This is a genomic window from Blastomonas sp. 34TW (genome assembly GCF_059803595.1).
In genome coordinates this window covers 510,172-567,124 of record NZ_JAPFGW010000001.1, presented here as the reverse complement: position 1 = coordinate 567,124, position 56,953 = coordinate 510,172, and the positions used below count along the sequence as shown (strand labels likewise).

Here is a 56,953-nt window from a genome sequence, read left to right as displayed (position 1 = left end):
ATGCTGTACCTGGTCTATGGCATGCTCACCCCGCTGCGGTATCGCGAGGCAGGCCATCCGATCTGGCCCGGCCCGATGTTCATCGCGGTCTGGTGGATGCTGTGCCTGGCGATTCTGCCTCGGTTTCTCGGCACCTTTGCCGATTACGACCTGACCTATGGCAGCCTGGCCGGGGTGATGGTCAGCCTCATTTTCTTCTTTCTCATCGGCCTTGCTATGGTAATCGGGGCCGAGTTGAACGCCGCCATCGCGCGGGCGCGCGGCGGCCTGCCGCAGAAAACGGACAAGAACTGAAGGATCACGACATGGACGGACTGATGAAGGGCAAACGCGGCCTCATCATGGGGCTTGCCAACAACAAGTCGCTCGCCTGGGGCATTGCGCAGAAGCTGGCCGAGCACGGCGCCGAGCTGGCGTTCAGCTATCAGGGCGAGGCTTTGGGCAAGCGCGTTATTCCGCTTGCAGCAGAGCTCGGCAGCGACTTCACCTTCGATTGCGACGTGTCGGACATGGATGCGCTCGACCGGGCTTTCGAGACCCTTGCGGCGCGCTGGCCGACGATCGATTTCGTCGTTCATGCCATCGGCTTTTCGGACAAGAACGAACTGCGCGGCCTCTATGTCGACACCAGCCTCGACAACTTCCTGATGACCATGAACATCTCGGCCTATTCGCTTGTCGCCGTTGCGAAAAGGGCGCGTGCGATGATGCCCAATGGCGGCTCGATCGTGACTTTGAGCTATTACGGCGCGGAAAAGGTGATCCCGCATTACAACGTCATGGGCGTCGCCAAGGCGGCGCTGGAGACCAGCGTCAAATATCTCGCCAATGACCTCGGCCGTGAGAATATCCGCGTCAACGCGATCTCGGCGGGCCCGATCAAGACGCTGGCGGCCAGCGGCATCGGCGACTTCCGCTATATCCTGAAATGGAACGAATATAACGCACCGCTGCGCCGCAACGTGACCATCGACGATGTCGGCGGAGCAGGCCTGTACCTGTGCTCGGACCTGTCCTCGGGTGTGACCGGCGAGACGCATCATGTCGATTCGGGCTATCATGTCGTGGGCATGAAGCAGGAAGACGCACCGGACATCGCGCTGGATTGATCGGGCCATGGCCGATCGTGCTCTCTGCAAGAAGCTGGGCTGCAAGCCTGGATCGGTTCTCAAAGTCATCGATTGCCCCGCTGCGGTCGCCTCGCGGCTTCCCGACAGCGCGGCGGCGGACGAGCCCACGATCATCCTGGCCTTTGTCCGCGACAGGGCGGCGCTGGCTGCGGCTGCGCCCGGTGCGCTCGCCGCTTATCGGCGCGGCGCGGCCATGTGGTTCGCCTATCCCAAGAAATCGGGATCGATCCGATCCGATATCACCAGAGACGATGGCTGGGAGAGTCTCGCCGCGCAGGACCTGCTGCCCGTCACCCAGGTGGCGATCGACAATGACTGGTCGGCGCTGCGGTTCCGCTATCGTGACGAGATCGCCAGGCTGACGCGCGCCAGCGACTATCCCGGCAAGGCACCGAGCAACGCCTGACCGTCCGCCGCGCACTGGACAGCGCGCCCGCAATGCCGCAAAGCGCGCGCAATTCCTTTCTGCCTGACGGGACAGCCGCATGAGCTTCAACACCTTTGGCCGCGTTTTCCGCTTCACCACCTGGGGCGAAAGCCATGGACCGGCTCTAGGCGCCGTGGTCGACGGATGCCCGCCGGGACTGGCTCTGAGCGAAAGCGACATCCAGCCCTTTCTCGATGCGCGCCGCCCCGGCACCTCGCGCTTCACGACGCAGCGGCAGGAGCCCGATGCGGTGCGCATCCTCTCGGGCGTGTTCGAGGGGCGCACCACCGGCACGCCGATCAGCCTGATGATCGAGAATGTCGACCAGCGATCCAAGGATTATGGCGATGTCGCCAAGGCCTATCGCCCCGGCCATGCCGATTATGCCTATGATGCCAAATACGGTTTCCGCGACTATCGCGGCGGCGGCCGGTCGAGCGCGCGAGAGACGGCAGCGCGGGTGGCCGCAGGAGCCGTCGCGCGGCTGGTCATCCCCGAGGTGACGCTCACCGCTTATGTCTGCGAACTGGGCGGCGATGCGATCGATCCGGCCCGCTTCGATGCCGCAGAAATCGGCCGCAACCCGTTCTTCTGCCCCGACGCGCAAGCCGCGAAGCGCTGGGAGGCGAAGGTCGATGCCGCGCGCAAGTCGGGCAGCTCCCTTGGCGCTGTCGTCGAATGCTTCGCCACCGGCGTCCCTGCAGGCTGGGGCGCGCCGCTCTACGCCAAGCTCGACAGCGAGCTTGCCGCCGCAGCCATGTCGATCAACGCGGTCAAAGGGGTGGAAATCGGCGATGGTTTCGCCGCTGCGCGCCTCAGCGGCGAAACCAATGCCGACCCCATGCGCCCCGGTGCGGATGGCAGTCCCGAATTCCTCGCCAACCATGCCGGCGGTATCGCGGGCGGCATCTCGACCGGCCAGCCAGTGGTGGTGCGCGTCGCATTCAAGCCGACCAGTTCGATCCTCACCCCCGTCGAGACGATCACCCGTGAGGGGGAGGCAAGCGAGATCGTGACCAAGGGTCGCCACGACCCGTGCGTCGGCATTCGCGGCACCCCGGTGGTCGAAGCGATGGTGGCGCTGGTGCTGGCCGACCAGAAGCTGCTCCACCGCGCGCAATGCGGCTGAACGCGCTTTTTCCTTATTGCTGAACCACCTGTGCCGTAGCGGCAGTTGACGTGTCCGTCACATTTTGTCGCAGGGTGATTGCCTCGCGTCGGCAAATGGCTAGCATGGCTTTCATAAGCGACCGCTGACCCGCGAGGGCAAGAGTGCGGCGCGACAGGAGAGTGCATGACCGTCACCCGCAACCCGGCAGCCGATGCCGGTGTGCCGCCGACCATGGCCGCAGACACGCCGCCTGCCCCTTCGTCGCTCCAGGGGGCCTCCAGTCCGCGCGTGATGCTGTGGACGTTGATGATCATCTATATCTTCAACTTCCTCGACCGGCAGATCGTCTCGATCCTGGCCGAGCCGATCAAGCGCGATTTCCAGCTTTCCGATACCCAGCTCGGGCTGATGACCGGCCTGGCCTTTGCGCTGTTCTACACGCTGCTGGGCATCCCGATCGCGCGCTATGCCGATCGCAGCACCACCAACCGTGTCTCGCTGATCGCCTGGTCGGTGGCGATCTGGTCGGCGATGACCATGGCGTGCGGCGCGGCGCGGACCTTTCCGCAGCTGCTGCTCGCGCGTGTCGGCGTGGGCGTCGGCGAAGCGGGCTGCACCCCGGCGGCGCATTCGCTGATCACCGACAGCGTGCCTGCCGACAAGCGCTCTTCGGCCATCGCCTTTTATGGCCTGGGCATCCCGATCGGATCGCTGCTCGGCATGGTCATCGGTGGCGGCCTCGCTGATGCCTATGGCTGGCGCACTGCCTTTTATGTGGTCGGCATGCCCGGCGTGCTGCTCGCGCTGCTGGTGCCGTTCCTGATGAAGGAGCCGCGCCGCGCCGGAATGCTCAAGGGGGCAGCAATGCCCGCCGCCAAGGTTCAGGTGCCAGTGCGCGAGGCGCTGAAGGAATTGGTGACCTCGCGCTGCTTCGTCTTCCTGTGCATCGCCGGCGGGCTGATCGCCTTCCTGTCCTATGGCAAGGGCGTATGGGTTGCGGTGCTGTTCATCCGCAATTTCGGCCTGACCCCGGGCGAGACGGGGCTGTATCTCGGCGTGACTCTGGGCATTTCGAGCATGATCGGCACATGGGGAGGCGGCAAGCTGGCCGATCATTTCGGCAAGCGTGACCGCAAGCATCTGCTCACCGGTCCGGCGCTTGCCATTGCGCTCGCAGCCCCCATCCTGTTCCTCGCCTATTCGGCGACCGACTGGAAGGTCGCACTGGCGCTGCTGGTGCTGCCGACCGCGATGAACATCATGTATTATGGGCCCGTCTATGCCTGTGTGCAGGGCCTGGTGCGACCGGAGGTGCGCGCGGTCGCGGCGTCGGTGATGCTGTTTTCGCAAAACCTGATCGGCCTGGGATTGGGCCCGCTGTTCTTCGGCATGATGTCCGATGCCTTCCAGCCCTATGCCGGGGAGGACAGCGTTCGCTGGGTGCTTTACGGCGCAGCCTGGCTGGGCCTCATCCCCGCCTTCCTGTTCTGGCGCGCGAGTTTGCGGCTGACAGCGGAACTCAAGAGCGGCTAGAGCATAGTCCCACTTCAAGCGACACGGGGGGCTGACAGCCTTGGACGACATCAGGCTGTTTATCGAAACCTGGCAGGCGCCGATCGGCCTGGCCATTCTGGGCCTGATGTTCGTCGGGTTCATCCTGGAACGCTTTCCCGCGGCGGTGGTCGCGATTCTGGGGGCCTGCGCCTTCCTGTTTCTCGGCATTATCGATTCCAAGCAGCTCTTTTCCGTCTTCTCGAACAGTGCGCCGATCACCATCGGGGCGATGTTCATCCTGTCGGGCGCGCTGCTGCGGACTGGCACCATCGATGCGATCGCTGGCGCGATCATCAATCGCGCGGCGCGGCATCCCCGGCTGGCGGTCGCCGAGATGTTCCTGGGCGTCTATGTCGCCTCTGCCTTCATGAACAACACGCCGGTGGTGGTGGTGATGATCCCGATCATCCTGCGCCTCGCCCAGGCGACGGGCTATTCGGCCAAGAAGCTGCTGATCCCGCTCAGCTTCATCTGTATCCTCGGCGGCACCACCACGCTGATCGGCACGTCGACCAACCTGATCGTCGATTCGGTCGCCAGGGCCAACGGCCAGCCGGCCTTCGGGATTTTCGAGATTACGCCTTATGGTCTGATCGCAGGCGTTGCCGGCATGATCATGCTGGCCGCATTCAGCAGCTGGCTGCTGCCCAAGGACGAGGCCGCGCCAGCAGGCAGTACCGGCAGCGACGAGGTGTTCGTTACCGAGCTCACGATCCGCAACGCCTCGACGTTGCGCGGCAAGACTCTGGGCGAGACGCCGATCGCAAAGCGCGCCAAGATTCAGGTCACTGCTATCAAGCGCGACGGGCGCTATATCCGCCACAATCTGACGAGCGAGATCCTGCAGCCTGACGATGTGGTCGTGATCCGCACCGACCTTCCCGAGCTGATGTCGCTGCGCAAGAGCCAGGACTTCAAGGTCGGCATCGTGCGCAAGGGCGATGTCGGTCCGATGGGCGAGGTGGTGGTCGAGGCGATGGTCGCGCCCAGCCATCCCAGCATAGGCAACCGGCTGTATGACATTCCGTTTCTGTCGCTGCTGAATGTCCGCATCCTGGGCCTCACGCGCTATCGCAACCTGCCGCGATCGGACCTGCCCAATGCCAAGATCCACGCCGCCGACAAGCTGGTGGTCACCGGCTCGAAGGCCGACATCGCGCGAATGTACGAAAACCCCAACCTGTTCGGCATCACCAATACCAGCGCGCGCGCCTTCCGTCGCGACAAGGCCCCGCTCGCCATCGGCGCGCTGGCAGCCGTCGTGATCCTGTCGGCACTCAACGTGCTGGCGATCGAGGTCGCAGCGATTCTTGCGGTCGGATTCATCCTTATCGCGCGCTGCATCGATGCCGAAGAAGCCTGGAGCTCGATCGACGGCAATGTCCTGGTGCTGATCTTCGGCATGCTGGCGGTCGGCCTGGCGTTGGAAGAGGCGGGCAGCGTCAAGATGGTGGTGAACGCCCTCGCGCCCTTCCTCGTCGAGGCGCCGGTCTGGGCGGTGGTCTTTGCGGTCTATGTCGTCTCGGTCCTGCTGACCGAGATCATCACCAACAATGCAGTGGCCATCCTGGTGACGCCGATCGTCATCAAGCTGGGTACCGATCTCGCCATCGACCCGCGCCCGCTGGTCATCGCGGTCATGTTCGCCGCGTCCGCGAGCTTTGCGACGCCCATCGGCTATCAGACCAACACCCTGGTCTATGCGGCGGGCAATTACCGCTTCACCGACTTCTTCAAGGCCGGCATTCCGCTCACCATCGGCGTCGGCCTGGCAACCTGTTTCGCGATCATTGCGTTGAACTGATGAAACCCGCCGCAATGCCCCTGTACGGTGGCATTTCGTCCTAGGCGGGCAACCGCATCCGGGGAACGCATCTTGGCCTTTTGGTTCCGCATTCCGCTTTGGCAGCGCGTGGTCGCCGCGCTCGCGCTCGGGATCGTCACGGGCCTGGTCTGGGGCGAAGGCGCGGCATCGATCAAATGGATCGGCGATCTGTTTATCCGCGCGATCAAGATGCTGGTCGTGCCGCTGATCTTCTTTTCGCTCGTCGCGGGGGTCGCCTCGATCGGCGATCTTCGCAAGCTCGGCGCGGTCGGCGGACGGGCGATGCTGCTGTTCCTGATCACCGGCCAGCTGGCTGCCGTTCTGGGGCTGACCATGGGGACGCTCGTCCAGCCGGGACGCGGTGTCGATGCTAGCCTGGCGGGGTCCGTGGAGGCCCCTCCACCGACCTCTGCCAGCGCAACCCAGACCATCCTGAAAATGGTGCCCGAAAATGTGGTCGAAGCGATGGCGACCACCGATGTCCTCGCGCTCATCGTGTTCTCGCTGCTTCTGGGGATCGGCATCCTGATGGCCAAGGAAGATGGGGTCCCGGTGGCACGCATCTTCGATTCGGGGGCGATCGTGATGCAGAAGGTCACGATGATCGTAATGGAGCTGACCCCGTTCGGTGTGTTCGCGCTGATGGCCTGGGTCGCCGGGACGTTCGGGTTTGAGGGGCTGGTCCCGCTCGCAAAGCTTGTGGCGCTGAATTACATCGGCTGCGCGATCATCATCCTGGTCTTCTATCCAGTGATGATCCGCCTCATCGCAAACCTGCCCGTGATCGACTTTTTTCGCGGTATGGTCGATGCGATCGCGGTCAGTTATTCCACCGCCTCATCCAACGCCACCTTGCCGGTGACGCTGCGCTGCACGCAGCGCAACCTCGGCGTATCCGCCAGCGTGTCGAGCTTTGTCGTTTCGCTGGGCGCGACGATCAACATGAACGGCACGGCCATGTATCTGTGTCTTGCCACCCTGTTCGGCGCACAGATCTTCGGCGTGGATCTGAGCTGGGGCGACTATGCAATGGTTGCTTTTACCTCCACCCTGGGCGCGGTAGGCGCAGCAGGCATTCCCGGGGCCGGCCTGATCATGATGGCCCTGGTCTTCGGCTCGGTCGGCGTCCCGCTGGAAACGATCGCGCTGGTGGCGGGGGTCGATCGCATCATGGACATGATCCGCACCACGACCAACATCACCGGCGACGCTGCGGTCGCAGTCACCGTGGCGTCCATGACCGGCGAACTGGACCGCGCCGAGATGATCTCGGCCGATGATGTTTGATCAGCCCTTCTTGGGCTGCTTGATCAGCTTGACGGGCGTGAACTGACCGAGGCCGCAACTGGCTCCGCGCTGGAGGCCGCCGCCGACATTCTGCAAGACGGTGATGATATCGACATTGCACAATTGGGTCAGCGAGGTCGAGTAGGTGAACGACCGATCAAAACCCAGGTTGCCGCATTGCTGCGGCAGTTCGTTGCGATAGACCTTGCCGCCCGCCATCATGAAATCGATCGTCTGGTTGTCTCGCACCTGGCTGCCACGAATCTGCGCAATATTGATGCAGCTTACCGGCTCTCCGATCACTTCGGCCGGCGGCACGCGCGAAGGCTTGGCGGGTGCGTCATCGGCAAGGGCGAGCGACTGGAACGCGAACAGCGCAGCGCCGGTGGCAATGAGACCGGCAGCGATCAAGCGGCGGGGAGCGGGCATGGCGAATCCTTTCCGTGGCAGCACGGACCGGAGCATGCGCCGCTCAGCCTTGCATCGCGATGAACGGCGCAGCCGTCAGCCTGCAATCATCTCCGCCAGCACCGCCAAGCAGTCATGCGCCAGCAGCTTGGAGCGTTCGGGGCTCCAGGCCTGATCGGGGCATGGCAAATCGTCATTGTCCTTGAACGGCATTTCCAGCGTCATCGACACGCAGCCATGCGAAGGACCGAACCGCTCGGCCAGCTGGTTGGTCGACATAGACAGGTTCGCCCTGCCCGCGCCCGCCTTGGGATAGCCCTTGGCGGTCTGGAAATCGGGCGTGCGCTCGGCCAGCAGATCACGATAACGATTGTATCGCGCCCCCTGTTCGTCGGTCCAGGACGGGATGCCCTCGAACCCGGCGATGAACACGTGCGGGATGGCCTCGTCGCCATGCACGTCCATCGCCCAGTGCACGCCGGTCGCATCCATCGCGCCCAGCACGCAAAGCACTTCGGGGCTGCGCTCTGGCGACGGCTCGTGCCATTCGCGGTTGAGGTTCACGCCAGCCGCATTGGTGCGCAGATGCCCGCGCAGCGAGCCATCCGGGTTCATGTTGGGGACGACATGCAATGTGCACTTCTGGCGCAGCAGCCGCGCATGCGGATCGGCGGGATCGGTCAGCTTTTCCAGCGCACCTTCCATCCACCATTCAGCCATGGATTCGCCCGGATGCTGGCGCGCATAGAGCCAGACCTGGACCGGCCCCTCGCCCATGTCGAGGCAATCGATCGGCTGGCCGTCGAGGCTGAGGCCGAGCTCACGGTGCTGCACGCCCGGGCGGCTTGCCATTTCGGCGACCAGATCATGGTGCCGCTCCATCGAATAGGGCGCGAAATACGCGAACCAGGCGACGCCGGTGCCCATCTGATGACGGATCGTCAGCGCGCCCGCTGCTGCATCATAGCTGGTCTCGGCCCGGCCCCAATAGTCGCGGTCCTCGCTGACACAGGCGCGGTAGCCGGGCCAGCCATCGGGATAGGCCGATTCTCTGAGCCCCGTGATGACGAGCTCCAGATCGGTCCCCGGCTGCGCCGCGACGCGAAAGTGAAACCATTGAAAGAAGTCCGAATCCGTGTCCTTGCGGATGGCAAGCTCGGCGCGCCAGCTGCCATCGGGCAGCTGGGTCAGACCATGGTTGACGATGTTTCCGGAATCGAAAGCGGCGGTGATGCTGGGGATGAGTGCCTGAGTCATGGCACGCTGATAGTCGCTCCGGACTCACCGGGAAAGCCGGTAAACAACCCCTCGGCCAGTTTCGACGCATTGAGCTGCGTCTCGGCCATCGGCGAGCCTTCGCGCGCTTCGACACTGGCGCGGCCTTCCCACAGGATCGTGCCGTCGCCCGCGCGGATATTGGCGAACATCTCGGTCACCACCTCGCCCTTCGGACGCCCACCCAGGTTGATGCCTATTCCGACCCCGACACCCGAGCCGAAGCCGCCGGTGCCGCCGCCCACGCCCACCGTGACCGGACCGCGGTCATCGCCGACGGGGGAGAGCACCGAACGTTCGATCCGCACGGTTGCAGTCTGGATGTCGGCACCATCGCGCGCGCCGACCGGCAACACCTGATAGCCGATCCGTTCGAGCTCGCGCTCCACGGCGGTGGCATAGCTGCGATATTCGAGCGCGTTGCTGTCCATGCCCTCACCAGCGACCACACGAATCGGGCCGCGTCCAAGTTCGCTGGCGCGATCGGGCGAAACGAAGCGGACAGCCTCTACCGGCCCGGCTGGCGACACGCAGCCGCTCAACCCTGCGGCCATGGCGAAGGCAACGCACAGCACCGCCATGTTAGATCTGCGAAGAAAAGCCATGATATTTGCGCCCTTTCCCGGTCTCGGCCTTGCGGGCCTGCTCGTTCGATGCCTAACCCGTTTCGCCATGAATGGCCAATGAAGCGGCCAAAAAATTGCCTGTCGCCGCCGCGCCGATGCTTGACTTTGTGCGCCCCTCCACGTATCCGCGCCGCTTTCCGGCATGGATGTTCCGGCCCGGCTATTGCGCATCTGCGCTTGGCCACGGACGCCATGACCCCAATCCGATTTCAATCAAGGGCCCACGTCATGAAGATTCGCAATTCGCTGAAGTCGCTCAAGGATCGTCATCGCGACAACCGCGTGATCCGTCGTCGCGGCCGCACCTATGTGATCAACAAGACCAACCGTCGCTTCAAGGCCCGCCAGGGCTGATCGGCCCGACGCGCCGTCAACTGGCGCGCCGGAAAAGGTTTGGAATGGAGTAAGGGCTCCGGCATGGTCCGGGGCCTTTTGCTTGCGTGCCTGAGGGGGCGATATGCAGCCGGTTGATGCCATTATCTTCGATGTCGGCAATGTCCTCTACCAATGGGATATTCGCACACTCTACGCCAAGCTGATCGACGATCCGGCTGAGCTCGACCATTTTCTTGCCAATGTGCTGACCATCGATTGGCATTCGCAGCACGACGCGGGCCGATTGCTCGACGAGATGGTTGCCGAGCTTGTTGCCGAGCACCCCGAGCATGCCGAGCTGATCGGCCATTATGTCCCGCGCTGGCTGGAAACGATCCCGGGGCCGGTGCCGGGCATGCTGGACCTCGCAGAAAAACTCGCGCTGCTCGGCTATCCGATTTTCGGCATCACCAATTTCGGCGTCGAGTTCTGGGACATGTTCCGCCCCACCGCGCCGGTCTTCGACCTGTTCCGCGACATTGTCGTGTCGGGGGCGGAGAAGCTGGTAAAGCCCGACCCCGCGATCTACCGCCTCGCCATCGACCGCTTCGACATCGATCCATCGCGCGCGCTGTTCATCGACGACCGCGCGGACAATATCGAAAGCGCCGTTTCGTGCGGGCTGCAGGGTCATGTCTTCCGCGACCATGCCACGCTCGAGGCAGAACTGATTGCGCGCGGCGTGCTGGAGAATGCCGCTACTTGAACCCGACGATCTGTGGTATTTGATTATTCATGGAGATGTCGATCCGCGAAGCCAAGGCCCGTTTCTCTGAGGCTATTGACGCCGTGATGCGCGGTGAGAAAGTCGTCATTACCGACGATGGCAAGCCGGTGGCCGAAATGAATCCACCAAAAACGGTGAAGGGCGGTATCGATTGGGCAGCCGGCGAAGCCTATCGCAAAGCCCATGGCCTGGACAAATTTGAAGGCCAAGATCTTTGGCCCCCGGAGTTTGACGACCCCGCATTCAGCCGCAAAGTGCTGGGTCTTGAGGATTGAGATTACTACTCGACACCCATTTCGTGATCTGGCTGGCAACCAATCAAGCTGCCATCAGGCCAAGTGAGTGGCGCGCTTTGAATGACTCCTCAAACCACGTCGTGGCGTCGACGATCTCAATCTGGGAAGTCCGTGTGAAATGGAACGCTCTCCATGCGTCAGGTGGTCGCAAGGGTGCTCTCGATCCACTTCTGGCCACAAGCTACCTTCGGTCGATTGGCATGGAAATTATCGCATTGGACACCGACACGGCCGCCGCCCCGCTCATCATCCCCATCGCGCACAAGGACCCGTTTGATGAGCTGCTGCTGGTCCAGGCGCAGCAAAGCGGCGCGCGGCTGCTGACGCGTGACCGCACCCTGCTTAGCCATCCGCTAGCCTATCAGCCCTTGTAGCCTTTCAGCTCCTCGCCGGTCAGCGTGACGATGTGCAGCACGTTGGTCGATCCCGGTGTTCCGAACGGCACCCCCGCCAGCGCGATGATGCGGCCGCCGGCCTCGCCGAAGTGATGGCGCAGCGCCATGCGCTTGCCCTTGCCGATCATCTCCTCGAAACTGCCAATATCGCGCGTCACCACCGGATAGGCACCCCAGAGCAGGCCGACGCGCCGCGCGGTCTCGCGCGAGGGGGTGAGCACCATCACCGGCACCGCCGGTCGCTCGCGCGAGACCCGCCGCGCGGTCGATCCCGACAGGGTGAAGCATACGATCGCGCTCACCCTCACGGTATTGGCAATCTCGCTGCACGCCGCCGACAGCGCGTCCGCCGTGGTCGCATCGGGCAAGGTCTCGATGAAATGCACGCGCGCGGCATAGCCGGGGTCGCTCTCCACCTGTGTCGCGATCCGGTCCATCATGCCGACGGCGAGTTCGGGCCATTCGCCCGCCGCGGTTTCCGCCGAAAGCATCACAGCATCGGCGCCGTCATAGACCGCATTGGCGACGTCGGACACCTCGGCACGGGTCGGCGACGGGCTGGTGATCATCGATTCGAGCATCTGCGTCGCGACGACCACCGGCTTGCCCGAACGGCGTGCGGTCTCGACAATCCGCTTCTGCATCACGGGCACCTCTTCGGGCGCCATTTCGACGCCCAGATCGCCGCGCGCGACCATCACCGCATCGGACAGCTCGATGATGGCATCAAGCGAGGCCAGCGCAGCGGGCTTCTCGATCTTGGCGATCAGCGCCGCGCGTCCGCCGATCAGGCTGCGCGCCTCGGCGACGTCATCGGGCCGCTGGACGAAGCTCAAGGCGATCCAGTCCGCGCCCATGTCGAGCGCGAAGGCGAGATCCCGCCGGTCCTTCTCGGTCAGCGCGGCCATCGGCACCAGACTGTCGGGCACGTTCAGTCCCTTGCGATCGGAAATGAACCCACCGACCTCGACCGAGCATAGTATCTCGGCATCGCCGGGGCGCAGTACGCGCAGCACCATCTTGCCATCGTCGATCAGCAGCCGCTGGCCCTTGTCGAGCGCGGCGAAAATCTCCTTGTGCGGCAGATAGGCGCGCTGGTCGTTGCCGGGTTCGGGGTTCGAATCGAGCGTGAAATGCTGGCCATGCTTGAGGAACGCCTTGCCGCCCTCGAACGTGCCGACGCGCAGCTTGGGGCCCTGAAGATCGCACAATATCGTGATCGGCCGCTGCAGCCGGGTTTCGATCTGGCGGATGGCGTTGATGGTTGCGGCGTGCGTCGCATGCTCGCCATGGCTCATGTTGACGCGAAAGGCATCGGCTCCGGCGCGGAACAGCTTTTCGATCATTTCGGGGCTGTTGCTGGCAGGGCCTAGCGTCGCCAGAATCTTGACCTTGCGGCTGCGCTTGGCGATAGTCTTGCTCATAATCTTCCCTTGAACTGGTCGAAGCCGCGAACGTTTGCACGTCTTCACGGCGCACTCGGCTCCTGCTTAGGGCAGAGCGCCGCCAATCGCAAAACCGAACTGGAAAAAATGCCATGACCGATGCCGTCCCCGCCCCGCCCGCCGAAGTCGATATCCCCGATGACGTTGCTGCCGTAGCGTTCCGGCGACTTGTCGCGCATCTGCGCCATCGCCATGATGCGGCGAATATCGACCTTATGGGGCTCGCCGGTTTCTGCCGCAACTGCCTGGCCGACTGGGTGATGGAAGCCGGCGGTGCGCCCGACCGCGATGCCGCGCGTAAGCTGATCTACGGCATGGACTTTGCCACCTGGAAATCGCGCTATCAGGGCGAGGCGACCGACGAGCAACTCGCCCGGATGAAGGAAAGCGTGGCGAAGAACGCTCACCCCCATTAAGGGAGCGCTCCGATTCATTCCGCGCCGGGATTCGCCCGGTGCTCCCAACCCTTGTTGAAAGACCCTTGCGATGAGCGAAACCATCTCCGCCGACGACCAGCTGCGCCTTTTCATCGAACGCATCGAGCGCCTTGAGGAAGAGCGCAAGGGCGTCGCAGACGACATCCGCGATACCTATAACGAGGCCAAGTCGCAGGGCTATGACGCCAAGATCATGCGTCAGATCGTCCGCCTGCGGAAGATGGAACCGCACGATCGCCAGGAAATGGAAGCCATCCTGGACACCTACAAGGCGGCCCTCGGCCTCGGCTGATCGCGCGATGGCGGCGTTCGACATCCGCGACGGTCACCCCGACGACGGAGCCGCGCTCGCCGCCATCTACGCCCCTCATGTCGAAAACAGCTGGGTGAGCTTCGAGACCGAAGCGCCCGATTCCAACGAAATGGCGCGGCGGATCACCGATTACGGCCAGTCGCATGCCTGGCTGGTGGCCGAACGGGGCGGCGACATTCTGGGCTATGCCTATGCCAGCCCGCATCGCTCCCGCGCCGCCTATGCGACATCCGCCGATATCGCTATCTATATTGCCGATCATGCAAGGGGCCAAGGCGTGGGCCGCGCGCTCTACACCGCGCTGTTCGACCGGCTGCGCGCGCAATCGATCCACGCCGTGTTTGCCGGGATCGCCCTGCCCAACCCCGCCAGCATCGCGCTGCACGAAGCCATGGGCATGGTGCCGGTCGGCATCTATCGCGAGGTCGGGTGGAAGCTGGGCGGCTGGCGCGATGTCGGCTGGTGGCAGCGGTTGCTTTGATCGCCCCCGCTGGTGTAAGGGCGCGCACCAGATACAGTTTCCAACCGATGAGACAGGCAGAACCCCGCCATGGCAGGCCATAGTAAATTCAAGAACATCATGCATCGCAAGGGCGCGCAGGACAAGAAGCGCTCGGCCATGTTTTCCAAGCTCAGCCGCGAAATCACCGTCGCGGCCAAGATGGGCCTGCCCGATCCCGACATGAACCCGCGCCTGCGCCTCGCGGTCAACGCCGCCAAGGCCCAGTCGATGCCCAAGGACAATATCCAGCGCGCGATCGACAAGGCCTCGGCTGCCGGCGGCGAGGATTATGAAGAAATCCGCTATGAGGGCTATGGTCCCGGCGGCATCGCGCTGATCGTCGAGGCGCTGACCGACAACCGCAACCGCACCGCGACCAACGTCCGCACCGCGTTCAGCAAGAATGGCGGAAACCTCGGCGCATCGGGCGCGGTGAGCCACGGCTTCGACCGCATGGGCCTGATTACCTATCCAGCGAGCGCTGGCGACGAGGAACAGGTGCTCGAAGCCGCGATGGAAGCCGGTGCAGAGGACATCGAATCGACCGAGGACGGCCACGACATCTGGACCAGCATGGAAGACCTGCACGCGGTCGCGGGAGCGCTCGAAAAAACCCTGGGCGAAGCCGAGAGCGTCAAGCTCGCCTGGCGCCCGCAGGTCAAGGTCGATGTCGCCGAAGCTGATGCCCAGTCGCTGTTCAAGCTGATCGACGCGCTCGACGATGACGACGACGTTCAGACCGTCTGGGGCAATTACGAAGTGTCGGACGCAGTGATGGAGAAGCTGGGTTGATGGATGGCAAAGCGCCCTCCCCTGAAGGGGAGGGGCTTTTCAAAGCCATGACCATCATCCTCGGCATCGATCCCGGGCTCGGCACCACCGGATGGGGCGTCATCCGCTATCAGGGCAATCGCCTCAGCCATATCGCCAACGGGCAGATCCGGACCAATGCCAAGGCGCCCCTGCCCTCGCGGCTGCTCGAGCTCGACACTGCGATTGCCGCGATCGTCACCGATTACAGACCCGATGCGGCGGCGATCGAGGAAATCTACGTCAACAAGAACCCGCAGACGACGCTCAAGCTGGTCCAGGCGCGCGGTGGACTGCTGCTCAGCCTGGCGCGTGCCGGGCTCAGCGTCGGCGAATATGCGCCGCGCCTCATCAAGAAAGCCATTGTCGGCACTGGCGCGGCGGAAAAGGTCCAGATCGACGCGATGGTCCAGCGGCTGTTGCCCGGAGTACAGATTGCTGGCCCCGATGCGGCAGACGCACTCGCCGTCGCGATCACCCATGCGCATCTGGCGGCGTTCGACAAACTGCGCTAACCCAATCCTCTCCCTTGATGGGAGAGGATAACGAAGCTTGCCGCGCATGCGGCTAGCGCAGCTTGGAGAGGGTGGAGCGCCCCTCACCCAGCTCCGACTAGGACGCAAGCGCCCAAGTCTGCGCAACCCTCTCCCGCAGAGGGGAGAGGGAATGAAGCAGAATGATCGCCAAGCTTACAGGACTATTGGACAGCACCGCACATGACCATGCGGTGATCGACGTCGGCGGCGTCGGCTATCTGGTGTTTGCCTCCTCGCGCACGCTCTCCAACCTCGGCGCGCGGGGCGACAAGGTGGTCCTGCACACCGAGATGCAGGTGAGCGAGACCGACATGCGGCTGATCGGCTTTGCCTCGGCCAGCGAGCGCGATGGTTTCCGCCTGCTCACCAGCGTGCAGGGCGTGGGGTCGAAGGTCGCGCTCGCCATCCTTTCCGCGCTGACGCCCGAGGAACTCGCGCGCGCCGTCGCGCAGAGCGACAAGGCGATGATCGCGCGCGCGCAAGGTGTGGGCCCCAAGCTGGCGATCCGCATCTGCAACGAGCTGAAGGACAAGATGGGCGTGATCGCGCTCGGCCCCGGCGGCGCGAGCGCGCCCGTGCCGGTCGGCAGCCACGCGGCAGATGCGGTCTCCGCGCTGCAGAACCTCGGCTTCAAGCCCGCCGAAGCCGCCCGCGCAGTGGCCGAAGCAGAGGGAGAACTGGGCGATGGCGCGAGCCTGGATGCACTGGTGCGACTGGCGCTGAAGAAGGCGGCGCGGTAACGCGGCGTTGCTGGACTTGACCCCACGTTCCGCTATAATTTCAGCCATGACCGAATTGACCATCTCGGTGCCGCCCGCGCTCAAGCAGTGGATCGACGAGCGTGTCGCGCAGGGGCTCTATGCCGATGCGAATGATTTCTTGCGCGCCCTGCTGCGACGGGACCAGGAGCAGGCGGCGGAGGACGAAGCCTGGCTGAAAGCGATGATCGACGAGGGGTTGGCCTCGAAGGTTCTTGACGAGGAGCCGGAGGAGGTGGTTGATACGATCATCGCTGAAGACCCTGATCTTGCGTGACGAAATTACGCATCGCCGCCGCTGCTCGGGATGATCTGAGAGACATTCGCGTCTACAGCAAATCCGTCTTCGGTGCTGCAAAAGCGCGCGAATACCTGCTGGGCCTGCGGACCTGCTTCACCCGGTTGCGAGACAGGCCGATGACGGGCGTAGCCGAAAAGCGACTGGGTTCCAGTATGCGCAGTTTCAGCTACAAGACGCACCGAATCTATTTCCAGAGCGTGGATGGCGAGGTGCTGATCGTTCGCATTCTGCACCATGCTCGCAATGTGCCGAGCACAATGACGCCGGATCCATGACCACAGACCGCCTCCTCTCCCCCGACCGCATCCCTGAAGATCAGGACGCAGCGCTGCGTCCCAAGACGCTGGCCGAATTCATCGGCCAGGCGGCGGCGCGCGATAACCTGCGCGTGTTCATCGAGGCGGCGCGGGGGCGGTCCGAGGCGCTCGATCATGTGCTGCTGTTCGGCCCGCCGGGGCTCGGCAAGACCACGCTGGCGCAGATCATCGCGCGCGAAATGGGCGTCGGCTTTCGCGCGACATCCGGTCCGGTGATCGCCAAGTCGGGCGATCTGGCGGCGCTGCTGACCAACCTCGAAGAAGGCGACGTGCTGTTCATCGACGAGATCCACCGGCTCAATCCCGTGGTCGAGGAGGTGCTTTACCCCGCGATGGAGGACCGCGCGCTTGACCTCATCATCGGCGAAGGCCCAAGCGCGCGTAGTGTGCGCATTGATCTGCCTGCCTTCACCCTGATTGGCGCGACCACGCGTCAGGGCCTGCTGACCACTCCATTGCGCGATCGCTTCGGTATCCCGGTGCGCCTCAATTTCTATACCGTGGAAGAGCTGGAACTGGTCGTCAGCCGCGCCGCGCGCCTGCTGGGCCTGTCGATCGCCAGGGATGGCGCGACCGAGATCGCCAGGCGCGCGCGCGGCACCCCGCGTGTCGCTGGACGCCTGCTGCGCCGGGTGCGCGATTTCGCCAATGTCGCAGGGCACGCCACGGTCAACGCCGCCGCCGCCGATGCCGCGCTGACCCGGCTCGAGGTAGACAGCCTGGGGCTGGACGCGATGGACCGGCGTTACCTGATGATGATCGCGGATATCTATCGCGGCGGCCCGGTCGGTGTCGAAACGCTGGCGGCGGGTCTGTCCGAGCCGCGCGACACGATCGAGGACGTGATCGAACCCTATCTGATCCAGCTCGGCCTGATCGCACGTACCGCGCGCGGACGTTGCCTCAATGCGCGCGGCTGGAAGCATCTGGGGCTCAATCCACCCGAGGGATCGCAGGAAGGCCTGTTCGACCTCTGAGTCTTACTCGGCGGGAACCGTCACGCCGCTGCCGACGCGCCGCGCGGTGCGATTGCGGCGGAACCAGAAGCTCCACACGGCCAGCGATCCCAGCAGGCTGAGCGCCAGCCCGACCAGCGTCATGACAAGCTTGTATGCCATTCCGCCCACCTTGGCGGCGTGCAGCGGATAGAAGGTGTTGAAAGCCTGTGCCGCACCGGGGAGCTTCAACGCATCGCGCGCCTCGATCAGACGCCCCGTGCCGGGCGCAAACCACAGGGTCGTGCGGCCATTGGGCAACCATTCTTCCGGCTGCTTCATGCGCAAGGTGATCGGCTTGCCCGCCTCTTTCGGCAGGCTGAGGATGCGGATCTCCGCATCGGGGTAGAGCCTACGCGCCGTCCCGATCATTGCGGCCCAATCAGGCTTTTCGGCGAGCGCGCCCATCTCGGCCTCGGGCGCCTTGAAGGATGCCTCTATGGTCGCAGGCGCCGATGGCCCCAGTACCAGCGCGGTCACAGGACGAAACACCATCGTCGTACCGGTGAACATCACCAGCGCGAGCAGTGGTGCGAACACGATGCCGAGATCGCGATGATGGCGCAGGATGGCGGGGCGGCTCAGTCGCCTCGGGATCAGGCGGAATTCGAAGGTCCGCCGCGTGCGCCACCACAGGATCCCACCGCTGATCACGAAGAACAGCCCGCACAGCCCGGCAGACGCAGCGACGATCTCGCCGGTCTCGCCCGCAAGCAGATGATGGTGCAGATCGAACAGGAACAGCTCGGGCCGCTCCCATGCATCGTCCCAGCGCGTGACGATATTGCCCGCTTGGTCGGCATAGGCCCCCGCTTCCTTGCCGAAGGACAGCCGGTTGAGCCCGAAACTGTCCGTGGCGAAGCTGATCGCGCTCGGCCGCGCTACCGGATCGGCCATCATCTGCTCGGTCGCCGCGATGATCGCGGGCGTCGCCTGCATTTGCGCATCATCGGCATGCGGCAGCATCACCCAGGCGTCGCGATGGATCAGCACCGTCCCGCTCAACCCCAGCACCAGTAGCACCAGGCCGATCAGCCCGCCCGTCCAGCGGTGGAGAAGGTCGAGCAGCTTCATCAGAAGCGCATGTCCCAGGCCAGCGTCATCGTGCGCCCGCGCCCCGCGAAGAAGGACAGGTTGTCCGTCGGTAGCCGAACGTCGCTGTTATAATCGATATACTGGCGGTTGAAGATGTTCTGCGCGCTGAGGATGATGCGCCCCGGCCCGACATCATAGCCCAGATAGGCGTCAGTCAGCGTGTAACCGCCGAAATCGTTCCGGGGATCGCGGACCAGCCCGTTGAAGGTGCGCGAGAAATAGACCTGGGTCTGAACGCGCGCCGAGACTCTGCCCCGGTCGAAACTGGCGGCGAGATTGAGCCTGTCGGGCGAGATGTTGGTGCCATCGAGATCGGTATCGACCCGGTCGTCGCCATTGGTGTCGGTGCGCCCCAGGATATGCGCATAGCCCGCCGATACGCGCAGCCCGTCGATTGGCAGCTGTACCCCCAGATTGACCTCAAGGCCTTCGATCTCGATCCGCTGGCGCTGGACGTCGAAAATTCCGTCAGGCCGCGCCACGAGCAACTGACCGCGCGTGCTCGACGACCAGAAATAGGTCACGCTGGCACCGAGCGGCCCGCGCTTCACCTCGGCACCGATCTCGCGGTTGTTCGAGATGATCGGGCTGATGTCGAGGAAATTGTCGAGATCCACCCCGGGGGTGCCGATGGCACGGGTGATGCGGCCGACATCGGGCACGGTGAAGCCCTCGGCATAGCTGGCATAGAGGCGGATGCCTTGAGCCGGCTCGATAATCACGCCGCCGTTGAACAGCACATCGTCAAACTTGGGGCTGCCGCCGCTCACCAGCACCCCGCCGCGTGGCGTAGTGGTGGTCGCAAGCGTGGTATAGTCGTCGATCTTGATCTCAACATTTTCCCAGCGCGCGCCGCCGGCAAGCCGCAGCAATCCGTCGAACAGCTTGAGGTTCGCCTGGGCGAAGGGTGCGAGGCTGCGGAAATCGGTGGGCGGCACCCAGATACGGTCGGTGGCGATCAGCCGCTGCTCGGTCCTGTCGAACAAGGCGTCGAAACCGACGATCGCGGTCAGATCCTCGAACCCTGGAATGGCGCGTTCATAGCTGATCTTGCCGCCCAGCTTGCGCGAGCGGTTCTGCGACTGGTCGAACAATGTGCCCACCGGGGCGATGCGGACATCCTGGAAGGTCGCGATCGGGCCGAGTTCGCCGCCGAACGTGTCGCGGGTCCGGTTGAAGAAGATCTGGCTGACAAGATTGCCGCCGCCAAGATCGGTATCGGTGAGCGACAGCGCGAGGCTCTCCGTCCGGTTGGCGGCAGGCTTGCCCGGGGGCGTGCCCTTGACCGCGCTGGTCGGCAGCCCGGTCAGTCGGTTGCCCGCGACCGCAACATATTCGCCATCGCCCTTGAGCTCGTAGCGGCTCGCCATGAGGTCAATCCGGGCGGTCGAGGACAGAGCATAGCCGAAGCGTCCGAACAGCGAGAGGGCGTCCGACGTCTGGGTTTCCCCCTGGGTCAGATTGATACCGACATTGCGGCCACGCGCATCGTAGAACACGCCGCGCCGCTCATAGGAAGCCCCCACCGTCGCATCGAACCGGTCGGCCTTGTACTGGAGAAGGCCTGCTGCCTTGGCACCAAATCCGTCCGAACGGAAATCATTGTCGGCGGTACCTTGAAGCAGAACGCGGCCCGACAGCCCTTCCTGCCTCGGCGCACCGACGGTGACCTGGTTGACAATACCGCCGGTGCCACCGATGCCCTGCAGCGCGTTGGAGCCGTAGATCAGTTCGACCTGCTCGATGAAGAAGCCGTCGATGGTGAACCCGTCGCGGCTACCGTCGCGCAGCGGCGTCGACTGCGGAATGCCGTTGATCGCGTAAAGCGGCGAGCGCCCGCGCAGCGTCTCCCCTGCCCCCGAGAGCTTGCCGCGGGTCGGAGAGAAGGACGGGGTCAGGGTGGCCACTGCATCGGTGACGGAGCCCGACAAGATGATCTGCTGATCGAGCGCCTGCTTGTCAATGATATCGATTGTCAAAGGCAGCGCACTGGGCGGCAGGACAGTGCGTGCAGCGGTAACGACAATCTCGGATTCGTCCCTGGGCGCCTCGGCGGAGGCATCTGCAGCCTCAGCATTGTCCTGCGCCAGCGCCGGAACCGACGTCATGGTCGCCAACAGCACGGGAATCACTCGAGAAAATTTCATCACTCACCCCTTTTCTGGGGGAGCCTGTATCAATGCTCAGGCGCTATTGCAACCAATTTGCATTAGCCGGTTTTCAGAGCAAAGCCTGCCTAGCGAGACACCCAAACAAAAAGGGGCGGGTCTTGCGACCCACCCCGATTTGTTTGGTACTGAACCCGGAAGGGATCAGAAGCGCAGGCGAGCCTGCACGCCGAAACGACGGCCAAGCGCGTCGTAGGTCGACGGGAAGGTGTTGCCCGAGTTGAACGCCACCGGACCAGCATCCGAACCCACGATCGGAGGCTTCTTGTCGAAGATGTTCTGCACGGTGAGCGTCACCGTCAGGTTCTCGAGCAGATCGAAGCGGGTCGTGATGTCGAAATAGTTGTAGGCCGGAATGGTGTTGAAATCTTCCTGGCTGGTGAAACCGATCGGTGCCGCACCGCAGAACAGGTTTGGCGAAGCGGTTGCACCCGCAGGACGCGGCTGGTTGCCGCATTCCCGGGCAGGGTTGAAGTTTTCGAACGTCGAACCATCCAGGTAACGCCACAGCAGCGACACGTCGACACCTTCGAAACCGAGGGTGGTACGAACGGTCCACTGGAACTCGGGCTGAATGCCCTGATCGCAGTTCACGCTGTAGGTGCCGACGCAATCACGGACGATATCCGTGGGGGTCGACTGGAAGGTGCGCTTGTTGGTCCAGGTACCAACGAACGCCAGCGACAGATCGGCAAAGCCGATGTCACGACGATAGTTCATGGTCAGGTCGACACCGTCGGTTGCCAGACGGCCAAGGTTCGACAGCGCCGTGAACAGACCAGGCGTGGTTGCCGGATCACCGTTCAGACCACCGGTGATCGGGTCGCGACGGATGACCGTACACGCCGGGTTCGTTGCGCTGGGCGCATTGAAGCAGGCATCGAGTGCGTCATCGGGCGACGGCGTCGTGATGGCGCCGGTGACCTTGATGTTGAAATAGTCAACGGTCATCGTGAAGCCGGGGATGAACGCGGGCTCGAGCACCAGGCCGACAGTGTAGCTGTTCGACGTTTCCGGGTTCAGCGCCAGGTTACCGCCGGTGGTAGCGTTCGCCTGGCCTGCGATCGGCAGGTTGATCGAGTTGATGTTGGCGAGCGTCGCACCCTGAGCAAGACACGCGTCGCGAACAGCACCAGTCGGCCCAGCATTGATGCGCACACCATTGTCGTTGATCGAAGCGCAAGGATCGCGCGTCAGGCTGGTCAGGCCGGTATTCTGCGGCGAGAACAGTTCAGCGATGTTCGGAGCGCGAACGGCGCGGGCATAGAAACCGCGCAGCTTGGCACCGGTCACCGGAGTCCAGCTGCCGCCGACCTTCCAGGTCGTGGTGCTGTAGCCCGATGCGCCAACGGCATCGATGCCATAATCCGAATAACGGATACCGGCTTCGAGCGTCAGGTCTTCGAAGAAGGACTTGCCCTGCACGATCGGAACGATAATTTCACCGATCGCTTCATAAACGTCAAAGCCGCCATCGACGTTCGGCTGCGCGCCACCGGCACCGCCGAGGTCACCCGACTGCGCCAGCGTATCCGACGAGATCTGTGCGGTATACTTGCGATATTCGCCACCGACGGCGAACGAAATCGGGTCGGTCGCCCAGGGGCTTGCAACACCGAAGTCACCGCTGACCGTCGCACGTGCCTGCGCCAGCGTGGTCCGGGTCTGCACGGTCGATTCACCGACCAGATAAGCGACCATGGCGGGCGTAAGACCACCGACCTGCGGGCTGAAGAAGTTGGCAGGAACGCAAGCAGCGTTGCCGCTCAAGCAGGTGGCAGTGTTGGTCGCCAGCAGCGAGTCACGGACACGCGAGTTGAGCGTGTAACCCTTGATGGTCTGGATCTGGTCCGACTGGCCGTAGCTGCCGAACACGTCGAAATCGATCGTGTCGGTGATACCACCGCGAATGCCCAGCTTATAGTCGAACACGGTGTTCTGATAGTTCGAGATACGCGGACCTGCTTCCACAGCGCGGCGGAACAGCGCGGTGGTCACGGTGCGATAGTTGGGGTCAGTCGGGTTGACTGCGGTTGCAGCAGCAGCGCACTGCGCAGCAGTCAGCGACTGGATCCCATCGACCGCAGCGTTGAAGTCGAAGTTGTTACAGAACTGATTGCGAACACCAGCCGGCAGGAACGGATTGCTCAGCGGAATGGTCACGCCGATACCGAACGCGCCCGAGGGCGCGATGATCGTGTCGACCGTGTTCTTCGAGAACAGACCGCGGGTATAGACTTCAATACCATCCGACACTTCGTACTTGGCAGCACCGAAGATGTTGAAGCGCTCGAACGGCGTCTGGAAGATGTTGTCCGGCGAGAAGTTGAACGGCGCATAGGTCGGAACCAGGGTATTGCCCGTGGGATCGATCTGAAGCGTACCAAGCCCGGTCACGGTCAGACGCGAAGGAACCGACGTACCCGAACCGGCGCCAGCACCGCTAACCGAACCGATCGTGTTGCGGCCAATCTGACGATCACCCTGATACACGGGGTCGGCGGTCTGATAGCCGACGCTCAGCACGACATTACCGCGGCCATCGTCGAAGTTGGCACCAGTGGTCACGTCGAAGCGAACGGTGTGACCATCGCCCTGCTCGGTGATCTGCGACGCAGCGGTCGCTTCGAGACCAGCGAAATCCTGACGCGTGATGAAGTTGATGACACCCGAGATAGCGTCAGCACCATAGGTCGTCGAAGAACCACCGGTCAGCACTTCGACGCGCTCGATCAGCGCCAGCGGAATGTTGTTAAGGTCGAAACGGCCCTGGAGTTCGGCGGGCACGACGCGCGTGCCGTCAAGCAGGACCACGTTGCGGTTCGATCCCAGACCGCGCAGGTTGACGAACGAGTTACCGCCGTTGCCGTTGTTCACGGCAGAACCGATCGAGGGAACGATACCCGGGATTTCGCGAAGGATTTCTTCAGCAACGTTCGACTGCAGCAGGTCGATTTCGTCGGCCGAAGTCACGTTCACCGGCGCAGCGCGCTCGATGTTCGGGTTCGAGATCAGCGAGCCGGTCACGACGATGGTCGAATCGCCCGAAGCAGCCTGATCCTGCTCCTGATCCTGCGCGAAGGCAGGCGTTGCGAGCGATGCTGCACCGACGAGGAGGCTGGTGCCAAGCAAGCTCAGCTTAAATTGCGTCTTCATGTGGTATTTCCCCTTGATCGCCCCGCCGCAAAGGCATGGCTAAACCCAGTTCTGGAGGGTCTCTATGGCCCACCATTGCGCCGGTGTAAGGCAAAGCACGAAAGCTGCGCAACCTTGCATGGCGGAAATTCAACGCTTTTCCGCCGCATGTAGCATAAAAGTCACACGTTTTTCATCGCGTTGCCGCATCGCCTCGCCATAGCGCCGCGCCCTGACAACGGTGGCAAAATCCATTCTCCTGCCAAAACCGTTTCCCACACCCGCGCCGGGTGGTTTATGCGTTGCGGCACGATCAACAGTTGAGAGAGCAGGATATGAGGCAGGGAAGCAAGTTCATCATCGGCACGATCGTGGTTGCCAGCCTTCTGGCCTCCCCCGCTGTCGCGCAGGATCGCAAGAAGTCACCCCCTCCCCCCAGCCCGGAACTGTTCGAGGCGCTCAACGCCTGTCGCGGCATCGCCGACAACAACCAGCGCCTTGCCTGTTTCGACAATGCCTCGGCCAGGCTTTCGGCCGCCGTCGATTCCAAGCAGATCGTGGTGGTCGAGGAAAAGGAGGTGCAAAAGACCAAGCGCTCACTTTTCGGTTTCCGCCTTCCCGATCTTTCGATCTTTGGCGGCAACGACAATGACAGCGAAGAAGACAAGACCCTCGTCACCACGATCAAGAGCCTGGGCAAGGCGCAAGGCGGCCGCTGGAACATCGGCATCCCCGAGGGAGCGGTGTGGCAGACCACCGAGGCGATGACCTACAATCCCGAGGTCGGCGATCAGGTCGAGATCAAGGCCGGCGTGATGGGCGGCTATTTCCTGCGCGTCGGCAAGAAGCGCGCGGTGCGGGCCAAGCGGGTGGAGTGACCCTGTTGGTAGGGGGACAATCGATTTTCCGGGAACTCCAGTGCAATGGCAGTTCCAGTGCCTATCTGAGCGCACGGACCAGAGCGACAGCAGCAGCGCGTTCGGGTCTGCCCGGCCCTTGTGCTATGCCTGGTCCGGCCCTGTCCACATGTCGAAGGGGCGCTGCCTGATCCAGATGCTGCCAAGCCATTTTTCGCCGGTTTCGACCGGGTCTCCGCTATGCAGTGACAAGGGATCGGGCAGCCCGTCGCCCTGCGTGTTATCGAACACTAGCAGGTCGCCTTGCCCTCCCCTCACAGAAATGTTCAGCTTCGGAAAGACGGTTTCGCCGCCAGAATACTGCGCATTGAGATAGATCAGAGCCGTTGCGCATCGCTGGTTGCGCGTGTGCGGCAGCGTGTCGAGATGCGCCTTGAACTGCTGGCCGGGCTTGTAGTGCAGCACGGTCATGCTTTCAGCTTGTTCGAAAGCAATGTCGATCATTCCAAAAACACGCCGGCACACGGCATACAAAGGTAGCGTCGCCCGCGTCGGTCCTACGACCGCAGCCGATGACGTGCGGATCGGGTGCGGTATCAGCCGCCCCGAGACAGGATCCTGCACCATCGCCGGCTCGAGATACTGCCGGGAAACCTCGATGATATGCGCGCATTCCGGCGGGGTAAGCGCCTGCTTGAACAGGCGAATGGATGGACGCGAACTGAAGGTCTGAACGTCGCATCCGTCCGCGTCGAAACTCAGTGCGGAGGCCAGAAGATCAAGCTGCCTCTTGAACTCGCCGCCGAAGGTTTCGCTCGCCTGCTCAAGCCGCTTTGCGGCCAGATCCCAATCCGCGGGCGCCCCCGTCCCGTTTGCCGCGAGCGCAATCTCGATTGCTGCCGCTTCGGCATGACCGACCTCGACAGCCTTACGCAAGATCTGTCGCGCTCTTGCCAGGTCTCTTGGCACGACGTCGCCGGCCAGATGCCAGAAGGCGACTGCGAACAGCGCTTCCGGATCCCCCTGCTGCGCAGCATGCCAGATAGCCTGCTGCTGTCGGGCCAATGCGATGTCCGGCCTATTGGACATTGTCTGCCTTAAGTGTTGCTGACACGAAAAAGGGCGGGGTGCTGAAGCGCCCCGCCCCTTGTCGACTTCAGGTCATGGATCAGAAGTTGGCCTGGAAGCCAGCGTAGAAGTAACGACCACGAACATCATAGATGCCCGAACCGCCACCGACACCCGTCAGGCCGAACGGCGGCTGGACGTTCGTGACGTTGTCGACGCCGACATACATGTTGAACTTCTTGTCCAGATCAACGTTCAAGCGCAGATCGTGATAGAAGACGTCGGGATACTTTTCGAACGGGCCGAAGTCCGCATTCTGCGGCGGCTGACCGTTCAGCGGATTGAAGTCTTCGAAGGTGTTCACAAACATCTTGTCGATCCAGCGCAGCTCGTAACCGAGGGTCACGTTGCCGAAGCGGATATTCGCATTGACGTTGACCTGATCGCTCGGGTCGCCGAGTTCGTCGATCAGACGGTTCGCGAAGTTCGGGTCAGACGGGTTGGTGAAGCTGTCGATCTGGAAATAATGGGTCCAGATGACGCCAAGGCGCAGATCGCCCCAGTCGCCCAGCTTGCGGTTGTAGTTCACCTGCGTGTCAAGACCGCGAACCTTGTTGCGAGCGAAGTTCGCCGACGACTGCAGAAGTGAACCTTCCAGGATCTGGAAAGGCACTTCGCCGTTGGGGCCACCATTCGCACCAGCACGGGTGAACAGGCCGCAGAACGCGTTGTTCGCCGTGGGCAGGTCGTAGCAAAGGTTGGCGATCTGCTGCGCCGAAACCGATGCAATCGCGTTCTTCACCGTGATGTCATAATAGTCGGCCGAGATCGACAGACCAGGGATGAAACGAGGCTGGATGATACCGCCAACGGTGTATGAGTCGCCGGTTTCTGCACGCAGATCCGGGTTACCACCGCTGCGGATTTCGAGCGACTGCAGGTACACGAAGTCATAGGCGGCAGGGATGCCCGCAGCGCGGCAGTTCGCAGCACGGTTCGAAGAGCCGGTCGCGAGGTTACGTGCCGAGCAAGGGTCGGTGAAACCGGGTGCGAAGTTCTGGCTCTGCTCCGAAAACAGCTCGCCGAGGTTCGGCGAACGCACCGAGCGCGAATAAGTACCACGGAAGGTGATATCGCGGATCGGCGACCAGATCGCTTCTGCACCATAGGCATAGACAGTGCCGGTGTTGCGTGCTGCACCCATGTATTTGGCGATACGGCCGTTGCCACGAAGCGTCAGGTTCTCGAAAAACGGAGTGTCCTTGAGGATCGGAATCTCGATTTCGCCGAAGGCTTCAGCGACTTCCAGTGCCGGAGCACGGAACGCCGGGATCGCGTTGTAGAACGCGTAACCTTCCTGGGTCAGGTCATCGAGGTCATAGAAGTTGGTTTCCCGACGGTATTCGCCACCCGCCGAGAACGCAACCGCGCCGCCCGGAAGATTGAAGAAGCCGCTGGTATCACCCGACACGAAGCCGAGAATATCCAGCTGGGTGATCTTGCCGACAGCCAGCGAGTCCACCAGCAGATAGTCACGCACAGCCTGGGTCACCGAACCCTGACCGAACGGATTGAGCGGAACGCACGCAGCGATATCGCCAGCCAGACGCGGGTCACCATTGGGCGTGCCAGTGATGTACGATACCGTGCCGGTGGGGTTCAGGCGCGATGCGCAGACGATGTTGCCTGCGGCGTCGCGGGCGGTGTCGACAGCCAGCAGATAACGCTGGATGTTGACGTTGCCGATGATTTCGTTGCGCTCTTTGTGTTCGCCATAGTTGACGGACAGTTCGTAGTTCCAGTCGTCGTTGAACTCACCGCGCGCGCCCAGAACGATGCGATACGTCTCACGCGTGATCTTCTCGTCGCGGATGCCGAGGTCGACCCAGTTGCGACGCAGGCTGAAACGGAACGAGCCGTTGTTGATCGCGGCGCGCTGCGCAGCAAGACCTGCGGCCGTCAGAGCGCCGCCGGTATTGACGTTGACCGTCGAGCCCAGAAATTCGGTGGTCAGCAGTGCACGGGCCTGGGCGCTGAGATAGGGGTTGTCGAGACGAATGCGCTCGCGGTTGCCCGGATCGGCCAAGGTGGCACCCTGCGAGAAGAAGGGACCGCTCTGCGAACCGAAGGCTTCCGTGCGGACGTATTTCGCTTCCATGAACACGTCGAAAGCCGGGCTGAATTCATAGTGCGCCAGCAGGTTCGCAGAATAACGACGCAGATCGGGAGTGAGCGTCAGGAGTTCACCTTCGCGGCTCGACGTACCGTTACCACCGAGGAAGCTGCCGTTCGGACCGATACCGACACGCGTCCCAGTCTGGCGGACCAGCGAACCATCGGGCTGGAAGAGATAGGTGCAGGTGAAGGCCGCGACGTTGAAGCCGCAGGGAGCCGTTGCGGGATTCTGGAACGAAGCCACCAGACCGCCGAGCGAGATCGTGCCCGAACGGATATCGCGGAAGAACGCGCGGTCGACCACGCCGTCCGAGCCATTCACTGCGGTGGCAGGGTCGGTGTCGACGATGACCAGGCCGTCATTCTGACGCAGGTTCGGGCGACCCGAACCGAAGGCACGCGACGTCTGTGCATATTCCAGCGCGAGGGTGACGTTGCCGCGACCATCGCCGAAGTTCTTGCCGGCCAGAGCCGACACGAACTGGTTGCCGAAATCGCCATAGGTCGAGATGCCGGCCTGACCGCGCATCTGCAGACCGTCGAAGCTGTCCTTGAGGATGAAGTTCACCACACCGGCGACAGCGTCCGAACCGTAAACGGCCGACGCGCCGCCCGTAAGGACGTCGACGCGCTCGATCAGATCGGTCGGAATAGTGTTGATGTCCGGCGAAACGCCCGACGACAGGATGTCACCGGCGACATGACGACGGCCATTGACGAGGACGAGCGTACGCTCCGAACCCAGGCCACGCAAGTCGAGCAGGTTGAGACCGCGGGTTCCGAGGAAACGGGTCGAGTTCTGCTGGCTGAAGGTGCTGCGCAGCTGCGGCAAATCGTTCAGCACGTCACCAACCGAAGTATTGCCGGTTTCAAAGAATTCCTCACCGGTCACTACAGTGACGGGATTTGCACCCTCAAGGTTGGGCTGACGGATGCGCGAACCGGTAACGACGATCGACGCCGCAGCCTCTTCGGCCGAAGCTTCCTGCTCGTCGACGCTCGTGGTCTGCTCCTGCGCCATGGCGGGCACAGTTGCGAGCGCGATGCTCATCACGACAGGGGCAACCCCGGTGAGGAAACGCGAATTAGTTTTCATGAACACAACCCCTGTTCTCAATTGCTTGGGCTCGAAACAACGAGCCTGGGGCCGCAATGCGACATCGCTTAACTACGATGGTCTCCCCAGACCTTGGCGTCAGCTAAGCGGTGGGGTCAGATGATGTAAAGCTTGAAACCCGGCCCATACGCCAGTTTTACCCCGACCTGTAACATGAACGCCACATTTACCCGCAGGCCCGGAATTGTTGAGAAATAAAATTATTTCATTGCGCCATGGGACCAACCAGAAGTTGCGGGTCGATCCGGGCGTCGTTCCACTTCATGCTCCAATGGAGGTGCGGTCCGGTGGCCCTGCCCGTTGCCCCGATTCGGCCGATCTGTTGCCCCTGGCGCACCGTATCGCCCAGCTTCACATCGATCGCCGACAGGTGGAGGAACGCGCTGTTCAGCCCCATGCCGTGGTCGATCATCAGCAGATTGCCTTCGAGAGAAAAGGGCGTCGGCGCAGCGAGAATAACGACGCCATCGGCGGGCGCGACCACCGGCGTGCCGATGCTGCCTGCTACATCGACCCCGCTATGGAAGCTGCCCGGCTCGCCCGCATAGATGCGTTGCGATCCGAAGATGCCCGAAACGCGGCCCGTGGCGGGCCAGATGAACTGCTGACGCCAGCCTGCGCTGTCCGATTGCCGAGCGCGCGCCGCCTCGATCATCTCGAGCTCGGGCTTGCGCCGCGCCATGAACGCCTCGCTCGGTACCCCGCCGCGGGCAGCCACCGCGACAAACTCGCGCCGCCATGCCCGGGGCTCGATCGACAGCGGCTCGGTCATCACCTGACCGTCAGCGAAAGTCACGGTCAACACGCCGAGCGGCGGCGCGTCGCGGTTGAAACCGAGCAGGAACGCGCCATCGGGCGCTACCGGCACTTGAACGCCGTCGAGATCGAGCGCGGTCACGCCCCGGGGCGCGGTGCCGCGCAACAAGGCACCCTGCACCGGCACACCGCTCAACCGGATGCCGCTTGGCAATGGGCGCATCGCCCCGAACGGACGGGTGAGAAAATCCGGGCCGCTCGGCGCTGGCGCCGCCGACTGTGTCGGCGCAGGCGATGGCTGGGATTGCGCCAGCAGCGGGGCAGTCGCCGCCAGCACGATCGAGCCGGCGAACGTCAGCACCCCCCGCATGCGGTCAGCCCCTACCGAGCGCCGCGCGCACCGAAATCTCGCAGCTGGCATACGCCTCCTGCCGCTCGACGCTCCAGTAACGCAGCTCTTCCAGGTCGATCTTCTGCCCGGTCTCGGCGCACAGCACATGGTCGCCCGCGCTGAGCAGGCGGAAGCCGTTGGGCATATAGTGGACGCGGGCGACGCGATCGCGGTTGGACATCAACATGGGGTCTTCATGCTCCAGAAAGGCTGTATGGCAGCTTTACCGATGGCGTGCTGCGCGTTTGGCAGAAGATAAGCGATCCGGCACGCCAGCGCAAATCTACAGAAAACTCGCCTGGCGCGGCTCGGCGGGCTTGGGCTTCGCCTTGGCTGCAGGAATCGGGGAAGCCGACGGCGGAGGCGGACCATCGGCTGGTGCGACATCGAGCGTCCCGTCCCGGAAATGGAGCGTCAGCCGTGGTTCGCGCGCTGCCACCACCTTGTCGATCAGCGTCCGCCCATCGCCCGCCGTGACGCGGGCATAGCCGCGCTGCAACGGCGCATCGGGATCGAGCTGCGCCAGCACACGCTCCAGCCCGGCGAGCCGTTCGCCCGCACGGCGAGTGATGCGATCGAGCACCGCCGGATCGAGCGTCAGCCGCGCCAGCCGCTCGCGCGCATGGGCAACCCGGGTATCGAGCACGGCAGGGCGCAGTGCGCCCGAGGTCCGCGCCAAAGCGCCGCGCGCATGCGCCAGCTGCAGGCCGAGCGCCGCGCGCAGCCGCTCGCCCAGATCGTCGGCGCGCTGCTGTTGCGGGCTGAGCAGATCGGTCAGGCGCGGCAGCCGCTGCGCCCTCGCCTCCAGCCGCTCGCGCGCCAGAGCATGGCTGCGGTTCACCGCACGGCTGGCGCGCAGGCCCAGCTCTGCCACCCCGGCGAGCAGTTCCGATCGCACCGGCACCGCCATCTCTGCGGCCGCCGTCGGCGTCGGCGCGCGGCGATCGGCGGCGAAATCGGCCAGCGTCGTATCGGTCTCGTGCCCCACGGCGGAGATCACCGGGATCACGCTTTCGGCAATCGCGCGAACCACCGGCTCCTCGTTGAACGCCCAGAGGTCCTCGATCGAGCCGCCGCCGCGCGCGACGATCAGCAGATCGGGCCGCTCACCCTCGGGCATCGCGCCGAACCCGCGCACCGCCGCCGCAACCTGGGCCGCAGCCCCCTCGCCCTGGACCAGCACCGGCCAGACCAGCACATGGCTGGGGAAGCGATCGGCGAGCCGGTGCAATATGTCGCGGATCACAGAGCCCGTCGGCGATGTCACCACGCCGATGGTGCGCGGCAGGAAGGGCAGCGCGCGCTTGCGTGTGGGATCGAACAGCCCTTCGGCGGCGAGCCGCGCCTTCAGCTTCTCGAACAGCTGCATCAGCGCGCCCTCGCCCGCCAGCTCGAGCGATTCTATCGTGATCTGATACTTGGACCGGCCCGGAAAGGTGGTGAGCTTGCCGGTGGCGATGACATCAAGCCCGTCCTCGGGCCGGAAGGGCAGCCGCTGCGCCGTGCCCTTCCAGATGATGCCGTCGATCACCGCCTTGTCGTCCTTCAGCGCCAGATAGCAATGACCCGATGCGGCGCGCTTGAAGCCCGAAATCTCGCCGCGAATCCGCACATGCGAAAACCGGTCCTCGACCATGCGCTTCAACTGCCCGGAGATTTCCGAAACCGACTGCGGCGGGGCGTTGTCGCCGGGTGGCATCTGGGCTAACAGCCCGCCCGAACGCATTGGTACATCATCTGAAAAGGGGTCGGGCATGAATATCCTGCTGGTGGGGAGCGGTGGACGCGAACATGCCCTGTGCTGGAAACTGGCGCAATCCCCGCAGGTGGAAAGCATCTTCGCCGCGCCCGGAAATCCGGGGATAGCCGAGCACGCCAGTTGCGTCTCGCTCGATGTGACCGATCATGCAGCGGTTGCGGCCTTCTGCACCGACAAGGCGATCGGGCTGGTCATGATCGGCCCGGAAGCGCCGCTGGTCGATGGCCTGGCCGACAGCCTGCGCGCTGCTGGTGTGCCGGTCTTCGGACCGTCCGCCAAGGCGGCGCAGCTCGAAGGCTCGAAGGGCTTTACCAAGGCGCTGTGCGACCGCGCCGGCATCCCCACCGCGCGCTATGTTCGCGCCAGCCATCGCGCCGAGGCAGAGGCCGCACTCGCCGGTTTCGACCTGCCGGTGGTGATCAAGGCGGATGGTCTGGCGGCGGGGAAGGGCGTCATCATCGCCGAGACTGCGCAAGAGGCGCAGGACGCGATCGGGCACATGTTCGCCGGGGCCTTTGGCGAGGCCGGGGCCGAGGTGGTCATCGAGGAATTCATGACGGGGGAAGAAGCGAGCTTCTTCGCGATCACCGATGGCCGCGCGATCGTCGCCTTCGGTTCGGCGCAGGATCACAAGCGTGTGGGTGAAGGCGATAGCGGGCCGAACACCGGCGGCATGGGCGCCTACAGCCCCGCGCCGGTGCTGACGGCGGAACTGGAAGCGCAGGTGATGGAGCGCATCATCGCGCCGACCGTCGCCACGCTGGCCGCTGAGGGCATGCCCTATTCGGGCGTCCTGTTCGCAGGCCTGATGCTGACCGGCGAAGGACCCAAGCTGATCGAATATAATTGTCGCTTCGGCGATCCCGAATGCCAGGTGCTCATGACCCGGCTGCAGAGCGATCTCGCCGAACTGCTGCTCGCGACCGCGAAGGGCGAACTGGCAGACTGCCCCCCTCCCCGGCTGTCGGACGATTACGCCCTCACCGTAGTGATGGCAGCGAAGGGCTATCCCGGCACGCCCGAAAAGGGCGGCGCGATTGCGCTGGGCGACACCGGCGGCGCAAAGGTCTTTCACGCAGGCACCGCGCTCAAGGACGGCGCGCTCGTTGCCAATGGCGGCCGCGTGCTCAACGTGACCGCGACCGGCGGCAGCGTCACCGAAGCACAAACCGCCGCCTATGCCGCGGTTGATGCGATCACCTTCCCCACCGGCTTCTGCCGCAGCGACATCGGCTGGCGCGAAGTCGCGCGCGAGCGGGGTTAAAGCGCCGCCAGCACCGCGTCGCCGATCGCGGCGGTGCCCATCGTTCCGCCGAGGTCAGCCCCCAGCGCGCCTGCGTTAAGCGCGCTGGCCACTGCGGCCTCGATGCGCGCGGCCTCAGCTTCCAGGCTGAAGCTGTGGCGCAGCATCATCGCGGCGGAGAGGATCATCGCGACCGGATTGGCGAGGCCCTTGCCCGAAATGTCGGGTGCGCTGCCATGGATCGGCTCGTAGGCGCCCTTGGTGCCGAACGCGGTCTGCTCCGCGCCCAAAGAGGCCGAGGCGAGCAGGCCGATCGAGCCGACGCACATGCTCGCCTGGTCGGAGAGAATGTCGCCGAACAGATTGCCGGTGACGATGGTGTCGAACTTGCCCGGCGCGCGGACGAGCTGCATCGCGGCATTGTCGACATACATATGCTCGAGCGTGACGTCCGGGTACTCCGCCGCCACCTCGATCATCACATCGCGCCATAGCTGCGAGGTTTCGAGCACATTGGCCTTGTCCACCGAGCACAACCGGCCCGAGCGGCCCCGCGCGGTGCGGAAGGCAACATGCGCGATGCGGCGGACCTCGCTCTCGCTGTACGACATGATGTCATAGCCTTCGCGCTGGCCGTCCGCCGTGGTGCGCATGCCCTTCTCACCGAAATAGACGTCGCCGTTGAGCTCGCGGACGATCATCAGGTCGATTGCACCCGCCACCTCGGGACGCAGTGAGCTGTGCGCCTCAAGTCCCGGAAATACCTTGGCCGGGCGCAGGTTGGCGAACAGCCCCAGCTCCTTGCGCATGCCCAGCACCGCCTGTTCGGGGCGCAGATGCCGCTCCAGCCCGTCGCACGCCGGATCGCCCACCGCGCCGAACAGCAGCGCATCGCATTCCCGCATCAGCGCCAGCGTCTCTGGCGGCAGCGGATGGCCATGCACGCGCCAGGCGGCAGCGCCGACCAACCCGTCGTGCAGTTCCATGCCCGGCAAATCGAGCGCGCGCAGGACACGCACCGCCTCGGCCATAATTTCGGGGCCGATGCCGTCACCCGGGAGCACTGCAATTTTCATGATGTCGTCCTGTCTGTTGTGGTGGCGCGCATAGCGTTGCGCGGCGTATTTCCGCAACAATGTTTTGCTTGGGGTAGGTCAGCCCGCCATGCGCCGCACCCGGTCGATCAGCATCGCACGCGCCGCGAGCGCATCGGCGCGGCGGTCGGTGAAGAACTGGCGTTCGATGAAATGCCCGGTCAGCGCAAAGCCCTGCATCAGCTGCTCCCAATCAGGTTCTTCCTCGCCGGTCATGAATGCGGGCAGCACGAGCAGCTTTTCGGCATAGACACCGGCAGCGTGGAGCGACACCGCACGCCCGGTGCGCGGACTGACATAGGCGAGGTCCGCGCGCCCGCCGGTCACCGCGCAGCGCTCCAGATCGAGCCCGAAACCGAGCTCGGCAAGCAACAACGCCTCGTACCGCACCATCGCGCGCAGCCACCAGCGCGCCGAGGGGGCTGCGCAGACCAGATCGAATAAGGCCGCCAGCGCGGCATAGAGCCGGGGAAAGGGCTGATCCTCCGGCGCGACCGTGGCGGTGAGCAGCGTCACCCATTCGAACGCCGCCGCCGCGAGCGGCTCGCTGTAAAAGGGCGCGCGGCTCTCGGCGAGCTCGACGGTCAGCCCGCCAAGCTGATCGTTCACCCGGCTGCGCAGTTCTGCGGTCACAAGGTTCGCGGGCATCAGCACGGGCCGCAAAGCCGTCGACCGCCCTCCCCGCACATAGCCCGATTGCAGCCCATGATCGGGCGTGAACAACCGCACCACCGCCCCATGCTCCCCATGCCGCCGCACGGTGCAGACTATTCCTGGGGTGCGGATGACGGGCATGCCCCCACCTAATCCAGATCAGGAATCCGATCCAGCTTGTCGCCGACCCATACCTTGACGAGCGCTTTGACGGAAACGCCCCGCCTTTCAGCCGCAAGATCAAGTCGGCGCTTCATTGGCCGGGGCAAATTGAGAACGACACGTGCCGTATCAAGGTCTTTCGCCGCCACGCGCACCTCATTCCTGCCCATCGAGGCAAACCTGCAACGAAAGCGAAAGTAGGCGATCAGCCCACAAGAATACAGGTCCGCGTGAACAGTTGGCTCGATAATGGATGCAATGATCTAGACGAATTCCACAGCGGCACCTGACCGCGCCGAGGCCTCGGCGGCGCGCATCAAGACCGTCAGGCAATAAGCTTCCACCCCGTATTGCTGCCACAGCGGCCCTTCTAGCGCAGGATTATCCGCAAACTCCCAAAGCTGCTCGTCTTGCGTTGTCAGCCCTTCAGGAAGATCAATGAGCGACGCCAGCAAATGGCACTCTTCCCACAACATGGGAGCGGAGCCCACCATGTAACCGACGCCCTCGCGCTGCGGGACGCTGCGATCAAAAATGACTTTCTCGAAACGGCGAGGAAGATAAAAGCCCTCACAATCGGAATGCAGAAGCAGATGAGCGAATGGTGGTGCTGCCCTCGGCTTTACGAAGCGCGATAGCAGCCCGCGTTTCTCGGTCGCGGCCATATACTCGTCATGCTGGGCATAGAGCTCATCCAAATATGGTATCTGGTCGACATCCGCATAGGCCATAGGAGGAGGTAAGGCCCCCTCCATCGCCCAATGCGCCGCTATCCGCCGGACCATGTGCAAGCCATTATAACCCCACATCTGCGCTTCAAATATCTCGCAATCCGCGATTTCGAGAGGTTCGTGATGCGGGGGCTGGCCTGCTTCGGCGAGGACTTCATTCAGGGCCAAAAAAGGTTCAAAAATCGGCTGGAATTCTTCATCTGAAAGCTCGTGGCGGGATTGAGCGAGCCGGCCAACAACTACATCCAGTCCCATAACATTTTACCCGCCTGCGATTTAACTCGATCGTTACATCATCCCCGGAAGAAGTCATAGATGCTCTGCGCCATTGCCTTGGATACGCCAGGGGCCTTTTGCAGGTCCTCCAGGCTGGCGCTGCGCACCGCTTTTGCCGTGCCGAAATGCATCAGCAGCGCGCGTTTGCGGGCCGGACCGATGCCGGGGACCTCGTCGAGCGGGCTGGTGGTCATCGCCTTCTTGCGCTTGCCGCGATGCGCGCCGATGGCGAAGCGGTGCGCCTCGTCGCGCAGGCGTTGCAGGTAGAACAGCACCGGGCTGTTCACCGGCAGGGTGAATTCCCTGCCATCGGGCATGAAGAAGGTCTCGCGCCCCGCGTTGCGATCCGGCCCCTTGGCGACGCCGACCAGCGCGACATCGTCGATCCCCAGTCCCGCCAGCGCTTCCATCGCCGCCTTGAGCTGCCCCTTGCCGCCATCGACCAGCACCAGATCGGGCCAGTCGCCGCTGCTGCGATCGGGATCCTCGCTCTGCGCACGCGCGAAGCGGCGCTCGAACACCTCGCGCATCATCGCATAATCGTCGCCCGGCACGGTCTCGGCGCGCTTGATGTTGAACTTGCGATAGGCCGCCTTGCGAAAGCCCTCCGGCCCGGCAACGACCATCGCGCCCAGCGCATTGGTGCCCTGGATATGGCTGTTGTCATAGACCTCGATCCGGTCGGGCGGACCATCGAGCCCGAACAGTTCGGCCATTTCGGTCAGGTGCTTGGCGGTGCTGGCGCTCTCGGCGACGCGGCGCTGCAGCGCCTCGGTCGCGTTGCGCTGCGCCTGGTCGATCAGCCGCTTGCGCTCGCCGCGCTGGGGCACGAGCAGTTCAAGCTTGCCCGAGCGGTTGGCGGACAAGGCCTCGAGCATCAGATCGCACTCGAACGGCTGCCGATCGGTCAGGATCAGCTTCGGCGCGGGCATGTCCTGATAGAATTGCATCAGAAAACTGGTGAGGATCTCGGCCTCATCCATGTCCTGGACATGCGCGGGGAAGAAGCTGCGATGCCCCCAGTTCTGTCCGGCGCGGATGAAGAAGGCCTGGATGCAGACGGTGCCGCCCTGGCTCGCCATCGCGAACACGTCGGCATCGGCAATGCCCTGCGCGTTCACCGCCTGGCTGCCCTGGATGAAGGTGAGCGCCTTCAGCCGGTCGCGATAGGCCGCTGCGCTCTCGAAATCGAGCGCTTCGGCCGCCGCCTCCATCTTCTTGCCGAGCTTCGCCTGCACCTCGGTGGACTTGCCGGTGAGGAAGGCGCGGGCATCGCCGACCAGCGCGGCATAATCCTCCTTGCTGATCCGGTCGACACAGGGCGCGGAGCAGCGCTTGATCTGATAGAGCAGGCACGGGCGCGAACGGTTGGCGAAAAAGCTGTCCGAGCAGGAGCGCAGCAGGAACAGCTTCTGCAGCGAGTTGAGCGTGCTGGTCACCGATCCGGCGCTGGCGAACGGCCCGAAATACTGGCCCTTGTACTTCTGTGCGCCGCGATATTTGGACATGCGCGGAAAGTCGTGATCCTCGCGCAGCAGGATATAGGGGAAGCTCTTGTCGTCGCGCAGCAGCACGTTGTACGCAGGCCGATAGCGCTTGATCAGCTGCGCCTCGAGCAGCAGCGCTTCGGCCTCGCTGTTGGTGGTGACGATCATCATCGACCGGGTGAGCGAGACCATGCGCTGCAGCCGGCGCGGCAGCTTGTCGACCTGGGTATAGTTGGTGACGCGGTTCTTGAGCGCGCGCGCCTTGCCGACATAGAGCACGTCGCCGCGCGCATCGAGCATGCGATAGACGCCTGGCCGCGTCGGCAGCGTTTTCAGCGTGTTGCGGATCGCGGCGATGCCGGTGTCGAGATCGGGCGCATCGGCCCCGCGCACGCTATAGGTCGCCGCCTCCTCGAGAAAGCGGTCGGGCGCGCGCGGATTGCTGTCATTGGGATGAGCGGGACGGCCAGCCATAGCGTGCATGTGGCGTGGCGGAGTCGGGAGGTCAATGGGATGATTCAACCCTCGCCGTTGAAGGGAGAGGGTTGCGAAGACTTATGAGCGAAGCGAATTAGTCGAAGCTGGGTGAGGGTGAAAATGCGCTACCGCTGCTCCGCCTCACCCTCATCCAACTGCGCCTAGTCGGCTCCGCCGACAAGGCTCGGTATCCTTCTCCCCTCAAGGGAGAAGGTGCCGACGCGTCAATTTAACCGGGTGCCAAGCTCGGCGACGGTGCGATCAACCAGCGCCTGGTCGGCTTCGGCGCCATGGTTCTCAGCGATCAGCTTCGCGGCCGCGCCCGTAGCCGCCTTGGCGACCTTCTCGCGAATTTCAGCCACCGCAGCGCGCTCGGCAGCGGCGATCTTGTCGGTCGCCATTTTCTGGCGGCGCGCGATCAGGTTTTCCGCATCGGTGCGCGCCTTGGCAAGCACGGTTTCGGCTTCGGCTTCGGCACGGGCGTTCATGTCTGCGGCTTCTTTCGATGCCGCCGCCAGCTTCGCCTCATACTCCGCGCGAAGCTTCTCGGCTTCAGCACGCAGCGCCTGGGCTTCGTCGAGTTCGGCCTTGATCCCGGCGATCTTGGCGTCGAGCGACGCGGCGACCGCAGCAGGCACCTTCTTCCACAGGATGATGCCGATCAGCACCAGCATCGCTGCGGAAACGAAGAACGTGGCGTTGAGCAGATGGACGCCGCCCACCGAGGGATCGGCATGTTCGCCCGCCGCAGCGGCAAGAATGGCAATGTCAAGCATCGGCCAGCGCTCCCTTGACCGCACGATTGACCTGCGGCTTGGTGATCTTTGCCGGGGTCAGCCGGGCGACGATATCCTGAGCAGCCTCGACGGCGACAGCCTCGATCTCGGTCAGAGCGGCAGCCTGCTGAGCAGCAATCGCCTCTTCCGCATCGGCCAAGTGTAGCGCGATGCCGGCATCGGCCTCGCGCACCTTGGCTTCGGCTTCGCGGGCACCCTTGGCCTTGGCTTCCGCGGTCACGGCGAGTGCCGCGTCACGGGCCCGGGCATGGGCAACGCGATATTCTTCCTCGATCTCGTCGGCGCGAGCGTGCGCGGCCTTGGCAGCGGCGATGTCGCCGGCGATCTTCGCCTTGCGCTGATCGACCGTGCCCTGGATCTTGGGAAACATCGAACGCCCGATGACGAAATAAATCAGCCCGAACGTGATCACCAGCCAGAAAAGCTGGGACCCGTAAGTGGTCATGATCTGGTCTATCTGAGGCATATCGAAGCTATCCGTGGATCAGAATCTAAAGGTGTGGACGGGGCCGGCGCGATGACCGGCCCCGGTCCGACACAAATCAGGCAACGAAGATCAGGATCATCGCCACGACGAACGCCAGCAGGCCGAGAAGTTCGGCAGCGGCGAAGCCGATGAACAGGCGGCCCTGCTGGCCGTCGGCAGCTGCCGGGTTGCGCAGAGCGCTTTCCAGGAACGAACCGAACACGTTACCCACGCCGATGGCGGCCATGCCGGCACCGATTGCAGCCAGGCCAGCACCGACCAGTTTTGCAGCTTCTGCGTCCATTGTAATACTCCTTAAGAAACTCGATTGGATGGAAAGATTTTAGCGAAAAGAGAAAGGCTTAGTGCAGGTTCACCGCGTCGTTGATGTACAGCGAGGTGAGCAGCGCGAACACATAGGCCTGGACGACGGCGACCAGGATTTCGAGCGCGCTGATGCCGACCATCAGCGTCAGGCTCGGCAGGCCGACGAGCAGGCCATAGCCGATACCGGCATTGGTCGAATTGATGACGAAACCGGCCAGCACCTTGAGCAGGATGTGCCCGGCGGTCATCGCCACGAACAGTCGCAGGCCGAGGCTGAACGGACGCACCAGGAACGACAGCAGCTCGACCACGAAGATGAACGGTATCATCGGGAGCGGCGTGCCGTGCGGAACGAACAGCGAGAAGAAGTGGAAACCGTGACGGGCAAAGCCGACGATCAGCACGATCGAGAAGCTGACGATGGCGAGCACGCCCGTGATCGTCAGATGGCTGGTCACGGTGAACGGATGCCCACCGACCACGCCGATCGGGATCAGGCCCAGGATGTTGGCGAACAGGATGAACATGAACAGCGAGAACACGTAAGGCGCATACTTGCGGCCTTCGGCGCCGATATTGGCGGTCATCATGTCGTCGATAAAGCCGGTAAAGCCCTCGACCATCAGCTGCCAGCGACCAGGAACCAGCTCGCGCTTCATGCCGCCCTGCATGAACACCCAGACCGCGACCAGCGTCAACAGCATCCACAGGGCGCTGTTGGTGAAGGTGATGGTCTGTCCAGCAAGCTCGAACCCACCATTGAAGATGGGCGCGATCTCGAACTGGTGCATCGGGTCGATTTTGCCTGACTCGGCTGCCACAACCTACCTCTTCGTCTTAATCTTCAGGCTTATCCTGCGGAGACTGCTGATTTTTCAGCCCCGCCGAATATGCGTTGGAAACCCGGATGATGTTCCTGAAGGCCACGATGATCCCCAGAGCGAGGAACGTGATCAGGAGCCAGGGCGATGTGCCCAGCCAGCGATCGAACAGCCAGCCGAACAGCAAACCACCTGCAATTCCCCCCAGCAGATCGGCGAGCACCCGGTTGCCAAGTCGATAATTCGCATCGACCCCGCTCCCCTTGCCGCTCGCTTCGGCCTGCTCCCGCTGCGTGATATCGCGAAGCCGTTCACCGATGTGATCGATCCGCGCGTCGCCGCCGACAGGGTCTTGCCCGGGTTCGTTCTCTGCCATGTGCTTTACTCCCTGTTATCGGGCCTGAGGCTACGATGTTCAAAAAGCACGCACCCGACAGCGAGCGGACCCGCCAAGGCGCGGCCCGTTTAGAAAGGGCTGGGGTGCAAGTCAATGGTCATGCTGCGGTGCGAGAAGTCGCGCAAAAAAGCCCGGATTTTCGATGAAATCCGGGCTTGATCTGGGTTAATTCGGCGCTGCGGCTCAGGGGCAGCGCGCATCGCGCACCGGCGGACCGCTGTCCCGAGTCTTCCAGCTACCGTCCGGCGCCTGGTATTTTTCCCCCGGCCTGGTGCGTGATATGGTGTTGCAGCCGGCGGTGAAGGCGAACTGCTCCACCGTCGATCCTTCGGCCGAAGCGCGGTCGGTATAGACCTGCTTGCGCTTGAGATTGATGTCGCTGACCAGTTTCTGCAGCTGCGCATCGCCGCCGCTGACAATGCCCAGATAACCGTCCGGCTTCTCGCCGATGCTGCCGTTCTCGCGCGCCGCCTCATAGGCCGGGTCGCGTTGCGCCATCGCGGGCATGGCCAGCCCCAGCGCCACGGCGCCCAGCAAGCCAGCCTTCAAAATCGCCCTGTTCATCAGAAAATCTCCGCATTCTCGTCGATCACCTCTTTGGCCTTGCCATCGAGCCGATAGACGACTTCCTGTTTGATGTTGATGTTGAGGTTGATGACGATCGGCTTGTCAGGCGCCGTCACCGTCACGCACCCGCCGAGCAATGCGGTGGCCACTGCCATCACCGTCATCTGCCCCCACGGGTTCCTCAAAATCGCCATCCTGTTCATGCCCTTCATGGACGATCCTCGCTTTCTGGGGGCTGAATGCCCGGTTTTGCCGGCGTTGTCGAATTGGGTCCCGGATTGTTCACCTGACCGGGCAGCAGCCCGAGCACACCGGGATCGGTGATATATTGCGTGTCGTAAAGCGACCGCGCCGATGTGATCAGCTGCAGGAAGGGTGCTGCAATCGTCACATTGAATTGCAACGGCAGCTTCTCCACTTGGCGGGTGAGGAAATTGCGCGAAGCCCCCTCGCCCTGGCTGAGCCCTTCGAAGCGGATCTTGGTGATGACCTCGCCCGCCAGATCCCCGTCCATCTCGACGACAAGATAACGGTAACGCAGCGATCTCAAGGCGTTGAAGGCAAAATTGGCCATCGTGCCGAGGTCTTCATAGGTCAGCTCGCCGACATAGGCGAGCGTGCCGCCATCGCCGATCACCTCGAGCCGACCGCCGCGCACATGCCCGCCATCCTTGTCGAACACGATCGGGATCACACCGGTAAACTGGCCGGTGGCGTTGATATTCTCGAAATCGAATCCGGCGAGGAACTGCGCCGCATCGACGCGGTCGACGCGGAACACCAAGCGTCGCGGCTCCTCGCTGACAAGATCGACCATACCCGGATCGAGCAGCAGCCGTCCTCCCGCAAAGGGCCATTCGCCGCCTTCCACGCGCATCTTGAAGCCAGGCAGAATCTGATAGCGAATCAGCCCGTTATAGACCGCAAAGCCCGGATTGACCTGCGCCAGCCGCACGACCTGGCCCGGTCCGGTCTCGAAGCCGAGAAGATCGGTAAACACGATCTCGCCCGCCAGCCCTGTTACCGGACCGAAAGCGGCGGCGAAATCGAGCGAATCGGTGCGGAAGCGCCCGGTGCTCGACGTGACGCCGGTGGACGACCAGTCGATCCGACCCTGCCCGGTCACCAACCCGCGCGTATTGGCGATGATGCCGAGCGCGATATTGCTGACCATTTCGGGCTGAAGGCGGTCATCGAAGGTCAGCGCGTCGACGGACAGATCGGCATGGCCTGTGACACTCGCAAGATCATGCGCGATGGCGACGCGCACGACCGGGCGCAATGTCTGCGGCTCGTCGAGATTGCCGGTCACCGCAATCCGCCCATCGGCGAGCGTCAGCCGCATGTCATCGGTGATCAGCGGCTGGAACCGCGCCGGGGCCTGACGGTCGCGCAGCAGCCATTCGTCGCCCTGCACATCGAGGATCGCATTGGCGAAGGACCAGCGTCCTGCGCCGTGCGTCAGCACGAGCGGCACCGCGCCGATGGTCGCTTCGGCATCCGCATAGGTGCCACCCAGCGCTCCGCCGAGATCGACGCTGAAATCGCCAGCAGTGATATGCGTGCCCGATTGCGCCGGGCCGATCAGCAGATCGACGTCAGACAGGCGCGCGCTACCGGGAAAATCGATGCGTACCGCACCTGCCGCCAGCGCGAGGTCGGACGATCCCAGCTTGCCTTGCAACCGGGTCGGCCCCGCCAGCCGCGCCGCCATCTGCAGGCCGCCTGGGCCTGACCGGACGATCGAGCGGCCACGATCGGGGCACAGCGTCAGCGCCTGCCGGCCGCTGGCGAAATTGGAGACACGCAATCGTTCCACACGCACGGTCTGGCAGGCGTCATACATCGCGAAACCGCCCGCCTCGCTCCAGCGCCCCTGAAGCGGTAGCGCGAGTCCCTCGACCCGGCCACCGGGAAACGGCCCGGAGAGCCGCGCGGAACCGGCAAAGTCCAGTTCGCCGCGCCCGTTCCACAAGGCCTCGAACTGCGGCAGTGCCAGCGAGGCATCGCCCGCGCTGTATGCGTCCATCGCCAGCTTGAGCGCATAGGCCCCCTGCCCGCGCGGGACGATGCGCAGTTGCGCGACGGGCAGCCCTGCCCCGCCGGTCGCAAGATTGCCCGCGAGCTGCCATTCCTCGCCCACGCGCCGGACGCTCAGGCTGTTGCCGCCGACCAGCCGCTCCCCCCGCGCACCCGACAGCGACAGGCGCGGGATGGCGAATGCGGTCTCGGCACCGCGTGCGCGCGCATCGACCGTCATCGCCAGGTCCGAACCGGGGAGTGCTCGGCGCGCCGCGCTGACCATGCGCTGCACCAGCGGCGCGATGGGGAGATTCGCGCTCGCCTTCACCGCCGAATCTAATCCCGCCAGTCGCTCGCGTGCAACCGCCAGGCTTTCGCCACGCAGATCGCCCTCGAAGCGCAAATCGGGAGACGCTCCGCCCAGCCGCACCACCGCCTTGCCCCTGGCGCCGAACCGCCGGAAACCGATTCCGGCAGTGGCAGGATCGGCCAGCGCGAGGTCGACATCGCCGTCGATCTGCTGGCCTTTGATCACAAAGCCCAGCCGCCCGCCCAGCCCATTCGCCGCAAAACCATCGGCCCGGATCGCGCCGACCGCAGGGATCAGCGCGCCTTCAACCCGGTCGAGCGCCGCATTGGCCTCGGCCCTGAGCGCGAGCGAGGATTGACCGACGGCGACACCACCCCGATCGCAAGCCAGCCCCGAAAAACGCATTGGTCCGCGAAAAGCTGGGCGTTCATCGGCGATGCTGACCGTGCCGAACAGGCTGGGCCGGTCGAGCGCGCAGCCCTGATAGGCGAGCCCCGCACCGATCGCAGCGACCTGACCCTTGAAGCCGTCGCGCAGATTGCCCCGCCCATCGGCCTTGACGCCGATCGTGCCATAAGGGCTCTCGATCCGTACGCGCGCATCGCGCAGCGTCAGGTCGAGCCGGGGCAGCCGGAAAGGCTCCTTGCTGTCGGTATAGAGCAGCTTGTCGAGGCTGCCGAAGCTGACGCGCCCCTTGTCCAGCCGACCATAGCCGCGCAGCCCCTCGACGATCACCTGGTCGATGCGCAGCCCGAACAACCCGCCGCTCACATCGACGCTGAGTCTTGCGATCGTCGCATCGGGGCGCTTCGGATCGCCCAGCACCAGGTTGCGCACCGTCTGGCGCCCGACGCCGATCGATTCGATATCGTAGCGCGCCTCGATGCCGCGCGCCTCGAGCTCGTTGCCGATGAGGTTGCGCGCGATATCCTCGCGCTGGGTCCAGGCGACCAGTCCCGCCAGGCCCAGCAATGCGACGCCATAGAGCGCCACACGCAGTGGCCAGGCCATTCGCCGCCACGCGCGGACCTGCCGCTCGGGCGGGATCGCCTCGGCCTCGGTATCGGGATCGCTCATCGTCACCTGAATGGCTTGCAAAGCATCGCGTTGCAACGACGCAGCGGCAAAGCCGTTCCGACAAAGCGTTTGCCCGTGCGGGGGCGAGAGATTAACCTCAAACCATGTCCTCTTCACTGCCCCTGCTGGCCGATGCCGAGCTGCCGGATCTTCCGGCGGGCGGACATCACGGCGCAGGCCATCGTGCCCGGCTTAGGGAGCGCTTGCTGAACACCGACGGAACCGGGCTGCATGATCATGAAATCGTGGAATATCTGCTGACGCTCGCGATCCCGCGCCGCGATACCAAGCCGCTCGCCAAGCAACTGATCGACCATTTCGGCTCGCTGGCGGGTGTGCTCACCGCCGATGGCGACTCACTGCGCGCGGTGCCCGGCATGGGCGAAACGAGCGCGGCTGCGTTGAAGATCGTCCAGGTCGCGGCGCGGCGGCTGGTGAGCGAGCCGGTTCGCCGGCAGCCGATATTGTCGAGCTGGCAAGCCTTGCTCGATTATCTCAGGCTCGACATGGCGCATCTGACCCGCGAGCGGGTGCGCGTGCTGTTCCTCAATGCCAAGAACATGCTGATCAGCGATGACGTGATGTCCGAAGGTTCGGTCGATCAGGCGGCGATCTACACCCGCCAGGTGATCAAGCGCGCGCTCGATCTCGGCGCGGTGTCGCTGATCCTGGTGCACAACCATCCCAGCGGCAATCCGCAGCCCAGCAAGCAGGACATCCAGATCACCCGCGAGATCATCGAGGCCGGCAAGCGGCTGGGCATCGGCGTGCACGATCATATCATCATCGGGCTGGATGGGCACAGCAGCATGCGGTCGATGGGGCTGATTTGACGCCTCACGAGCGCACCCAATCCGTCATCCTGAACTTGTTTCAGGACCCATCGTGCCCCATTCGCCGAAGCCGCTTAGGGCGAAATGGGCTCTGAAACAAGTTCAGGGTGACGATCTCGGCAACCGAAGGTGATTGGAAACGCCCCTTCCCCTCATCCGCCGCATCCGCCATAGACCCGCGCCATGCCCTCCGCCGCCCAACATTATGACGCGATCATCCTCGGCGCAGGCGCAGCGGGGCTGTTCTGCGCGGCGATTGCCGGGCAGCGGGGCAAGCGGGTGCTGGTGATCGATCATGCCGAGGCACCGGGAAAGAAGATCCTGATCTCGGGCGGCGGGCGATGCAATTTCACCAATATCCACACCCAGGCCGATCGCTATATCAGCGCCAACCCGCATTTCGCCAAGTCGGCGCTCGGGCGCTACAGCCCGCAGGATTTCATCGATCTGGTGGATAGCCATGGCATCGCCTGGCACGAAAAGACGCTGGGCCAGCTGTTCTGCGACGGCTCGGCGAAGCAGATCGTCGCGATGCTGCTGGCCGAGTGCGACAAGGGCAGCGTCACCATCGCGCTCGGCCATGCCATCCGCGCGGTCGAGCATGCCGATGGGCGCTATCGCGTCAGCTGGGGCGATCGCAGCGCCGAGGCCCCCGCCCTGGTCATCGCCACGGGCGGGCCCTCGATCCCGAAAATGGGTGCGACTGGCTTTGCCTATGATCTCGCGCGGCAGTTCGGCCTCAAGGTGGTCGAGCCGCGCCCCGCGCTGGTGCCGCTGACGCTGGGCGGCAACGAGACGCTGTTCCGCTCGCTCTCGGGCGTTGCGACCGACGTCGTCGCGCGCGCGGGCAAGGCGCTGTTCCGCGAGGCGGCGCTGTTCACCCACAAGGGGCTGTCGGGCCCTGCGATCCTGCAGGTTTCGAGCTATTGGCGGCATGGCGATCCGGTGGCGATCGATTTCCTGCCCGACGCCGCCCCCGGCTGGCTGACCCAGGCCAAGCGCCAGCAGCCGCGCGCGACGCTGCGCAGCACGCTGGGCGCCATGCTGCCCGACCGGCTCGCCGCGACACTGGCCGACCGAGTAGGCGGCGATGCGAGGCTCGCGGATACGCCCGACCGGGTGCTGGGCGAAGCAGAGAAGCGGCTCTCCGGCTGGACCTTCCACCCCAACGGTACAGAAGGCTATGCCAAGGCCGAAGTTACCGCGGGCGGCATCAGCACCGACACTCTGTCATCGCAGACCATGGAGGCACGCAAGGTGCCAGGCCTGTATGCGATTGGCGAAGCGGTCGATGTCACCGGATGGCTGGGGGGCTATAACTTCCAATGGGCATGGGCGAGCGGGCACGCCGCAGCAACGGCGATTTAGAACCAATTCGGTGGTAACTTGTCTCGTCCGCCCGCGTTTCAACCGATTGCACAAACATCCATAATGGATATTTCTTTGTGCGATCGCTTTGCATAAGCGAAAATTTACCAATTCGGCCGATGGGTATCGGCGATGTCGGTGTCTTTGCCTCCCTCACAAGGCCCTGCACGGCCAGCTGATAGCGGGATCAGCCTTGCCGTGCTCGTTCAGGGGGTGGTGGTGACGCTCGCGCTGCTGGCTGCCATCCTGGCGCCACCGGAGGAAGGGCCAATGATGGTCATTCCGCTGGATGGTGGGGGCATGGGTCAGACCATAAGCTGGGCATCGGGTGACGGGGCCGCCCTGATCGGCACAGGCCCCTTGCCCGGCTCGATCCTGGTCTATGGCAAGCGCAAGCAGGTCACGGAAGCCGCCTGGCATCATAACGGCCTTGTCATCAAGGCACCCGCAATTTTCTGCGGCAGTTTGTCCTCTACACCCAGGAAGAGTTGAGCGTCGCATGGAACTGACTGGAATTCGCAAGAACGGTGCCTTTGCGCTGATCGTCATTGCATGGCTGTGTGTGGCCGTCATCGCGGGCATCAGCCTGTACACCGCCAGCGGCTGGGCTCCGGTCGCTATCGCAGTCGCTGTCACCCTCATTCCGAGCGTGATCGTGCGCAGCGGCCGTGCCGACAGCACTACGCGCATCATTCTCGGCGGCACCATGCCCGTCTATCCCGCGATCATGCTCTACCAGGCAGCCGGATCCAGCCTGCAGATGGACGTGCACATGGTCTTCTTCGCACTGCTGGCCACATTGGTGGTGATGTGCGACTGGCGCGCGATCGTCGCCGGAACAGCCGTGATCGCGGTGCACCATCTGGGCGCGAACCTGCTGATCCCCGCCTGGGTCTTTCCCGATGGGGCCGATCTGCCGCGCGTCCTGCTGCATGCCGTCATCGTGCTGATCGAGGCGGCGGTGCTGATCCAGATTTCTCTCCAGCTCGAGCAGATGATCGAGCGGCAGGCCGAAGCCAGGCGCGAGGCCGAACGGCTGGAGCAGGAAGCCGCCAGCACCCGCGACGCCATCGCCGCCAAGCAGAATCAGGTCATCGGCGCGCTCGGCCAGGGGCTCAAGGCGATGGCGCGCAACGACCTGACTGCGCGGATCGACCAGGCCTTCCCGGAAGAATATGAACAGCTTCGCGCCGATTATCACGACGCGCTCGAGGGGATGCGGCAGTCGCTCGACAAGATCTCGGGCGTCGCGACGCGCATCGACGAAAGCGCAGGCGATGTCAGCCATGCGTCGAACGACATGGCCGATCGCACCGAACGGCAGAGCGCGACGCTGCACGACACCGTGGCGACCATCCGCACGGTCAGCGACTCCATTTCGGACACCGCAAACCGCGCGGTCGAGGCACGACATGTCCTCGACGCTGCCCAGGACGAGGCGGAGAAATCGGCCGGTATCGTCGAGCGCGCTCGTGTGGCAATGACCAATATCGAGCATTCGGCGCGCGAGATCGACCAGATCATCGAAGTCATCGAAGGGCTGTCGTTCCAGACCAACCTGCTCGCGCTCAATGCCGGCGTCGAGGCAGCACGCGTCGGCGAGGCCGGCAAGGGCTTTGCCGTGGTGGCATCCGAAGTTCGCGCGCTCGCGCAGCGCTCGGCCGATGCCGCGCAGGACATCAAGACCAAGATCGGCGCGTCGAACGAGCAGATTGCCCTGGGCGTATCGGTGGTCAGCGAAACCAGCGAGACGCTCGAGCGGATCACCACGCGCATCCTGCAAATCAGCGAATTCGTTGCGACCATTGCCGGATCGGTGGAAAGCCAGGCGGCCAGGCTGCGCGAGGTCAACGGCACCGTCGGCGCGCTCGACGGCATTACCCAGCAGAATGCCGCGATGGTCGAGGAAACCAGCGCCGCCGCCCGGTCGCTCGCCGAACAGTCGCGTACCCTGGCCCAGGAAATCAGCCGTTTCCGGCTGCAGCAAGCCGCCGCGTACCAGGCCGCGCCTGCGCTCGCGCGCGCTGCCTGACCTCCGGCGGACTGCCCGGCGTGCCGCAACCGATTGCCATTGTGCTTTCGTGCCAAAGCCGCTAGAAGCGCAGCCTTGCAGCGAAGCCGGATTTTGGGCCTCGCGCGCGGTTTCGCCGAAGATGCGGAGCCTTCGCATCATCACACGAATTGAAATCCCATGCCTTTTGATACCGTTCCCGCCGTTCTGTCGGACGCGCTCGATGCGCACGGCTATGACACGCTCACCCCCGTCCAGCAGGCCGTGCTGGAGCCCGAGGCACAGGGCCGCGACCTGATCGTCTCGGCGCAGACCGGATCGGGCAAGACCGTCGCCTTCGGGCTTTCGATGGCGCCAGAGCTGATCGGCGAGGACGGCCGCGTTCGCCAGGGCACGGCGCCGCTGGCGCTGATCATCGCGCCGACGCGTGAACTGGCGCTGCAGGTCAGCCGCGAGTTCATGTGGCTCTATGGCCCCGCCGGTGCGCGCATCGCCACCTGTGTCGGCGGCATGGATGCCTCGCGCGAGCGGCGCAATCTGGGCTATGGCGCGCAGATCGTGGTCGGTACGCCAGGGCGCCTGCGCGATCATCTCGAGCGCGGCGCGCTCGACCTCTCGGCGCTCAAGGTCGCGGTGCTCGACGAGGCCGACGAAATGCTCGACATGGGCTTCCGCGAGGATCTGGAAGAAATTCTCGACGCGACGCCCGAAGGCCGCCGCACCTTGCTGTTCTCGGCCACCATGCCCAAGCCGATTGTGGCCCTGGCCAAGCGCTATCAGCACGATGCGCACAGAATCTCGACGGTGAGCGAAGAGCGCGGCCATGGCGATATCGACTATATCGCCTGCACCGTCGCGCCTTCGGACACCGAAAACGCCGTTGTCAACCTGCTGCGCCTGTACGAGGCGGAGACCGCAATCCTGTTCTGCGCGACGCGCGACAATGTCCGCCATCTGCACGCAAGCCTGATCGAGCGCGGCTTTTCTGCCGTCGCGCTGTCCGGCGAGCACAGCCAGAACGAGCGCAACCAGGCACTGCAGGCGCTGCGTGATCGGCGCGCGCGGGTGTGCGTGGCGACCGACGTTGCCGCACGCGGCATCGACCTGCCCGGCCTGTCGCTGGTGATCCATGTCGAGCTGCCGCGCGATGCCGATACGCTCAAGCACCGCTCGGGCCGCACGGGGCGTGCGGGCAAGAAGGGCACCGCGCTGATGATCGTGCCCTATCCGCGCCGCCGTCGCCTGGAACAGATGCTGCGCGGGGCGAACATTCCCGCGCAATGGATCAATCCGCCCTCGGCCGAAGACATCCGCCAGGCCGACCGCGACCGCCTGCTCGAGCGGCTGCGCGCACCGGTCGAGGCCGAGGAGACCGATCGCGAACTCGCCCAGGCGCTGCTCGCAGAACGCAGCGCCGAGGACCTCGCCGTGATGCTGGTCCAGGCGCACCGCGCACAAATGCCTGCGCCCGAAGAGCTGCTCGACGCCAGCGCCCCGCCGCCGCAGCGCGAGCGTGGCCCCCGCCCCGGCTTCGAGGACACGGTCTGGTTCGAGATGAATATCGGCCGCCGCCAGAATGCCGACCCGCGCTGGCTGCTCCCCTTGCTCTGCCGCAGGGGGCACATCACCCGCGGCGAGATCGGCGCCATCCGGCTGGGCGATGACAGCACCCATTTCGAAATCCCGCGCGCCGTAGCGGGTCGCTTCGCCGAGGCGGTCAAGCGCACCTCGGGCGGCGAGGATGGCGACGAGGGCAGCGTCATCATCACCACCGCCGATGGCCCGCCCGCCTATCGCCCGCGCTCGGGTCCGCCGCCGCGTGGCGAACGCCGCGACGGATCGGGGTCGGGCAAGCCGGGTCGCAGCAATGCGCCGCTCAGGCCGCGTTACGAAGCGCGGACCGATGGCGAACGTCGCCCGCCGCGCGAGGATGGCGAGCGCAAGCCCTATGGCGAACGCAAGCCTGCGGGCGATCGCAAGCCGCAGGGCGACAGGAAACCGTTTGGCGACAAGAAGCCGTTCGGTGATCGCAAGAGCTTTGGCGACAAGAAGACCCAAGCCGATCGTGCCTCCTATGCCGATCGCCCGGCACGCGGTCCGCGCAGCGATGCGCCGCGTGCTGCCGGTCCCGGTAGCAAGCCGCGCTTCGAGGGGAAGCCGCGTCCGGCAGGAAAGCCAGGCGGCAAGCCGTTCGCCAAGCGGCCGAAGGGCTGAGACAGAACGTTCTGCGCTCCCACTGACCTGCTCCCCTCCCTTGCAGGGAGGGGAACGCGCGTCGTCAGGGATTTGAAACGTCCGGGCGCTCGACCGTCTCGCCACCCAGCGCGCGGTAGAGCGTCACGCGATTGCTCGCCTCGACCAGCTGCGTCGCCAGCAGCGTGCGCTGCGCCTGATAGAGCGAGCGTTGGGCATCGAGGCTGGTGAGGAAGCTGTCGAGCCCGCCGCGATAGCGCATGTCGGTCAGGCGATAGCTATCCTCCGCCGCATCGACGAATGATCGGTTGGCGCGGAGCTGTTCGGTGATCGTGCCACGCCGCGCCAGCGCATCGGCGACATCGCGGAACGCCGCCTGGATCGCGCCTTCATAGCCCGCCAGCGCCGCATCGCGCTGTGCCCGGGTCTGCGCCACGCCAGCCTTGGCCGCGCCGCCGGCAAAGATCGAATAGCGCACCGTCTCACCCACAGAATAGTTGAACGCCGCGCCGGTAAACAGGGTGGAGAGCGCGTTGCTCGCCAGGCCTGCCAGCCCGGTCAGCGTGATGCGCGGGAACAGCGCGGCGCGCGCTGCGCCGATCTCCGCATTGGCGGCGCGCAGTTCATATTCGGCCTGCAGCACATCAGGGCGACGCAGCAATATGGTCGAATCGAGCCCGGCGGGCAGCACCCGCACCGCATCGCCCGCATCGGCGATCGACTGCGGGAGCAACGCCTCGTCGAGCGGCGCGCCGACGAGCAGTTGCAGCGCGTTCACATCCTGCGCCAGCGCGGTGGTCTGCTGCGCGATATCGGCCTCTGCGGTCGCAAGAATCTGTTCGGCCTGGCGCAGATCGGTGCGCGGGGCAATGCCGCCATCGAGCCTGAGCCGGGTCAGCTTCACGCGTTCACGCGCATTGGCGGCGGTGTCCTCGGCCAGCTTGAGCAGCGACCTGTCGGCGGCATAGGTGAGCCACGCATCGGCGATATCGCCGATCAGCGTCAGCCGCGTCGCGCGCGCCGCCGCTTCGGTGCGGAAATAACGGTTGAGCGAGGCATCCGAGAGCGACTGCAACCGCCCGAACAGGTCCAGCTCGAACGCGGTGGTGCTAAGATCGGCGGTATAGCGCGTACCCGCCGTCGATCGGCTAGCCGCCGGGTTGTTGCCGATATCGATATCCTGATTGCGGTTCTGATTGGCCGTGCCATTGTCGAACTGCGTGCGGTTGGCCTGCGCGTTGATCTGGGGCAGCTGCGCGGCGCGCTGGATACGGAACTGCGCGCGCGCCGCCTCGATATTGGCCGCCGCCACGCGCAAATTGCGGTTGTTGGCCAGCGCCTGCTCGATCACCTGCACCAGCCGCGGATCGGCAAAGACCTCGCGATAGCTCATCACCGGCAGAGCGGCTTCGCTTTGCGCGAGATAGGCATCGCCGATTGGCCAGGAAGCGGGCACCGGCAGATCCGGCTGCACATATTTGGGTGCCATCGAGCAGCCCGCGAGCAGCGCCAGCGCGATCAGGGGAGCACAATGTTTCATGCAGCGCCCTCACCCGGCTTCGGCTCGCCGATATGAAGCTTCTTGAGCGTATCGCGCGTCGTCCGGCGGACGAGCACGAAGAACAGCGGGATGAAGAAGATCGCCAGCACCGTTGCGGTCAGCATCCCGCCGATCACCGAGGTGCCGATGGCGATGCGGCTGTTCGCTCCGGCCCCGCTCGACAGTGCCAGCGGCAACACGCCGAAGATGAAGGCAAGGCTGGTCATCAGGATCGGACGGAGACGCAAGCGGGCCGCTTCAAGCGCCGCATCGATCACCCGCGCGCCACGCTTCTCGGCCTGTTCGGCAAATTCGATCACGAGAATGGCGTTCTTCGCCGCGAGCCCCATGGTGGTGAGCAGGCCGATCTGCAGATACACGTCGTTTTCCAGCCCGCGCAGCGTGACCGCGAACACCGCGCCGACGAGGCCGAGCGGGATGACCAGCATCACCGCAACCGGGATCGTCCAGCTTTCATAGAGCGCGGCGAGGCACAGGAACACGACGAGCAGCGAAAGCGAATAGAGCAAGGGCGCCTGGCCCGAGGACAGCCGCTCCTGGAACGACAGGCCCGACCACGCGACGCTGACGCCGGGTATCTGCCTGGCCAGCTCCTCGATCCGGTCCATCGCCGCGCCCGAGCTCTGCCCCGGTGCCGCCTGGCCCTCGTACTGGAAGCTCGGATAGCCCTGGAAGCGCGAGAGCGTCGTCGGCGTGGTCGACCAGCGGGTGCGGGCAAAGGCGCTGAACGGCGCCATCTGCCCGTCATTGCCGCGCACGAACCAGCGGCCGATATCTTCGGGGGTTGCCCGGTACGGCGCATCGGCCTGCACGAACACTCGCTTCACTCGTCCGCGATCGATGAAGTCGTTGACATATTGTCCACCCCAGGCGGCGGACAAAGTGGTGTTCACGTCGTTCTGGTTGAGGCCGAGCGCAGCGAGCTTGGGCTGGTCGATATCGACCTGCAGCGTCTGCACATCGGGCAGCTCGCCGAGCCTGACGCCCGCTAAAATCGGATCGTTCTCGGCCAATTCCAGCAGCTTGTCGCGCGCTTCTGCAAACTCCTCGCGGCTCATGCCGCTGGTGTTCTGCAACTGCAGGCTGAAGCCGTTGGTCTGGCCCAGCCCGCGAATGGCGGCAGGGACAAGCACATTGACTTGCGCGTCGCGAAAGGCGGAAAACGCCTTGGTCGCGCGCTCGCTAATCGCGTCTGCGCTATCCTCCGCGCCCGTCCGCTCGGACCAGTCGACGAAATTGACGAAGCCCTGGCCGGTATTCTGCCCCGCCGCGCCCTGCCCGCCGCCGGCGACGCTGAACATCACCGCGATGTTCCTGCGCTCGTCGTTCAGCATGTATTTCTCGATCGCCAGCTGAACCTCTCGGGTGCGGCCTTGCGTGGCACCTGCGGGCAGGCGGAACTGCAGACGCGCCGCACCCTGGTCTTCCACCGGCAGGAACCCGGTCGGCAGCCGGACGAACAGCGCCACCAGCAGCACCAGCACGATCGCATAGATCGCCAGGAACAGCCATTTGCGATCGACCACCTTCTCCACCGCCGCGACATAGCGATCGGTCCCGCGCGCAAAGCCATGGTTGAACCAGTGCTGCGCGCGTTCGAGCTTCTCTGCGCCCCACGGCCAGACGCGGTGCATGCGGCTCTCCGGATCGGTGCCATCATGCTTCTTCTGCTTGAGCAGCGTCGCGGTGAGCGCGGGGCTGAGGATCAGCGCGACGAGCGCGGACAGCACCATGGCCGAGACGATGGTGATCGAGAACTGGCGATAGATGACCCCGGTCGATCCGCCGAAAAACGCCATCGGCAGGAACACGGCAGAGAGCACGACGGCGATCGCGACCAGCGCGACCTGGATCTCGCCCATCGACTTGATCGTCGCTTCCTTGGGCGTCATTTCGGGATTTTCCTCGAGCAGGCGCTCGACATTTTCCACCACGACGATCGCGTCATCGACCAGCAGGCCGATCGCCAGCACCAGCCCGAACAGCGTCAGCGTGTTGATCGAGAAATCGGCGAGATAGAAGATCGCGAAGGTGCCGAGCAGCACCACCGGCACCGCAATGGTGGGGATCAGCGTCGCGCGCCAGCTCTGCAGGAACACGAACATGACGATGACAACGAGGATCACCGCCTCGATCAGCGTCTGCACGACCTCCTCGATCGACAACCGGATAAAGGCGGTCGAATCATTGGCATAGGCGACATTGTAGCCCGGCGGAAAGCTTGGCTTGGCATCGGCAACAGCCTTTTTCACCAGATCGGCGGTGGCCAGCGCATCGGCACCCGGCGCCAGCGAGATGGCGAGGCCTGCGCCGGGATGGCCATTGATGCGGCTTGACGCCGAATAATTTTCTGCGCCCAGCTCCACCCGCGCGACATCGCCCAGCGTCACGATGGCACCGCTCTGTTCGGACTTGAGGATGATCGCCTTGAACTCGTCGACGGTGCGCAGCCGCGACTGCGAGGTCACGGTCGCATTCAGCCGGTTGCTCTCGGGCTGGGGAAGGCCACCGACCTCGCCTGCCGCGACCTCGGTATTCTGATTGCGGATCGCAGTGATGATGTCGCCAGGCATCAGCCCGACCGACGCGAGCCGGTCCGGATCGAGCCAGATGCGCATCGCATATTGCGAGCCGAACACGTTGGTCTCGCCCACGCCTTCGATGCGCGACAGCGTGTCCTGCAGATTGGAGACGAGAAAGTCGGAAACGTCGATATTGGTGCTGCGGTCGGTCTCGTCATAGACGCCGACGATGAACAGGAAGTCCGGGTTGGACTTGGTGACGCGCAACCCCTGCTGCTGCACCTGCTGCGGCAAACGCGCCAGCGCCTGTTGCACCTGGTTCTGCACCTGGACCTGCGCGATATCGGGATCGGTGCCCTTTTCGAACGTGGCACTGATCGTCACCTGCCCGCGCGAGGTCGAGCTCGAATTGAAATAGAGCAGCCCGTCGATGCCGGTCAGCTGTTGCTCGATGATCTGGGTGACGCTGTTTTCCAGCGTCTCGGCAGAAGCGCCGGGAAAGGTCGCACGGATATTGACCTGGGGCGGCGCGACATCGGGATATTGCTCGACCGGGAGCAGATAGATCGCGCCGATCCCGGCGAGCATCGTGATGATCGCAAGCACCCAGGCAAAGATCGGCCGTTCGATGAAGATGCGCGACATCGCCGCGCCTCAGCTTTTCTTGTCGGGTCGGGGTGCCGCGATTACCTGCGGCTTGCTGGCGGGGACGGGACGGATCGGCGCGCCGGGCCTTACCTTGCCCAGGCCCTGCACGATCACCTTGTCACCGGGTTTGAGGCCCTGGGTCACGACCCAGTCATTGCCGACCGCGCGCTCCGCCTTGACCTTGCGCTCGGCCGCCTTGTTGCCGGTATCGACGACGAACACGCTGGCGTCGCCGCGCGCATTATGGGTGACAGCAGCCTGGGGCACCAGGATCGCATTGGTGTTGATCGCCTGGTCGAACCGCGCGCGCACGAACATCCCCGGCAGCAACAGACCCTGCGGATTGGCAAAGCGGGCGCGCAGCGTCACCGTTCCGGTGGCGGCGTTGACCATCACTTCGGAAAACTGCACCGTCCCGCGTGGTCCGTATTCGCTGCCATCCTCGAGGATCAGCGACACCTCGGCGCTGGCAGGCACTGCCCCGCCCTGCGCCAGCGATCGGCGCAGCGCGAGCAGATCGGCGCTCGACTGCTGGATA

At 64.2% G+C, this 56,953-nt stretch carries 54 protein-coding genes (2 of these 54 running past the window's edge); 27 read left to right on the top strand and 27 right to left on the bottom strand.

Annotation, left to right across the window (positions count from 1 at the left end; genetic code table 11):
• The 7 genes from OPU69_RS02690 to OPU69_RS02660 form a co-directional block, all read left to right on the top strand.
• Positions 1-294, top strand: partial view of a YihY/virulence factor BrkB family protein gene (locus OPU69_RS02690; protein ID WP_060977077.1) — the final stretch only. It extends 600 nt beyond the left edge of the window; 294 of the gene's 894 nt are visible here — the last part of the coding sequence; its start codon lies beyond the left edge, outside the window; the stop codon is at positions 292-294.
• 11 nt (positions 295-305) lie between these two features.
• Positions 306-1,109: an enoyl-ACP reductase FabI gene (gene fabI / locus OPU69_RS02685; RefSeq protein WP_060977067.1), complete on the top strand. Its 804-nt coding sequence runs from the start codon at positions 306-308 to the stop codon at positions 1,107-1,109.
• A 7-nt stretch (positions 1,110-1,116) separates the two neighbouring features.
• Entirely contained in the window at positions 1,117-1,536 is a 420-nt protein-coding gene (locus OPU69_RS02680; protein ID WP_498509232.1) for a hypothetical protein, read from the top strand.
• Positions 1,537-1,615: 79 nt separating this feature from the next.
• On the top strand, positions 1,616-2,686 hold the full coding sequence (aroC, locus tag OPU69_RS02675) for a chorismate synthase (protein WP_498509231.1): 1,071 nt from the start codon (positions 1,616-1,618) through the stop codon (positions 2,684-2,686).
• A gap of 165 nt (positions 2,687-2,851) precedes the next feature.
• The gene (locus OPU69_RS02670; RefSeq protein WP_081097069.1) at positions 2,852-4,201 is read left to right on the top strand and encodes a spinster family MFS transporter; all 1,350 of its coding nucleotides are present in this window, start codon (positions 2,852-2,854) and stop codon (positions 4,199-4,201) included.
• Positions 4,202-4,241: 40 nt separating this feature from the next.
• Positions 4,242-6,026: an SLC13 family permease gene (locus OPU69_RS02665; RefSeq protein ID WP_060977064.1), complete on the top strand. Its 1,785-nt coding sequence runs from the start codon at positions 4,242-4,244 to the stop codon at positions 6,024-6,026.
• Between the two features lie 69 nt (positions 6,027-6,095).
• Complete coding sequence (locus OPU69_RS02660; protein ID WP_060977075.1) at positions 6,096-7,334, top strand: dicarboxylate/amino acid:cation symporter; 1,239 nt, start codon at positions 6,096-6,098, stop codon at positions 7,332-7,334.
• Here the strand turns inward: OPU69_RS02660 and OPU69_RS02655 are convergent, their stop codons facing one another.
• The 3 genes from OPU69_RS02655 to OPU69_RS02645 all read right to left on the bottom strand — a co-directional run bounded on the left by OPU69_RS02655 (position 7,335) and on the right by OPU69_RS02645 (position 9,622).
• Complete coding sequence (locus tag OPU69_RS02655) at positions 7,335-7,763, bottom strand: hypothetical protein (RefSeq protein WP_060977063.1); 429 nt, start codon at positions 7,761-7,763, stop codon at positions 7,335-7,337.
• A 75-nt stretch (positions 7,764-7,838) separates the two neighbouring features.
• Positions 7,839-8,999, bottom strand: a complete 1,161-nt coding sequence (locus OPU69_RS02650; protein ID WP_498509230.1) for a M14 family metallopeptidase — start codon at positions 8,997-8,999, stop codon at positions 7,839-7,841.
• The gene (locus tag OPU69_RS02645; RefSeq protein ID WP_498509229.1) at positions 8,996-9,622 is read right to left on the bottom strand and encodes a DUF4136 domain-containing protein; all 627 of its coding nucleotides are present in this window, start codon (positions 9,620-9,622) and stop codon (positions 8,996-8,998) included. The genes OPU69_RS02650 and OPU69_RS02645 overlap by 4 nt, the downstream gene beginning before the upstream one ends.
• A 249-nt stretch (positions 9,623-9,871) precedes the next feature.
• Here OPU69_RS02645 and ykgO point away from each other — a divergent pair, with 249 nt between their 5' ends.
• The 4 genes from ykgO (at position 9,872) to OPU69_RS02625 (ending at position 11,415) form a co-directional block, all read left to right on the top strand.
• Positions 9,872-9,997 carry a type B 50S ribosomal protein L36 gene (gene ykgO / locus OPU69_RS02640; RefSeq protein ID WP_003046794.1) on the top strand — a complete coding sequence of 42 codons (126 nt, stop codon included), beginning with the start codon at positions 9,872-9,874 and terminating at the stop codon, positions 9,995-9,997.
• Positions 9,998-10,100: 103 nt separating this feature from the next.
• Entirely contained in the window at positions 10,101-10,724 is a 624-nt protein-coding gene (locus tag OPU69_RS02635; RefSeq protein ID WP_060977060.1) for an HAD family hydrolase, read from the top strand.
• Between the two features lie 29 nt (positions 10,725-10,753).
• Positions 10,754-11,020 carry a type II toxin-antitoxin system Phd/YefM family antitoxin gene (locus tag OPU69_RS02630; protein WP_060977059.1) on the top strand — a complete coding sequence of 89 codons (267 nt, stop codon included), beginning with the start codon at positions 10,754-10,756 and terminating at the stop codon, positions 11,018-11,020.
• Positions 11,017-11,415, top strand: coding sequence for a type II toxin-antitoxin system VapC family toxin (locus OPU69_RS02625; protein ID WP_498509228.1), 399 nt, complete (start codon positions 11,017-11,019; stop codon positions 11,413-11,415). Before OPU69_RS02630 ends, OPU69_RS02625 begins: the two co-directional genes overlap by 4 nt.
• Here the strand turns inward: OPU69_RS02625 and pyk are convergent.
• Positions 11,403-12,860: a pyruvate kinase gene (pyk, locus tag OPU69_RS02620; RefSeq protein ID WP_060977058.1), complete on the bottom strand. Its 1,458-nt coding sequence runs from the start codon at positions 12,858-12,860 to the stop codon at positions 11,403-11,405. The two genes, OPU69_RS02625 and pyk, sit on opposite strands and share 13 nt — an antisense overlap.
• Before the next feature lie 113 nt (positions 12,861-12,973).
• Here pyk and OPU69_RS02615 point away from each other — a divergent pair, with 113 nt between their 5' ends.
• The 9 genes from OPU69_RS02615 to ruvB all read left to right on the top strand — a co-directional run bounded on the left by OPU69_RS02615 (position 12,974) and on the right by ruvB (position 17,832).
• Positions 12,974-13,297 (top strand): DUF1244 domain-containing protein, encoded by a 324-nt coding sequence (locus OPU69_RS02615; protein ID WP_498509227.1) that lies wholly within the window; start codon positions 12,974-12,976, stop codon positions 13,295-13,297.
• A 70-nt stretch (positions 13,298-13,367) separates the two neighbouring features.
• Entirely contained in the window at positions 13,368-13,610 is a 243-nt protein-coding gene (locus tag OPU69_RS02610; protein WP_060977056.1) for a DUF2312 domain-containing protein, read from the top strand.
• Between the two features lie 7 nt (positions 13,611-13,617).
• On the top strand, positions 13,618-14,112 hold the full coding sequence (locus OPU69_RS02605) for an arsinothricin resistance N-acetyltransferase ArsN1 family B (RefSeq protein ID WP_060977055.1): 495 nt from the start codon (positions 13,618-13,620) through the stop codon (positions 14,110-14,112).
• 69 nt (positions 14,113-14,181) lie between these two features.
• On the top strand, positions 14,182-14,925 hold the full coding sequence (locus OPU69_RS02600; RefSeq protein ID WP_498509226.1) for a YebC/PmpR family DNA-binding transcriptional regulator: 744 nt from the start codon (positions 14,182-14,184) through the stop codon (positions 14,923-14,925).
• A gap of 47 nt (positions 14,926-14,972) precedes the next feature.
• Complete coding sequence (ruvC, locus tag OPU69_RS02595; RefSeq protein ID WP_498509224.1) at positions 14,973-15,458, top strand: crossover junction endodeoxyribonuclease RuvC; 486 nt, start codon at positions 14,973-14,975, stop codon at positions 15,456-15,458.
• A 161-nt stretch (positions 15,459-15,619) separates the two neighbouring features.
• Positions 15,620-16,219: a Holliday junction branch migration protein RuvA gene (ruvA, locus tag OPU69_RS02590; protein WP_060977052.1), complete on the top strand. Its 600-nt coding sequence runs from the start codon at positions 15,620-15,622 to the stop codon at positions 16,217-16,219.
• Positions 16,220-16,265: 46 nt separating this feature from the next.
• A complete protein-coding gene (locus OPU69_RS02585; RefSeq protein WP_060977051.1) occupies positions 16,266-16,514 on the top strand; it encodes a type II toxin-antitoxin system ParD family antitoxin in 249 nt (82 codons plus the stop codon).
• Positions 16,511-16,813, top strand: coding sequence for a type II toxin-antitoxin system RelE/ParE family toxin (locus OPU69_RS02580; RefSeq protein ID WP_066044237.1), 303 nt, complete (start codon positions 16,511-16,513; stop codon positions 16,811-16,813). The genes OPU69_RS02585 and OPU69_RS02580 overlap by 4 nt, the downstream gene beginning before the upstream one ends.
• On the top strand, positions 16,810-17,832 hold the full coding sequence (gene ruvB / locus OPU69_RS02575) for a Holliday junction branch migration DNA helicase RuvB (RefSeq protein WP_060977050.1): 1,023 nt from the start codon (positions 16,810-16,812) through the stop codon (positions 17,830-17,832). Before OPU69_RS02580 ends, ruvB begins: the two co-directional genes overlap by 4 nt.
• A gap of 3 nt (positions 17,833-17,835) precedes the next feature.
• Here the strand turns inward: ruvB and OPU69_RS02570 are convergent, their stop codons facing one another.
• The 3 genes from OPU69_RS02570 to OPU69_RS02560 form a co-directional block, all read right to left on the bottom strand.
• On the bottom strand, positions 17,836-18,924 hold the full coding sequence (locus tag OPU69_RS02570; RefSeq protein ID WP_498509222.1) for a PepSY-associated TM helix domain-containing protein: 1,089 nt from the start codon (positions 18,922-18,924) through the stop codon (positions 17,836-17,838).
• Complete coding sequence (locus OPU69_RS02565; RefSeq protein WP_498509221.1) at positions 18,924-21,092, bottom strand: TonB-dependent receptor; 2,169 nt, start codon at positions 21,090-21,092, stop codon at positions 18,924-18,926. The genes OPU69_RS02570 and OPU69_RS02565 overlap by 1 nt, the downstream gene beginning before the upstream one ends.
• A 165-nt stretch (positions 21,093-21,257) precedes the next feature.
• The gene (locus OPU69_RS02560) at positions 21,258-24,269 is read right to left on the bottom strand and encodes a TonB-dependent receptor domain-containing protein (protein ID WP_498509220.1); all 3,012 of its coding nucleotides are present in this window, start codon (positions 24,267-24,269) and stop codon (positions 21,258-21,260) included.
• A gap of 314 nt (positions 24,270-24,583) precedes the next feature.
• On the opposite strand from OPU69_RS02560, the gene OPU69_RS02555 reads away from it, so the two are divergent.
• On the top strand, positions 24,584-25,126 hold the full coding sequence (locus OPU69_RS02555) for a hypothetical protein (RefSeq protein ID WP_498509218.1): 543 nt from the start codon (positions 24,584-24,586) through the stop codon (positions 25,124-25,126).
• Between the two features lie 123 nt (positions 25,127-25,249).
• Here OPU69_RS02555 and OPU69_RS02550 read toward each other — a convergent pair whose 3' ends face one another.
• The 5 genes from OPU69_RS02550 to xseA form a co-directional block, all read right to left on the bottom strand.
• A complete protein-coding gene (locus tag OPU69_RS02550) occupies positions 25,250-26,194 on the bottom strand; it encodes a 2OG-Fe(II) oxygenase (RefSeq protein ID WP_498509217.1) in 945 nt (314 codons plus the stop codon).
• Between the two features lie 79 nt (positions 26,195-26,273).
• Positions 26,274-29,399, bottom strand: a complete 3,126-nt coding sequence (locus tag OPU69_RS02545; RefSeq protein ID WP_498509216.1) for a TonB-dependent receptor domain-containing protein — start codon at positions 29,397-29,399, stop codon at positions 26,274-26,276.
• Positions 29,400-29,670: 271 nt separating this feature from the next.
• Positions 29,671-30,591, bottom strand: coding sequence for a M23 family metallopeptidase (locus tag OPU69_RS02540; protein WP_498509214.1), 921 nt, complete (start codon positions 30,589-30,591; stop codon positions 29,671-29,673).
• Positions 30,592-30,595: 4 nt separating this feature from the next.
• A complete protein-coding gene (locus OPU69_RS02535) occupies positions 30,596-30,799 on the bottom strand; it encodes a DUF2093 domain-containing protein (RefSeq protein WP_181266279.1) in 204 nt (67 codons plus the stop codon).
• A 96-nt stretch (positions 30,800-30,895) separates the two neighbouring features.
• A complete protein-coding gene (gene xseA, locus OPU69_RS02530; protein ID WP_498509212.1) occupies positions 30,896-32,368 on the bottom strand; it encodes an exodeoxyribonuclease VII large subunit in 1,473 nt (490 codons plus the stop codon).
• On the opposite strand from xseA, the gene purD reads away from it, so the two are divergent.
• The gene (purD, locus tag OPU69_RS02525) at positions 32,367-33,635 is read left to right on the top strand and encodes a phosphoribosylamine--glycine ligase (protein ID WP_498509211.1); all 1,269 of its coding nucleotides are present in this window, start codon (positions 32,367-32,369) and stop codon (positions 33,633-33,635) included. The two genes, xseA and purD, sit on opposite strands and share 2 nt — an antisense overlap.
• Here the strand turns inward: purD and leuB are convergent.
• The 12 genes from leuB to OPU69_RS02465 form a co-directional block, all read right to left on the bottom strand.
• Positions 33,632-34,690, bottom strand: coding sequence for a 3-isopropylmalate dehydrogenase (leuB, locus tag OPU69_RS02520; RefSeq protein ID WP_498509210.1), 1,059 nt, complete (start codon positions 34,688-34,690; stop codon positions 33,632-33,634). The genes purD and leuB overlap by 4 nt on opposite strands.
• Before the next feature lie 78 nt (positions 34,691-34,768).
• Positions 34,769-35,503, bottom strand: a complete 735-nt coding sequence (gene recO / locus OPU69_RS02515) for a DNA repair protein RecO (RefSeq protein ID WP_498509209.1) — start codon at positions 35,501-35,503, stop codon at positions 34,769-34,771.
• Between the two features lie 284 nt (positions 35,504-35,787).
• Entirely contained in the window at positions 35,788-36,510 is a 723-nt protein-coding gene (locus OPU69_RS02510; protein WP_498509208.1) for a putative DNA-mimic protein, read from the bottom strand.
• A gap of 38 nt (positions 36,511-36,548) precedes the next feature.
• On the bottom strand, positions 36,549-38,492 hold the full coding sequence (gene uvrC, locus OPU69_RS02505) for an excinuclease ABC subunit UvrC (protein WP_498509206.1): 1,944 nt from the start codon (positions 38,490-38,492) through the stop codon (positions 36,549-36,551).
• 227 nt (positions 38,493-38,719) lie between these two features.
• The gene (locus tag OPU69_RS02500; RefSeq protein ID WP_498509205.1) at positions 38,720-39,271 is read right to left on the bottom strand and encodes a F0F1 ATP synthase subunit B family protein; all 552 of its coding nucleotides are present in this window, start codon (positions 39,269-39,271) and stop codon (positions 38,720-38,722) included.
• Complete coding sequence (locus tag OPU69_RS02495; protein ID WP_060977036.1) at positions 39,264-39,758, bottom strand: F0F1 ATP synthase subunit B family protein; 495 nt, start codon at positions 39,756-39,758, stop codon at positions 39,264-39,266. The genes OPU69_RS02500 and OPU69_RS02495 overlap by 8 nt, the downstream gene beginning before the upstream one ends.
• A 76-nt stretch (positions 39,759-39,834) precedes the next feature.
• On the bottom strand, positions 39,835-40,062 hold the full coding sequence (locus OPU69_RS02490) for a F0F1 ATP synthase subunit C (RefSeq protein ID WP_023839593.1): 228 nt from the start codon (positions 40,060-40,062) through the stop codon (positions 39,835-39,837).
• 58 nt (positions 40,063-40,120) lie between these two features.
• Complete coding sequence (locus OPU69_RS02485; RefSeq protein ID WP_060977035.1) at positions 40,121-40,906, bottom strand: F0F1 ATP synthase subunit A; 786 nt, start codon at positions 40,904-40,906, stop codon at positions 40,121-40,123.
• 16 nt (positions 40,907-40,922) lie between these two features.
• Positions 40,923-41,282, bottom strand: a complete 360-nt coding sequence (locus OPU69_RS02480; RefSeq protein WP_060977034.1) for an AtpZ/AtpI family protein — start codon at positions 41,280-41,282, stop codon at positions 40,923-40,925.
• A gap of 204 nt (positions 41,283-41,486) precedes the next feature.
• Positions 41,487-41,867 carry a YdbL family probable chaperone protein gene (locus OPU69_RS02475; protein ID WP_060977033.1) on the bottom strand — a complete coding sequence of 127 codons (381 nt, stop codon included), beginning with the start codon at positions 41,865-41,867 and terminating at the stop codon, positions 41,487-41,489.
• Complete coding sequence (locus OPU69_RS02470; RefSeq protein ID WP_060977032.1) at positions 41,867-42,082, bottom strand: YnbE family lipoprotein; 216 nt, start codon at positions 42,080-42,082, stop codon at positions 41,867-41,869. Before OPU69_RS02470 ends, OPU69_RS02475 begins: the two co-directional genes overlap by 1 nt.
• On the bottom strand, positions 42,079-45,279 hold the full coding sequence (locus OPU69_RS02465) for an intermembrane phospholipid transport protein YdbH family protein (protein ID WP_498509203.1): 3,201 nt from the start codon (positions 45,277-45,279) through the stop codon (positions 42,079-42,081). Before OPU69_RS02465 ends, OPU69_RS02470 begins: the two co-directional genes overlap by 4 nt.
• A gap of 104 nt (positions 45,280-45,383) precedes the next feature.
• Between OPU69_RS02465 and radC the strand changes: the two genes are divergently transcribed.
• From radC to OPU69_RS02440, 5 genes are all read left to right on the top strand, one after another.
• Positions 45,384-46,112, top strand: coding sequence for a RadC family protein (gene radC, locus OPU69_RS02460; RefSeq protein ID WP_060977030.1), 729 nt, complete (start codon positions 45,384-45,386; stop codon positions 46,110-46,112).
• Positions 46,113-46,295: 183 nt separating this feature from the next.
• Positions 46,296-47,480, top strand: a complete 1,185-nt coding sequence (locus OPU69_RS02455) for a BaiN/RdsA family NAD(P)/FAD-dependent oxidoreductase (RefSeq protein WP_498509202.1) — start codon at positions 46,296-46,298, stop codon at positions 47,478-47,480.
• 219 nt (positions 47,481-47,699) lie between these two features.
• Entirely contained in the window at positions 47,700-47,972 is a 273-nt protein-coding gene (locus OPU69_RS02450) for a hypothetical protein (protein WP_156439016.1), read from the top strand.
• A gap of 7 nt (positions 47,973-47,979) precedes the next feature.
• A complete protein-coding gene (locus OPU69_RS02445) occupies positions 47,980-49,512 on the top strand; it encodes a methyl-accepting chemotaxis protein (protein ID WP_498509200.1) in 1,533 nt (510 codons plus the stop codon).
• Positions 49,513-49,671: 159 nt separating this feature from the next.
• Positions 49,672-51,705, top strand: coding sequence for a DEAD/DEAH box helicase (locus tag OPU69_RS02440; RefSeq protein ID WP_498509199.1), 2,034 nt, complete (start codon positions 49,672-49,674; stop codon positions 51,703-51,705).
• Between the two features lie 64 nt (positions 51,706-51,769).
• On the opposite strand, the gene OPU69_RS02435 is transcribed toward OPU69_RS02440, so the two are convergent.
• The 3 genes in view from OPU69_RS02435 to OPU69_RS02425 are tightly spaced (at most 9 nt apart) and all read right to left on the bottom strand, a layout consistent with a single transcriptional unit that may run on beyond the window.
• A complete protein-coding gene (locus OPU69_RS02435) occupies positions 51,770-53,224 on the bottom strand; it encodes an efflux transporter outer membrane subunit (RefSeq protein ID WP_498509197.1) in 1,455 nt (484 codons plus the stop codon).
• The gene (locus OPU69_RS02430; RefSeq protein ID WP_498509196.1) at positions 53,221-56,412 is read right to left on the bottom strand and encodes a multidrug efflux RND transporter permease subunit; all 3,192 of its coding nucleotides are present in this window, start codon (positions 56,410-56,412) and stop codon (positions 53,221-53,223) included. The genes OPU69_RS02435 and OPU69_RS02430 overlap by 4 nt, the downstream gene beginning before the upstream one ends.
• 9 nt (positions 56,413-56,421) lie before the next feature.
• Positions 56,422-56,953, bottom strand: partial view of an efflux RND transporter periplasmic adaptor subunit gene (locus OPU69_RS02425; RefSeq protein WP_498509194.1) — the 3' end only. Its footprint extends 620 nt past the window's final position; the window shows 532 of its 1,152 coding nt (coding positions 621-1,152); its start codon lies beyond the right edge, outside the window; it ends in the stop codon at positions 56,422-56,424.

Bases quoted from the DNA above. Each gene is read 5' to 3' on its own strand.
- OPU69_RS02440 (WP_498509199.1), top strand. From the start codon at position 49,672: ATGCCTTTTGATACCGTTCCCGCCGTTCTGTCGGACGCGCTCGATGCG.
- xseA (WP_498509212.1), bottom strand. From the start codon at position 32,368: ATGCCCGACCCCTTTTCAGATGATGTACCAATGCGTTCGGGCGGGCTG.
- OPU69_RS02650 (WP_498509230.1), bottom strand. From the start codon at position 8,999: ATGACTCAGGCACTCATCCCCAGCATCACCGCCGCTTTCGATTCCGGA.
- aroC (WP_498509231.1), top strand. From the start codon at position 1,616: ATGAGCTTCAACACCTTTGGCCGCGTTTTCCGCTTCACCACCTGGGGC.
- OPU69_RS02635 (WP_060977060.1), top strand. From the start codon at position 10,101: ATGCAGCCGGTTGATGCCATTATCTTCGATGTCGGCAATGTCCTCTAC.
- OPU69_RS02455 (WP_498509202.1), top strand. From the start codon at position 46,296: ATGCCCTCCGCCGCCCAACATTATGACGCGATCATCCTCGGCGCAGGC.
- OPU69_RS02480 (WP_060977034.1), bottom strand. From the start codon at position 41,282: ATGGCAGAGAACGAACCCGGGCAAGACCCTGTCGGCGGCGACGCGCGG.
- OPU69_RS02610 (WP_060977056.1), top strand. From the start codon at position 13,368: ATGAGCGAAACCATCTCCGCCGACGACCAGCTGCGCCTTTTCATCGAA.
- OPU69_RS02680 (WP_498509232.1), top strand. From the start codon at position 1,117: ATGGCCGATCGTGCTCTCTGCAAGAAGCTGGGCTGCAAGCCTGGATCG.
- OPU69_RS02570 (WP_498509222.1), bottom strand. From the start codon at position 18,924: ATGAAGCTGCTCGACCTTCTCCACCGCTGGACGGGCGGGCTGATCGGC.
- OPU69_RS02630 (WP_060977059.1), top strand. From the start codon at position 10,754: ATGGAGATGTCGATCCGCGAAGCCAAGGCCCGTTTCTCTGAGGCTATT.
- pyk (WP_060977058.1), bottom strand. From the start codon at position 12,860: ATGAGCAAGACTATCGCCAAGCGCAGCCGCAAGGTCAAGATTCTGGCG.
- OPU69_RS02655 (WP_060977063.1), bottom strand. From the start codon at position 7,763: ATGCCCGCTCCCCGCCGCTTGATCGCTGCCGGTCTCATTGCCACCGGC.
- OPU69_RS02615 (WP_498509227.1), top strand. From the start codon at position 12,974: ATGACCGATGCCGTCCCCGCCCCGCCCGCCGAAGTCGATATCCCCGAT.
- OPU69_RS02470 (WP_060977032.1), bottom strand. From the start codon at position 42,082: ATGAAGGGCATGAACAGGATGGCGATTTTGAGGAACCCGTGGGGGCAG.
- ruvA (WP_060977052.1), top strand. From the start codon at position 15,620: ATGATCGCCAAGCTTACAGGACTATTGGACAGCACCGCACATGACCAT.
- OPU69_RS02645 (WP_498509229.1), bottom strand. From the start codon at position 9,622: ATGGCTTTTCTTCGCAGATCTAACATGGCGGTGCTGTGCGTTGCCTTC.
- OPU69_RS02555 (WP_498509218.1), top strand. From the start codon at position 24,584: ATGAGGCAGGGAAGCAAGTTCATCATCGGCACGATCGTGGTTGCCAGC.
- OPU69_RS02585 (WP_060977051.1), top strand. From the start codon at position 16,266: ATGACCGAATTGACCATCTCGGTGCCGCCCGCGCTCAAGCAGTGGATC.
- OPU69_RS02545 (WP_498509216.1), bottom strand. From the start codon at position 29,399: ATGAGCATCGCGCTCGCAACTGTGCCCGCCATGGCGCAGGAGCAGACC.
- OPU69_RS02435 (WP_498509197.1), bottom strand. From the start codon at position 53,224: ATGAAACATTGTGCTCCCCTGATCGCGCTGGCGCTGCTCGCGGGCTGC.
- OPU69_RS02605 (WP_060977055.1), top strand. From the start codon at position 13,618: ATGGCGGCGTTCGACATCCGCGACGGTCACCCCGACGACGGAGCCGCG.
- ruvB (WP_060977050.1), top strand. From the start codon at position 16,810: ATGACCACAGACCGCCTCCTCTCCCCCGACCGCATCCCTGAAGATCAG.
- fabI (WP_060977067.1), top strand. From the start codon at position 306: ATGGACGGACTGATGAAGGGCAAACGCGGCCTCATCATGGGGCTTGCC.
- OPU69_RS02540 (WP_498509214.1), bottom strand. From the start codon at position 30,591: ATGCGGGGGGTGCTGACGTTCGCCGGCTCGATCGTGCTGGCGGCGACT.
- recO (WP_498509209.1), bottom strand. From the start codon at position 35,503: ATGCCCGTCATCCGCACCCCAGGAATAGTCTGCACCGTGCGGCGGCAT.
- OPU69_RS02445 (WP_498509200.1), top strand. From the start codon at position 47,980: ATGGAACTGACTGGAATTCGCAAGAACGGTGCCTTTGCGCTGATCGTC.
- radC (WP_060977030.1), top strand. From the start codon at position 45,384: ATGTCCTCTTCACTGCCCCTGCTGGCCGATGCCGAGCTGCCGGATCTT.
- purD (WP_498509211.1), top strand. From the start codon at position 32,367: ATGAATATCCTGCTGGTGGGGAGCGGTGGACGCGAACATGCCCTGTGC.
- OPU69_RS02430 (WP_498509196.1), bottom strand. From the start codon at position 56,412: ATGTCGCGCATCTTCATCGAACGGCCGATCTTTGCCTGGGTGCTTGCG.
- OPU69_RS02535 (WP_181266279.1), bottom strand. From the start codon at position 30,799: ATGTTGATGTCCAACCGCGATCGCGTCGCCCGCGTCCACTATATGCCC.
- uvrC (WP_498509206.1), bottom strand. From the start codon at position 38,492: ATGGCTGGCCGTCCCGCTCATCCCAATGACAGCAATCCGCGCGCGCCC.
- OPU69_RS02490 (WP_023839593.1), bottom strand. From the start codon at position 40,062: ATGGACGCAGAAGCTGCAAAACTGGTCGGTGCTGGCCTGGCTGCAATC.
- OPU69_RS02550 (WP_498509217.1), bottom strand. From the start codon at position 26,194: ATGTCCAATAGGCCGGACATCGCATTGGCCCGACAGCAGCAGGCTATC.
- OPU69_RS02560 (WP_498509220.1), bottom strand. From the start codon at position 24,269: ATGAAGACGCAATTTAAGCTGAGCTTGCTTGGCACCAGCCTCCTCGTC.
- OPU69_RS02500 (WP_498509205.1), bottom strand. From the start codon at position 39,271: ATGCTTGACATTGCCATTCTTGCCGCTGCGGCGGGCGAACATGCCGAT.
- OPU69_RS02600 (WP_498509226.1), top strand. From the start codon at position 14,182: ATGGCAGGCCATAGTAAATTCAAGAACATCATGCATCGCAAGGGCGCG.
- ruvC (WP_498509224.1), top strand. From the start codon at position 14,973: ATGACCATCATCCTCGGCATCGATCCCGGGCTCGGCACCACCGGATGG.
- OPU69_RS02565 (WP_498509221.1), bottom strand. From the start codon at position 21,092: ATGAAATTTTCTCGAGTGATTCCCGTGCTGTTGGCGACCATGACGTCG.
- leuB (WP_498509210.1), bottom strand. From the start codon at position 34,690: ATGAAAATTGCAGTGCTCCCGGGTGACGGCATCGGCCCCGAAATTATG.
- OPU69_RS02465 (WP_498509203.1), bottom strand. From the start codon at position 45,279: ATGAGCGATCCCGATACCGAGGCCGAGGCGATCCCGCCCGAGCGGCAG.
- OPU69_RS02495 (WP_060977036.1), bottom strand. From the start codon at position 39,758: ATGCCTCAGATAGACCAGATCATGACCACTTACGGGTCCCAGCTTTTC.
- OPU69_RS02475 (WP_060977033.1), bottom strand. From the start codon at position 41,867: ATGAACAGGGCGATTTTGAAGGCTGGCTTGCTGGGCGCCGTGGCGCTG.
- OPU69_RS02670 (WP_081097069.1), top strand. From the start codon at position 2,852: ATGACCGTCACCCGCAACCCGGCAGCCGATGCCGGTGTGCCGCCGACC.
- ykgO (WP_003046794.1), top strand. From the start codon at position 9,872: ATGAAGATTCGCAATTCGCTGAAGTCGCTCAAGGATCGTCATCGCGAC.
- OPU69_RS02510 (WP_498509208.1), bottom strand. From the start codon at position 36,510: ATGGGACTGGATGTAGTTGTTGGCCGGCTCGCTCAATCCCGCCACGAG.